This is a genomic window from Azoarcus sp. Soil_N_20 (assembly GCF_057656155.1).
Genome location: NZ_JBDGKX010000005.1, coordinates 233,097 through 290,289, shown reverse-complemented (window position 1 = coordinate 290,289; position 57,193 = coordinate 233,097). Strand labels below are relative to the sequence as shown.

Annotated in this window: 46 protein-coding genes and 1 pseudogene (1 of these 47 running past the window's edge); 24 read left to right on the top strand and 23 right to left on the bottom strand. The window is 66.6% G+C overall.

The features are described from left to right. Positions 1-37: 37 nt before the first annotated feature. The gene (locus AC3A35_RS12655; protein ID WP_487436462.1) at positions 38-907 is read right to left on the bottom strand and encodes an urease accessory protein UreD; all 870 of its coding nucleotides are present in this window, start codon (positions 905-907) and stop codon (positions 38-40) included. A 276-nt stretch (positions 908-1,183) separates the two neighbouring features. Here AC3A35_RS12655 and AC3A35_RS12650 point away from each other — a divergent pair, with 276 nt between their 5' ends. Together AC3A35_RS12650 and AC3A35_RS12645 are read left to right on the top strand one after the other, a co-directional pair. Further along, on the top strand, positions 1,184-2,806 hold the full coding sequence (locus tag AC3A35_RS12650; protein WP_487436461.1) for a peptide chain release factor 3: 1,623 nt from the start codon (positions 1,184-1,186) through the stop codon (positions 2,804-2,806). Positions 2,807-2,899: 93 nt separating this feature from the next. Next, entirely contained in the window at positions 2,900-3,415 is a 516-nt protein-coding gene (locus AC3A35_RS12645) for a retropepsin-like aspartic protease family protein (protein ID WP_487436460.1), read from the top strand. Positions 3,416-3,981: 566 nt separating this feature from the next. On the opposite strand, the gene AC3A35_RS12640 is transcribed toward AC3A35_RS12645, so the two are convergent. Both AC3A35_RS12640 and AC3A35_RS12635 read right to left on the bottom strand, forming a co-directional pair. Then, positions 3,982-4,926: a recombination-associated protein RdgC gene (locus AC3A35_RS12640; RefSeq protein WP_487436459.1), complete on the bottom strand. Its 945-nt coding sequence runs from the start codon at positions 4,924-4,926 to the stop codon at positions 3,982-3,984. Positions 4,927-4,993: 67 nt separating this feature from the next. Beyond that, on the bottom strand, positions 4,994-5,464 hold the full coding sequence (locus AC3A35_RS12635; protein ID WP_487436458.1) for an SRPBCC family protein: 471 nt from the start codon (positions 5,462-5,464) through the stop codon (positions 4,994-4,996). Between the two features lie 76 nt (positions 5,465-5,540). Between AC3A35_RS12635 and AC3A35_RS12630 the strand changes: the two genes are divergently transcribed. The 6 genes from AC3A35_RS12630 (at position 5,541) to AC3A35_RS12605 (ending at position 15,377) form a co-directional block, all read left to right on the top strand. Further along, entirely contained in the window at positions 5,541-6,275 is a 735-nt protein-coding gene (locus AC3A35_RS12630; RefSeq protein WP_487436457.1) for a 16S rRNA pseudouridine(516) synthase, read from the top strand. 297 nt (positions 6,276-6,572) lie between these two features. Then, positions 6,573-7,742, top strand: coding sequence for an elongation factor P maturation arginine rhamnosyltransferase EarP (gene earP, locus AC3A35_RS12625; RefSeq protein WP_487436456.1), 1,170 nt, complete (start codon positions 6,573-6,575; stop codon positions 7,740-7,742). 63 nt (positions 7,743-7,805) lie between these two features. Then, complete coding sequence (gene efp, locus AC3A35_RS12620) at positions 7,806-8,363, top strand: elongation factor P (protein WP_487436455.1); 558 nt, start codon at positions 7,806-7,808, stop codon at positions 8,361-8,363. Positions 8,364-8,492: 129 nt separating this feature from the next. Next, on the top strand, positions 8,493-8,897 hold the full coding sequence (locus tag AC3A35_RS12615; RefSeq protein ID WP_487436454.1) for a hypothetical protein: 405 nt from the start codon (positions 8,493-8,495) through the stop codon (positions 8,895-8,897). Between the two features lie 52 nt (positions 8,898-8,949). Continuing rightward, positions 8,950-14,637: an excinuclease ABC subunit UvrA gene (gene uvrA / locus AC3A35_RS12610; protein ID WP_487436453.1), complete on the top strand. Its 5,688-nt coding sequence runs from the start codon at positions 8,950-8,952 to the stop codon at positions 14,635-14,637. 47 nt (positions 14,638-14,684) lie between these two features. Next, positions 14,685-15,377, top strand: a complete 693-nt coding sequence (locus tag AC3A35_RS12605; protein ID WP_487436452.1) for a cytochrome b/b6 domain-containing protein — start codon at positions 14,685-14,687, stop codon at positions 15,375-15,377. Between the two features lie 62 nt (positions 15,378-15,439). On the opposite strand, the gene AC3A35_RS12600 is transcribed toward AC3A35_RS12605, so the two are convergent. After that, positions 15,440-15,901, bottom strand: a complete 462-nt coding sequence (locus AC3A35_RS12600) for a c-type cytochrome (RefSeq protein ID WP_487436451.1) — start codon at positions 15,899-15,901, stop codon at positions 15,440-15,442. A 242-nt stretch (positions 15,902-16,143) separates the two neighbouring features. On the opposite strand from AC3A35_RS12600, the gene AC3A35_RS12595 reads away from it, so the two are divergent. Then, positions 16,144-17,766, top strand: a complete 1,623-nt coding sequence (locus tag AC3A35_RS12595; RefSeq protein ID WP_487436450.1) for a methyl-accepting chemotaxis protein — start codon at positions 16,144-16,146, stop codon at positions 17,764-17,766. A gap of 168 nt (positions 17,767-17,934) precedes the next feature. On the opposite strand, the gene AC3A35_RS12590 is transcribed toward AC3A35_RS12595, so the two are convergent. Both AC3A35_RS12590 and AC3A35_RS12585 read right to left on the bottom strand, forming a co-directional pair. Next, positions 17,935-19,392 carry a DegQ family serine endoprotease gene (locus AC3A35_RS12590; RefSeq protein WP_487436449.1) on the bottom strand — a complete coding sequence of 486 codons (1,458 nt, stop codon included), beginning with the start codon at positions 19,390-19,392 and terminating at the stop codon, positions 17,935-17,937. 131 nt (positions 19,393-19,523) lie between these two features. Beyond that, the gene (locus tag AC3A35_RS12585; protein WP_487436448.1) at positions 19,524-21,629 is read right to left on the bottom strand and encodes a TonB-dependent receptor plug domain-containing protein; all 2,106 of its coding nucleotides are present in this window, start codon (positions 21,627-21,629) and stop codon (positions 19,524-19,526) included. A 140-nt stretch (positions 21,630-21,769) separates the two neighbouring features. On the opposite strand from AC3A35_RS12585, the gene AC3A35_RS12580 reads away from it, so the two are divergent. After that, on the top strand, positions 21,770-22,708 hold the full coding sequence (locus AC3A35_RS12580; RefSeq protein ID WP_487436447.1) for a hydrogen peroxide-inducible genes activator: 939 nt from the start codon (positions 21,770-21,772) through the stop codon (positions 22,706-22,708). Between the two features lie 145 nt (positions 22,709-22,853). Continuing rightward, positions 22,854-23,324 carry a Dps family protein gene (locus AC3A35_RS12575; protein WP_487436446.1) on the top strand — a complete coding sequence of 157 codons (471 nt, stop codon included), beginning with the start codon at positions 22,854-22,856 and terminating at the stop codon, positions 23,322-23,324. A gap of 60 nt (positions 23,325-23,384) precedes the next feature. On the opposite strand, the gene AC3A35_RS12570 is transcribed toward AC3A35_RS12575, so the two are convergent. Genes AC3A35_RS12570 through AC3A35_RS12560 form a run of 3 tightly spaced genes read right to left on the bottom strand, consistent with a single transcriptional unit; the run spans position 23,385 to position 26,266 of the window. Beyond that, positions 23,385-24,683, bottom strand: coding sequence for a TRAP transporter large permease (locus AC3A35_RS12570; RefSeq protein ID WP_487436445.1), 1,299 nt, complete (start codon positions 24,681-24,683; stop codon positions 23,385-23,387). A gap of 10 nt (positions 24,684-24,693) precedes the next feature. After that, entirely contained in the window at positions 24,694-25,227 is a 534-nt protein-coding gene (locus AC3A35_RS12565) for a TRAP transporter small permease (RefSeq protein ID WP_487436444.1), read from the bottom strand. A 49-nt stretch (positions 25,228-25,276) separates the two neighbouring features. After that, positions 25,277-26,266: a TRAP transporter substrate-binding protein gene (locus tag AC3A35_RS12560; RefSeq protein ID WP_487436443.1), complete on the bottom strand. Its 990-nt coding sequence runs from the start codon at positions 26,264-26,266 to the stop codon at positions 25,277-25,279. Between the two features lie 148 nt (positions 26,267-26,414). On the opposite strand from AC3A35_RS12560, the gene AC3A35_RS12555 reads away from it, so the two are divergent. From AC3A35_RS12555 to AC3A35_RS12540, 4 genes are all read left to right on the top strand, one after another. After that, entirely contained in the window at positions 26,415-26,954 is a 540-nt protein-coding gene (locus AC3A35_RS12555) for a winged helix DNA-binding protein (protein ID WP_487436442.1), read from the top strand. Between the two features lie 19 nt (positions 26,955-26,973). Continuing rightward, entirely contained in the window at positions 26,974-27,735 is a 762-nt protein-coding gene (gene pxpB, locus AC3A35_RS12550) for a 5-oxoprolinase subunit PxpB (protein WP_487436441.1), read from the top strand. Then, on the top strand, positions 27,732-28,790 hold the full coding sequence (locus AC3A35_RS12545; protein ID WP_487436440.1) for a 5-oxoprolinase subunit C family protein: 1,059 nt from the start codon (positions 27,732-27,734) through the stop codon (positions 28,788-28,790). The genes pxpB and AC3A35_RS12545 overlap by 4 nt, the downstream gene beginning before the upstream one ends. Before the next feature lie 197 nt (positions 28,791-28,987). Next, positions 28,988-29,761 (top strand): LamB/YcsF family protein, encoded by a 774-nt coding sequence (locus AC3A35_RS12540; protein WP_487436439.1) that lies wholly within the window; start codon positions 28,988-28,990, stop codon positions 29,759-29,761. Positions 29,762-29,867: 106 nt separating this feature from the next. On the opposite strand, the gene AC3A35_RS12535 is transcribed toward AC3A35_RS12540, so the two are convergent. Then, entirely contained in the window at positions 29,868-30,638 is a 771-nt protein-coding gene (locus AC3A35_RS12535) for a TerC family protein (RefSeq protein WP_487436438.1), read from the bottom strand. A 152-nt stretch (positions 30,639-30,790) separates the two neighbouring features. Between AC3A35_RS12535 and AC3A35_RS12530 the strand changes: the two genes are divergently transcribed. Together AC3A35_RS12530 and AC3A35_RS12525 are read left to right on the top strand one after the other, a co-directional pair. Continuing rightward, a complete protein-coding gene (locus AC3A35_RS12530; RefSeq protein WP_487436437.1) occupies positions 30,791-31,954 on the top strand; it encodes a sugar diacid recognition domain-containing protein in 1,164 nt (387 codons plus the stop codon). Positions 31,955-32,160: 206 nt separating this feature from the next. Next, positions 32,161-33,363, top strand: coding sequence for a glycerate kinase (locus tag AC3A35_RS12525; RefSeq protein WP_487436436.1), 1,203 nt, complete (start codon positions 32,161-32,163; stop codon positions 33,361-33,363). Between the two features lie 132 nt (positions 33,364-33,495). On the opposite strand, the gene AC3A35_RS12520 is transcribed toward AC3A35_RS12525, so the two are convergent. From AC3A35_RS12520 to gudD, 9 genes and pseudogenes are all read right to left on the bottom strand, one after another. Further along, positions 33,496-34,599, bottom strand: a complete 1,104-nt coding sequence (locus tag AC3A35_RS12520; protein WP_487436435.1) for an SMP-30/gluconolactonase/LRE family protein — start codon at positions 34,597-34,599, stop codon at positions 33,496-33,498. Between the two features lie 247 nt (positions 34,600-34,846). Continuing rightward, a complete protein-coding gene (garD, locus tag AC3A35_RS12515) occupies positions 34,847-36,436 on the bottom strand; it encodes a galactarate dehydratase (protein ID WP_487436434.1) in 1,590 nt (529 codons plus the stop codon). A 61-nt stretch (positions 36,437-36,497) separates the two neighbouring features. Continuing rightward, positions 36,498-38,021 carry a tripartite tricarboxylate transporter permease gene (locus tag AC3A35_RS12510; RefSeq protein ID WP_487436433.1) on the bottom strand — a complete coding sequence of 508 codons (1,524 nt, stop codon included), beginning with the start codon at positions 38,019-38,021 and terminating at the stop codon, positions 36,498-36,500. A 12-nt stretch (positions 38,022-38,033) separates the two neighbouring features. After that, positions 38,034-38,522, bottom strand: coding sequence for a tripartite tricarboxylate transporter TctB family protein (locus AC3A35_RS12505; protein ID WP_487436432.1), 489 nt, complete (start codon positions 38,520-38,522; stop codon positions 38,034-38,036). A 72-nt stretch (positions 38,523-38,594) separates the two neighbouring features. Then, positions 38,595-39,569 carry a tripartite tricarboxylate transporter substrate binding protein gene (locus tag AC3A35_RS12500; protein WP_487436431.1) on the bottom strand — a complete coding sequence of 325 codons (975 nt, stop codon included), beginning with the start codon at positions 39,567-39,569 and terminating at the stop codon, positions 38,595-38,597. 52 nt (positions 39,570-39,621) lie between these two features. After that, positions 39,622-41,019: an enolase C-terminal domain-like protein gene (locus tag AC3A35_RS12495; protein WP_487436430.1), complete on the bottom strand. Its 1,398-nt coding sequence runs from the start codon at positions 41,017-41,019 to the stop codon at positions 39,622-39,624. A 53-nt stretch (positions 41,020-41,072) separates the two neighbouring features. Beyond that, positions 41,073-41,837, bottom strand: a complete 765-nt coding sequence (locus tag AC3A35_RS12490; protein WP_487436429.1) for an aldolase/citrate lyase family protein — start codon at positions 41,835-41,837, stop codon at positions 41,073-41,075. 76 nt (positions 41,838-41,913) lie between these two features. After that, a pseudogene (gene glxR, locus AC3A35_RS12485) lies at positions 41,914-42,837 on the bottom strand (2-hydroxy-3-oxopropionate reductase); the annotation flags it as partial. 379 nt (positions 42,838-43,216) lie between these two features. Further along, on the bottom strand, positions 43,217-44,566 hold the full coding sequence (gudD, locus tag AC3A35_RS12480; RefSeq protein ID WP_487436428.1) for a glucarate dehydratase: 1,350 nt from the start codon (positions 44,564-44,566) through the stop codon (positions 43,217-43,219). Between the two features lie 377 nt (positions 44,567-44,943). Between gudD and AC3A35_RS12475 the strand changes: the two genes are divergently transcribed. The 3 genes from AC3A35_RS12475 (at position 44,944) to AC3A35_RS12465 (ending at position 47,736) form a co-directional block, all read left to right on the top strand. Continuing rightward, positions 44,944-45,711 carry a FadR/GntR family transcriptional regulator gene (locus tag AC3A35_RS12475; protein ID WP_487436427.1) on the top strand — a complete coding sequence of 256 codons (768 nt, stop codon included), beginning with the start codon at positions 44,944-44,946 and terminating at the stop codon, positions 45,709-45,711. Positions 45,712-45,764: 53 nt separating this feature from the next. Continuing rightward, entirely contained in the window at positions 45,765-46,700 is a 936-nt protein-coding gene (locus AC3A35_RS12470; RefSeq protein WP_487436426.1) for an AEC family transporter, read from the top strand. Between the two features lie 85 nt (positions 46,701-46,785). Further along, the gene (locus AC3A35_RS12465; protein ID WP_487436425.1) at positions 46,786-47,736 is read left to right on the top strand and encodes an AEC family transporter; all 951 of its coding nucleotides are present in this window, start codon (positions 46,786-46,788) and stop codon (positions 47,734-47,736) included. A 127-nt stretch (positions 47,737-47,863) separates the two neighbouring features. Here the strand turns inward: AC3A35_RS12465 and AC3A35_RS12460 are convergent, their stop codons facing one another. Together AC3A35_RS12460 and AC3A35_RS12455 are read right to left on the bottom strand one after the other, a co-directional pair. Beyond that, positions 47,864-48,550, bottom strand: a complete 687-nt coding sequence (locus AC3A35_RS12460; RefSeq protein WP_487436424.1) for a pirin family protein — start codon at positions 48,548-48,550, stop codon at positions 47,864-47,866. Positions 48,551-48,609: 59 nt separating this feature from the next. Further along, a complete protein-coding gene (locus AC3A35_RS12455; protein ID WP_487436422.1) occupies positions 48,610-49,068 on the bottom strand; it encodes a DoxX family protein in 459 nt (152 codons plus the stop codon). Positions 49,069-49,179: 111 nt separating this feature from the next. Here AC3A35_RS12455 and AC3A35_RS12450 point away from each other — a divergent pair, with 111 nt between their 5' ends. The 4 genes from AC3A35_RS12450 to trmA all read left to right on the top strand — a co-directional run bounded on the left by AC3A35_RS12450 (position 49,180) and on the right by trmA (position 52,406). Further along, positions 49,180-50,088: a LysR family transcriptional regulator gene (locus tag AC3A35_RS12450; RefSeq protein WP_487436421.1), complete on the top strand. Its 909-nt coding sequence runs from the start codon at positions 49,180-49,182 to the stop codon at positions 50,086-50,088. A 158-nt stretch (positions 50,089-50,246) separates the two neighbouring features. Beyond that, positions 50,247-50,741 (top strand): tellurite resistance TerB family protein, encoded by a 495-nt coding sequence (locus tag AC3A35_RS12445; protein WP_487436420.1) that lies wholly within the window; start codon positions 50,247-50,249, stop codon positions 50,739-50,741. A gap of 122 nt (positions 50,742-50,863) precedes the next feature. Further along, positions 50,864-51,166, top strand: a complete 303-nt coding sequence (locus AC3A35_RS12440; protein WP_487436419.1) for a hypothetical protein — start codon at positions 50,864-50,866, stop codon at positions 51,164-51,166. Positions 51,167-51,317: 151 nt separating this feature from the next. Next, positions 51,318-52,406, top strand: a complete 1,089-nt coding sequence (gene trmA, locus AC3A35_RS12435; protein WP_487436418.1) for a tRNA (uridine(54)-C5)-methyltransferase TrmA — start codon at positions 51,318-51,320, stop codon at positions 52,404-52,406. A gap of 39 nt (positions 52,407-52,445) precedes the next feature. On the opposite strand, the gene AC3A35_RS12430 is transcribed toward trmA, so the two are convergent. Then, positions 52,446-55,073: a chemotaxis protein CheB gene (locus AC3A35_RS12430; RefSeq protein ID WP_487436417.1), complete on the bottom strand. Its 2,628-nt coding sequence runs from the start codon at positions 55,071-55,073 to the stop codon at positions 52,446-52,448. A gap of 100 nt (positions 55,074-55,173) precedes the next feature. Next, positions 55,174-57,193, bottom strand: partial view of a UvrD-helicase domain-containing protein gene (locus tag AC3A35_RS12425; RefSeq protein WP_487436415.1) — the 3' portion only. The gene runs 167 nt beyond the window's last position; only the last 2,020 of its 2,187 coding nucleotides appear in the window; its start codon lies off the right edge, out of view — the gene reads right to left on this strand; it ends in the stop codon at positions 55,174-55,176.

Genomic DNA, 57,193 nt, shown 5'->3' with positions numbered 1-57,193 from the left:
CCGATCCCGACCACTCCGGGTCGCCATCGTCGATGCATCAAGTGTTCCAGATTCGCGGGATCTGCATCTCGCATCCGGCCACGACGGGCCGCACCGCACGCCACAGCCGTGAAAACCAATCACGCCCCGGCTCGCAGGACGGGCCCAGGTAGCGGGCCACGAGCAGACCGGGCAACAGGGTCACGCCCCCGCTCCCGAGCACCGGCGACAACGTCCGCCAGGCATCGAGCAGTTGCCGGTCCACCCGCGGCGACGCGACCAGCAGGCTGCCACTGACCGGTTCGCCCTGCAGCCCGACCGGCGAGTCGAGCAGCACACTGCCACCGCCGACCCGGCCACGCTCCAGCCACACCGGCCGCCCATCGCGGCTGATCCGGGTGTGCATCGCCAGTTCCCCGCGGGTGAAGCGCTCACCCGACCCCGTACGACCGAAACATAGCATCTCGCTGCCGATGAAGCAGGCGTCGCCCGACAAATCCACCGTGGTGACCAGATCCCCCCGCGCACCGTCGTACACGATGCTCTCCTGAGGCAGCCATTCGCACACCCCACCCGTCGCCACCACAATGCGCTGCGTCAGCCCGCCGCGCATGCCGCCACTGCGGTACCACTTGCCTGCGCCCGGCGTGGTGAGCAGCACATGGGCCCCCTCGCCAACGCCGACCTCGACACTGAGCTGGTCGCCCCCTGCGATCCCCGCCGGTGGATGCACCAGAATGGTGTGGCATACCGCATCCCCCTCGGGGTAGAGCGGGCGCTGCACCACCAGCGGGCCCACATGACTTCGTCGTGCCAGCACGGTGCGCGCCCCGCGGCGGGCATAGTCGAGATGCAAGGCTGCACGCCAGCCGCGCGTGGGTTCAGCCTCGACCAGGGATCGGGATTCGGGCGCAGTCACGGCATTCATGAAAGTGGATTAGCAAGCGGCGTTCCAGATATCAAGACTCGATTCCATTTAACTGTTTTAAATAGCATTTCATCCGCGAACCGGAGAAAACGGAGGACAAATCTCCGGTTGGCGGAGGGCCTCCTGTGTAGTCACGCACAAATTTGGTGCGGTACTCGCCCCTGAGCGCCCGAGCGGATCTTCCCGAACAACGGTCCGGAGTCGTTCCTTGGTAGAATCGCACCAGACCCCGCCTTGCCCCACCGGGCCGGCGGTTTTGTTTTTTGCGGATCCCTCATGGCCGATACTCCTTACCCTCCCGAACTGCTGCGCGACGTCGACAAGCGCCGTACCTTCGCGATCATCTCCCACCCCGACGCGGGCAAGACCACGCTCACCGAGAAACTGTTGCTGTACGGCGGCGCGATCCAGCTCGCGGGCACGGTAAAGGCCCGCAAGTCCGCGCGCCATGCTACCTCGGACTGGATGGAAGTGGAGAAGCAGCGTGGCATTTCCGTGACCAGCTCGGTGATGCAGTTCGAGTACCAGGGGCACACCATCAACCTGCTCGACACCCCGGGCCACGAGGACTTCTCCGAAGACACCTACCGCGTGCTGACCGCGGTCGATGCGGCGGTGATGGTGATCGATGCGGCCAAGGGCGTGGAGGCGCAGACGATCAAGCTGCTCGACGTGTGCCGCCTGCGCAACACGCCGATCATCACCTTCGTCAACAAGATGGACCGCGAGGTGCGCGAGCCCTTCGAGCTGCTGTCCGAGATCGAGGACGTGCTGAAGATCAGCTGCGCACCGGTGACCTGGCCGATCGGCATGGGCAAGGCCTTCCGCGGCGTCTATCACCTGTTGCAGGACCAGGTGCTGACCTTCACCGCCGGCGAGGAGCGCCGGAGCGACGCCGAGGTGATCAAGGGCCTGCGCAACGCGGAGCTCGACCAGCGCTATCCGATGGAGATCGGCAAAGTGCGCGACGACGTCGATCTGCTCAACGATGCGTCGCCCCCGTTCGAGCTCGCCGAATTCCTCGCCGGCCAGCAGAGCCCGGTGTTCTTCGGCTCCGGGATCAACAACTTCGGGGTGCAGGAAATCCTGCAGGCCCTCACCGACTGGGCGCCGCCGCCGCAGGCGCGCCTTGCCGGCGTCAATGGCACCGGCACGCGCATGGTGCAGCCGGCCGAACCCGCCTTCACCGGCTTCGTGTTCAAGATCCAGGCCAACATGGACCCGAAGCACCGCGACCGCATCGCCTTCTTCCGCATCTGCTCCGGGCGCTACAGCTCGGGCATGAAGGTCAAGCACGTGCGCGCCGGACGCGACATGAAGCTGGCCAATGCGCTCACCTTCATGGCCAACGAACGGGTGCTCAAGGAAGACGGCGTGGCCGGCGACATCATCGGCATCCACAACCACGGCCAGTTGCAGATCGGCGACACCCTGACCGAGGGCGAGAGCCTCGGCTTCAAGGGTATTCCGTACTTCTCGCCGGAAATGTTCCGTGCCGCACGATTGCGCGACCCGCTCAAATCCAAGCAGTTGCAGAAGGGTTTGCAGGAGTTGGGCGAAGAAGGCGCGATCCAGGTGTTCGAGCAGGAAGGTGGGCAGATGCTGCTCGGCGCGGTCGGCCAGCTCCAGTTCGAAGTCGTCGCCCAACGCCTGAAGGACGAATACAAGGTCGACGCGATCTTCGAACCGGCCGACATCCACACCGCGCGCTGGCTGACCTTCCCCGACGAGTTGACCCGGCGCAACTTCGAGCGCGAGCAGGGTCTGCGTCTGGGCAAGGACGTCGATGGCAACCTGGTCTATCTCGCCACTAGCCGCTACAACCTGGCGGTGACGACGGAAAAGTGGCCCAAGGTCGGCTTCCATGCCACCCGCGAGCACGGCCAGGTGCTCGAGTAAGCCCTCGGGCATGGTGACGGCGCCGCTGCCTCCTCGAGACTTTTGCCGGGCCGCATGCGCGGCGCGCGCCCTGCCTCCCGCGTGCCCGCCGCGATGAGGGCACCCGAGCACGACACCCGCCGCATCGGCCGCGTGATGACGTGGCTGGCGGCGCTGGCGCTGCTCGGTCTGCTGTGGCTGTTCTTCGACGCTCAACTGGCCGATCGGCTCAATCCGAATCGCGGCCTCGTGGTCGCCCCCGGCAGCGGTGAGCTGGTGCTCAAGCGCAACCGCATGGGGCACTACGTTGCGCCCGGTACGATCAACGGCCAGCCGGTCACCTTCCTGCTCGATACCGGGGCCACCCAGATCTCGGTTCCGGCCCACCTGGGCCGAACCCTCGGGCTCCAGCCCGGCGCCGCCGCACAGGTGCTCACCGCGAATGGTGCGGTCACCGTGCGCATGACCGTGATCGACGAACTCGCCCTCGGCCCCTTCCTCGCCCGCCAGGTCCGCGGCCACCTGAATCCCGGCATGCGCGATGACCAGATCCTGCTCGGCATGAGCGTGCTCAAGCAGCTCGAGTTCATCCAGCGCGGCGACACCCTGATCCTGCGCGCGCCGGGCTGATCGCAGATCGTGGAAGCACGCTCGGGGCAAATGCCGCCATCGCGGTCCAGGCCCTTCGGGCACGGCCGCCGTAGTACCGTTATCCAGGTCAAACACCCATTCCCGGCACTAGCTCCATAGGGCGGGCTTCAGCCCGCCGCAAGGGGCGATTCGGGCGCGAATGCCAGACCCCGGGCATCTGCGGTCGGCCGACGCCGACCCTACGAAACCCATCCGTCATCGGCCGACCCGCACGTCCCGCGGGCTAGACCATGGATACTGTTATCCGGGTCAAGTGGCATGTATAAGCTGTGGTTCAAGGACGGTCCAAAATGTGGATAACTTGGTCGCGCGCCCTTTCGGCAAATTTGATCAACAATCCATCTGCCGTTAACGAGTGCCCTGTGCACAGGGTTCTTGATGAAACAACTCATTGTTTAAAAAAGAAAAATAGACTTATCCACAGATTTCAGGCGACTATGATCTTTATAGTCTTTTAAATCTTTAAATACTGTGTACACCCAAAAGGAAAACGCTGCCGCCCGCGCAGCAGCGTTTCACCGGCCGGGTTGCCCCGGCATCCAGACTCAGAAAGGCGGGTCGCCGGCGAGTACCGCCGCCGACGCAGTGGCCTCGGATTTCAGTTCGCCGCCGAGCGCTTCGACCACCGCCGGTAGCAACTGACCCAGTTCACCGGTCATCAGGGCAAACTCGGCGTTGAAGAGCATCTCTGCATCCTCGGCCTGGCCGTCGATCTGGTCGCGCACCACATCGAGGAAGTCGATGCGCTTGATCTCGAGCTTCTCGGTCAGCACGAAACTCACCCGGTCATCGAAGGTCAGGGCCAGACGGGTCGGCAGCTTGCCGCCCTCGAGGTGGGCCTTGATCTCGTCGCCTTCCAGCGGATGGCGCACGTAACGCACCGCCGCCTTGTCTTCGGTGACCGAACGCAGCTCGCAGTCCTGGTCGATGGTGAATCCGGCCGGTGCCTCGCTGCCGGCGAGCCAGTCAGCCATCGCCGATACCGGCGAGCGTTCGGTGCGTAGCAGGGTCAGCGGGAAGCTGTCGAGGGTGTGGCGCAATTGCTCCAGCACATCCTCCGCACGCGCCTGACTGGGCGCATCCACCGCCAGCCAGCCGCCGACCGGGTCGATCCATGCGTGCAAGCGCTTGCGCCGGGTGAAGGCGCGCGGCATCAGCTCCTGGGTGATCTGCTCACGCAACTCCTTCATCTGCTTGCGACCGAGCTTGTAGCCCTGTTGCTCGGCCATTTCGGCCGCACGTTCTTCCGCTTCGTCCTTGACCACCGCAGACGGCAACAGGCGGTGCTCGAAGCCGAGCGCGACCAGCCATTGACCGCCGACCGCATGCACCAGCACTTCATTGCCCAGCGGCGACAGCCAGCCGCGGCTTTCCATGTCCTGGCTGCCGCAGGGATGGAAGGGCTTCTTCGCGAGCTGTTCCTCGAGTTTTTCGACGGTCATGTCCCACCCGACGGGCAGGCGATAGAGCTGCAGATTCTTGAACCACATGGTTGATTTCCTGAAGTGAACGAAATGGCGCCCGCCGCGCTCGCAGCGGGCGCCGGAGGGAAAGGTCCTACTGCAGACGCCCCGATTCGGCGATCATGCGGATGACCTTGAGGGTGTCGAGATCGGACTGGTGGTAGGCCGATCGCACGATACCGGCATACTGCGCATCCTCGCCGGTGGATGCGTCCGGCAGGCTGGTGGTGTAGCGGAAGCGAAGGAAGAACAGGCCCGGCTCGGGTTCCTCGATGCTGATCGTCAGACAGCCACCGGCGTGTTCGGCAGTCGCTTCCGATTCGAAGCAGATCCACTCGAGCTCGCAGAAACGCACCCGGTCACGGATCACGACCGGGCCGAAATTCAGTTCTCGCACCAGCCCGTCCGCGTTGCGTTCGATGATCGTGCAGGTTTCGAGTCCGGGCAGAAAGGGGCGCGCATCTTCGGCCCTGCACAGCAGGCCGAACCAGATTTCCTCGCGACTGAGCACGATGGCGTCGAGATTGGTGAGGTCATTGACCTCGACCAGGTGTTCGAATTTCAAGGACATGCTCCATTACCGGTCAGGCCCGCAGTTTACCCCGACCCGGGCCGCGATCGCAGCGCCGACAAGGGGTACCATGCCGACCATGCATATCGAACGACTCCTCCACTCCCAGGGTTTCGGCAGCCGCAAGGAAAGCCGTGCCCTCATCCGCGCCGGTCACGTCAGCGTTGGCGGCGTTCCCTGTGATGATCCCTTTGCCGATTTCGACGCGGGCAGCGCAGACGGCTCGCCCGGGCTCGAGTTCAGCGTCGGCAGCCAGACCTGGCATTACCGGGCGCAAGCCTACGTCGTGCTGCACAAACCGTCCGGCTACGAGTGCTCGCAGAAGCCGACCTTTCATCCTTCGGTGTTCACGCTGCTGCCACCGCAACTCCTCGCTCGCGGTGTGCAATGCATCGGCCGTCTCGATCAGGACACGACCGGGTTGCTGCTGCTGTCGGACGACGGCAAGTTCATCCACCAGTGGAGTTCGGGCAAGAAGAACACGCCCAAGGTCTATGAAGTCACCCTGAAGCATCCGGTGGGCGACGAACTGATTGCGGCCCTGCTGGCCGGCGTGCAGATGCATGACGAGCCGGCGCCGGTTGCCGCGACCGCATGTGTGCAGACCGGCAGCCACACGCTGCAACTGACGATCTGCGAAGGCAAGTATCACCAGGTCAAGCGCATGATCGGTGCCGCCGGCAATCGGGTGGAGGTCCTGCACCGCAGCCGCGTCGGCGGTCTCGAACTCGATCCGGGGCTGGCGCCGGGTCAATGGCGCTGGCTCGACGCCGACGATCTTGCGCGGCTTGCCGATTTCGCCTGATTCGCCGCTTTTCGGCGGTAGGTCCCGACGCACCGATGCCGGGACGGGGGCCGTTTGCAGATTCAGGTTTGTTTTATTGTTTTTATATTCATTAAAGAAACAAAGAAGTAAACAGTGACCCGAAATCTGTGGATAAGTCCCCTGGCTCCTGTTGCAGTGCCGCATTTCGGGTCTGATAAACAGGTTGATAAATTCTGTAGTCGTTGTGCACCGAATGTCAGTGCTTTTTGATGCTGCGGTCGTTCGGGCCTTTGTCCACAACCTTTCCCGTGTTCATCCCCGGACTTGCCCACGGCCATGACTGAATCGCCGCATCCTTCGCCGCCGGATTGGGAGGTTTTCTGCCAGGTTGTGGATAACTATGGGGATATCGGCGTGTGCTGGCGGCTGGCGCGGGCGCTGGCGACCGAGCATGGGCTGACGGTACGGCTCTGGGTCGACGAGTGGACGGCGTTTGCACGGCTCTGCCCGCAGGTGGCGGCGAGTGCGGAACGCGTGTTCGCGGACGGGGTCGAGGTGTGCCGGTGGCGCGAGCGTTTCCCGCCGGTCGAGCCTGCCGGGGTGGTGATCGAGGCCTTTGGCTGTTCGCTGCCGGCGGCGCATCTGGAGGCGATGGCGAGCGCGCCGGTGGCGCCGGTGTGGATCAATCTCGAATACCTGTCGGCGGAAGACTGGGTGGCGGGCTGCCACGGGCTGGCCTCGCCGCATCCGGGGCTGCCGCTGGTCAAGCACTTCTTCTTTCCCGGCTTCGATGCCGCAACCGGCGGTCTGCTGCGCGAACGTGGCGTGCTTGCCGAACGTGATCACTTCCGGCGCTCCGGCGGGCGCGAAGCGTGGCTGTCCGGGCACGGATTCGAGACCCTGCCCGCCGACACCCTGGTCATCTCGCTGTTCGCTTACGAGCAGGCCGCGCTCGCCGATCTCATGGGCGCCTGGGCCGGGGGCGAGCGCGCGGTGCTGGTACTGGTCCCGGAGGGCCGCGTGCTCGCCGATGTGGCGCGGGTGTTCGGCTGCGCCGCGCTGGCGGCCGGGGCGCGGTTGCGTGCGGGCAGGATGGAACTGGCCGTGCTGCCCTTTACCGATCAGCGCGCCTACGATCGTCTGCTGTGGACCTGCGACCTCAATTTCGTGCGGGGCGAGGATTCCTTCGTCCGCGCGCAATGGGCTGCCCGGCCCCTGGTGTGGCAGATCTACCGGCAGCAGGACGACGCGCACTTCGACAAGCTCGAGGCCTTTCTTGCGCGCTACTGCGTGGGCCTCGATACGGCAGCCGCGGACGCGCTGGCGGGCTTCTGGCGTGCGTGGAACGGCCGTGGCGCGATCGCACCGGCATGGGCGGATCTCCTCGCCGCCCTGCCGGCGATCGACGCCCATGCCGCAACCTGGTGCACGGGTTTGAGCATGCAAACCGATCTGGCGGAAAATTTGAAGCAATTCTGCAACCACATTCGGGCCGCGAGAGAGTAGAATCGCGCGCTTTCGTCTATGGGCTTGCGGCTTCGGTCGCGCCGCTACAGTTCAGGAATCAGCATGAAAACCGCTCAGGAACTCCGCGTCGGTAACGTCATCATGGTCGGCACCGACCCGCTGGTGGTGCAGAAAGCCGAATACAACAAATCCGGCCGCAACTCCGCGGTCGTGAAAATGAAACTCAAGAGCCTGCTCACCGGCGCGCCGTCCGAGTCGGTGTACAAGGCCGACGACAAGTTCGAAGTCGTGCAGCTCGATCGCAAGGAAGTCACCTATTCCTATTTCGCCGATCCGATGTACGTGTTCATGGATGCCGACTACGAGCAGTTCGAAGTCGAAGCCGAGAACATGACCGATGCGCTCAAGTACCTGGAGGACGGCCTCGCCTGCGAAGTCGTGTTCTACAACGGCAAGGCGATCTCGGTCGAACTGCCGAATTCGGTGGTGCGCGAGGTGATCTACACCGAACCCGCAGTCAAGGGCGACACGTCCGGCAAGGTCATGAAGCCGGCCAAGATTTCCACCGGTTTCGAGCTGCCGGTCCCGGCTTTTGTCGAAATCGGCGACAAGATCGAGATCGATACCCGTACCGACGAGTACCGCAACCGGGTCAAGTGAGTATTCTTCCGTCGTGACCCAGGGGCCCCGCGTGGGCCCCTTGTTTTTGCTGGTTCAGGAACTTTCCGGCAGCGGATGTGGGTCAGAAAGAGCAGACTTTGACCTTTTCCACCGCACGAGATGAAATCGATGAGAATCCTGCTGGCCGCGACGGCCGCTGCAAGCACCCTCTTTCTCGCCGCCTGTAGCGAGGAAGTGTCGACCGCGAACGCCGAACGTCCTGCCAGCGAGGCCGTTGCCGAGGCGAAGGAAGCGGTCGGCGAGGCTGCGCGGAAAACCGGCGAGGCGGGCAAGGCGGTCATCGAAGCGGTGACCGAAACCGCCCGCGAGCAACTCGAGACCGGCAAGGAAAAGGCCGACGAGGTGGCCGACGCCGCCAGCGGACCGGCACTCGACGCCAAGGAGGCGGCCGAGCAGGCGGCGCGGCGGATCGCCGACGCCACCCGTGAGGCCGCGAGCAGGCTCAAGGATGCGGGCCAGGACGTGGTGGACGCTGTGCGCAGCAAGCCCGAACAGGACGCCGTGCCGCAGTGATGCGCGCGCATCCCCCGGCGGTGCCGACGTTCGCTTGCGTCGCTTCCCGGCCATGAGCGCTGCCGACCGCAGCCCCCAGTCCGACGTCATCCGGATTCGCGGCGCGCGCCAGAACAATCTGCGCAACCTGTCGCTCGACCTGCCGCTGAACCGGCTCATGGTCGTCACCGGGGTGTCCGGCTCGGGCAAGTCCTCGCTGGTGTTCGACACCTTGTATGCGGAAGGCCAGCGCCGCTATGTCGAGACCTTCTCGCCCTACGCGCGGCAGTTTCTCGACCGCATGGACAAGCCCCGGGTGGACCGCATCGACGGGGTGCCGCCGGCGATCGCGATCGACCAGACCAGCCAGGTCCGCACCTCGCGCTCCACCGTCGGCACCATGACCGAGCTGGCCGACCACTTCAAGCTGCTCTACGCGCGTTCGGCCCGCCTGCATTGCCGCCGCTGCGATGTCCCGGTGCGACGCGACTCGCCCGACAGCATTGCCGCCGATCTGGCGCGACGATCCGTGGCCGCCGGGGATCCGCGGCTGGTGATCTGCTTTCCGGTGACGGTACCGAAGAATTTCACCGAAGCAGAGATCACCGGACTGCTCAATGTGCAGGGCTACACCCGGATCCATCGGCGCGACGAAGGGGCGGATGGCGACGTGCTACAGGTGGTGCAGGACCGTTTTCGGTATTCCTCGGCCGAGTCGGCGCGCGTCGCCGAAGCGGTCGAGGCCGCGTTGCGCCTCGGCCACGGCCGGCTGACCGTGTTCACCGCCGGCGAAGGGCAGGACGAAGCGGCGTGGCGCTACTCCGACGGCTTGCACTGTGCCGACTGCGACATCCATTACAGCGATCCCACGCCGGGCCTGTTCTCGTTCAATTCGGCGATCGGTGCATGCGAGACCTGTCGCGGTTTCGGCCGCGTGATCGGGGTCGATTTCGGCCTGGTCATTCCGGACGAGTCGAAAACCCTTGCCGAAGGCGCGATCAAGCCGTGGCAGACCGAGAGCTATCGCGAGTGCCAGCAGGATCTGGTGAAGATGGCGAAGAAGGCCGGGGTGGCGATGGACATCCCGTTCCGCGAGCTGCCGCCCGAGCATCGGCGCTGGGTGCTCGAGGGCGACGACAAGTGGAAGAGCTGGGACAGCTCCTGGCCGCGCTACTGGTACGGCGTGCGCCACTTCTTCGCCTGGCTCGAGACCAAGGCCTACAAGATGCACATCCGGGTGCTGCTGTCGCGCTATCGCAGCTATACCGTGTGCCCGGCCTGCCACGGCGCGCGCCTCAAGCCCGATGCGCTGCTGTGGCGGCTGCCGGTGTCGTCGGGGCCGGATTCGATGGAGAAGGCCGGAAGCAATACCGCCGACAGGGGCCTGGCGATCAACGAATTGATGGCGCTGCCGGTCGACCGCATCCGCACCGCGATCGACGCGCTCGATCTGCCCGGCACGGCCGACGAGGCCACTTCGCTGGTGCTGGGCGAGATCCGCAGCCGCTTGACCTATCTCGCCGACGTCGGCCTCGGCTACCTGACCCTGGACCGCCAGTCGCGCACCCTGTCCGGCGGCGAGGTGCAGCGCATCAATCTGACCACCGCGCTCGGCACCTCGCTGGTCAATACCCTGTTCGTGCTCGACGAGCCGTCGATCGGTCTGCATCCGCGCGACATCGGCCGCATTCTCGGGGTCATGACCCGGTTGCGCGATGCCGGCAACACCCTGGTGGTGGTCGAGCACGATCCGCAGGTGATGGTGGCGGCCGACGAGCTGCTCGAGATCGGTCCTGGCCCGGGCGAGCGCGGCGGCAACATCGTGGCCCGCGGGACGCCGGCCGAGATCGCGGCCAACCCGGATTCGGTCAGCGGGCCGTGGCTGGCGGGCAGAAAGCGTGTCGACGTCGATCGTCCGCCACGTCCGGTCGATGCCGCCACCCCGCGCCTGACCCTGGTCGGTGCGCGCGAGCACAATCTGCGCGATCTCACCGTGGACTTTCCGCTGCAGCGCATGACCTGCCTCACCGGGGTGTCCGGCTCGGGCAAGTCGACGCTGATCCAGGACGTGCTGTATCCGGCGCTGGCCAAGCACTTCGGCGAAGCGGTCGAGACTCCGGGTGCGTTCGAGCGCCTCGACGGGGTGGACCTGCTGCGCGGCGTGGTGATGGTCGACCAGTCGGCGATCGGCAAGAGTTCGCGCTCCAACCCGGTGAGCTATGTCGGCGCCTGGGATCCGATCCGCAACCTGTTCGCGGCGCTGCCGGAAGCGAAGGAACGCGGCTATTCGCCCGGCACCTTCAGCTTCAATGCCGGCCACGGACGCTGCCCGACCTGCACCGGCTCGGGGTTCGAGCATGTGGAGATGCAGTTCCTGTCCGACGTGTGGCTGCGCTGCCCGGACTGCGACGGCAAGCGGTACCGTCCCGAGGTGCTCGAGCTGCAGTGGCGCGGGGTGTCGGTGGCCGACGTGCTGGAAATGACCGTGCACGAGGCCCTGGCCTTCTTTGCCGATCAGCCCAAGGTACTGGCCGCGTTGGCGCCGCTGGCCGACGTCGGCCTCGATTACCTGCGCCTGGGTCAGCCGGTGCCGACCCTGTCGGGCGGTGAAGCCCAGCGCCTGAAGCTGGCCGGTCACCTGGCCGAAGCCGCACAGAAAAAGGGCAAGAACTCAGGAGGGCGGGCTTCACCCCGCCAACACGCGGAAGCGAAGACAGATGGCGGGCTCAAGCCCGCCGCCGCCGCCGCGCCCGGTCTGCTCTTCCTGTTCGACGAACCGACCACCGGCCTGCATTTCGAGGATGTGGCCACCCTGCTCGGGGCCTTCAACAAGCTGCTCGAGGCCGGCAACTCGTTGATCGTGATCGAGCACAACCTCGACGTGATCGCGGCTGCGGACTGGATCATCGACCTCGGCCCGGAGGGCGGCGAGGACGGCGGCGAGGTGGTCGTCCAGGGCCGTGCGGCGGACGTGCGTGCGCACCCGGCATCGCATACCGGCGCCGCGCTGCGCGACTACGCAGCGGCGCTGCTCCGCACCGGCAGTGCGCCACCGATGGTGGCCGAAGCGGGCGCGGTCTATCGTGCGCTGGCGGCGCCGGCGATCGAGATCCGTCATGCGCGCGAGCACAACCTCAAGAACATCAGCGTGTCGATTCCGCGCGACCGGTTCACGGTGATCACCGGACTCTCGGGCTCGGGCAAATCGACCCTGGCCTTCGACATCGTGTTCGGCGAAGGCCAGCGCCGCTATCTCGAGTCGCTCAACGCCTATGCGCGCCAGTTCGTGCAGCCGGCCAGTCGGCCCGACGTCGACGGCCTGTTCGGCATCCCGCCCACGGTGGCGATCGAGCAGCGCACCAGCCGCGGCGGGCGCAAGAGCACGGTGGCGACGCTGACCGAGATCCACCCCTTCCTGCGCCTGATGTACGTGAAGCTGGGCACCCAGTACTGCCCGGACTGCCAGGTGCCGGTGACACCGCAAAGCTTCGAGGCCATCGTCGGCCAGATCCAGCGCGAGCTGCGCGGGGCCTCGGTGGAGGTGCTCGCACCGCTGGTTACCAATCGCAAGGGGCTGTACACCGACCTCGCCAAGTGGGCGCGGAGCAAGGACCATCCGCAGTTGCGGGTGGATGGCGAATACCTGCCGACCACCAGGTGGCCGCGGCTCGACCGCTACAAGGAACACACCATCGAGCTGCCGGTGGGCATGCTCAAGATGCAGGCGGACAACGAGACCAGCCTGCGCGAGTTCGTGCGGGTGGCGCTGGAACACGGCAAGGGGGTGCTCAAGGTGCTCGAGCTGGGCAAGTTCGGCGCTCAGCCGGTCACCTTTTCCACCCTGCGCGCGTGCCCGAGCTGCGGTACCGGCTTTCCGGAGCCCGATCCGCGTCTGTTCTCGTACAACGCCAAGCACGGCTGGTGTCCCAAGTGCTACGGCACCGGGTTGAAGACCAGCGCGCGGGTGGACGATCCCGATGCGCTCGACCTCGGCGATGCCGAAGACACCGTCAACGCCGACGAAACCTGTCCGGCCTGCGACGGTGCGCGCCTGAACCCGGTGGCCAGGGCGGTGCGCTTCCGCGACCTCGGCCTGCATCAGCTGGCAATGCTGCCGGTAAATCGCGCAGCGGACTTCTTTGCCACCTTGGCGCTCAGCGCGCGCGAAACCGACATCGGCCGTGATCTGCTGTCCGAAATCCGCGGCCGGCTCGATTTCCTCAAGCATGTCGGGCTGGGCTATCTCGCGCTCGACCGCGCGGCGCCGACGCTGTCGGGCGGCGAGGCGCAGCGCATCCGTCTCGCCGCCCAGCTCGGCTCCAACCTGCGCGGCGTGTGCTACGTGCTCGATGAACCGACCATCGGCCTGCACCCGCGCGACAACCGCCTGCTGCTCGACACCCTGGAAGCCTTGCGCGACCGTGGCAACACCCTGCTGGTGGTGGAGCACGACGAGGACACCATCCGTCGCGCCGATCATGTGATCGATCTGGGCCCCGGCGCCGGGGTCCGTGGCGGCAGGGTGGTGGCCGAGGGCAATATCGCCGCGTTGCTGGCCGCGCCCGAGTCGGCCACCGGGGCCTGGTTGCGCAATCCGCTGCAGCATCCGATGCGGCCACGGCGGGCGGTGACGGACGCGCATCCGGCGATCCGGGTCGAGGGCGCGACCCTGCACAACCTCAAGGACATCGCGGTGCGCATTCCGCTCGCGCGCCTGACCGTGGTGACCGGGGTATCGGGCTCGGGCAAGTCCTCGCTGGCGCGCGACGTGATCCACGCCAACCTGCGCGCCCGCCTCGGCGATCCCGAATCCACCCGCGCCCGCCGCCGTGGCCAGGCCCAGCCGGACGAGGTCGACCAGCCGCTGACGGGCTGTCGCCGCCTCCTCGGCTGGCAGCAGGTCGGCCGCGTGCTCGAGGTCGACCAGACCCCGATCGGCAAGACCCCGCGCTCCTGCCCGGCGACCTACGTCGGCTTCTGGGATGCGATCCGCAAGCTGTTTGCCGACACCTTCGATGCCCGAACCCGGGGCTGGGCGGCATCGCGTTTCTCGTTCAACACCGGTGGCGGCCGCTGCCCGGTGTGTGACGGTGCCGGCCAGACCACGGTGGAGATGAACTTCCTGCCCGACGTGAAGACGCCGTGCGAGGCCTGCGGCGGCGCGCGCTTCAACCCCGAGACCCTGTCGGTACGCTGGCGCGACAAGACCGTGGCCGAAGTGCTGGCGCTGCCGGTGGACGAGGCGGTGGGCTTCTTCGCCGCCCATCCGGCCATCGCCCACCCGCTGCAGCTGCTGCAGGACGTCGGCCTCGGCTACCTGACTCTGGGCCAGCCCAGCCCGACCCTGTCCGGCGGCGAAGCGCAGCGCATCAAGCTGGTGACCGAGCTCGCCAAGGTGCGTACCCGCGTCGGCGAGCCGACTGCCGGCGGCGTACCGCTGGTGGCCGACAGGCACACCCTGTATGTACTGGACGAACCGACGGTCGGCCTGCACATGGCCGATGTGGACAAGCTGATCCACGTCCTGCACCGCCTGACCGACGCCGGACACACGGTGCTGGTGATCGAACACGACCTCGACGTGATGGCCGAGGCCGACTGGCTGATCGACCTCGGGCCGGAGGGGGGGGACGAGGGTGGCGCGGTGGTCGCGGAAGGGCCGCCGGAGCAGGCGATGGCCGTCCCGGGCTCGCACACCGGCCGGCATCTGGTCGAGTTTCTCGCCGCCCGCTGCGGCAGTGCGGAAACCAATACGGCGTGAGCGGGTCTGTGCAGGCACGCACAAATCCACAACGTCATAAGGTCATCATGAACAAGAAGCACATCCGGGTCTGGGACTTGCCGACCCGCCTCTTCCACTGGTTGCTGGTCGTCATGACGACCGGGGTTTTCGTGACCGGCCTCGTGGGCGGCAACCTGATCGTCTGGCATGGCCGGCTCGGGGTCGCGATCACCGGCTTGCTGGCTTTCCGGCTGGTGTGGGGCGTGGTTGGGTCGACCTATGCCCGCTTCACCCATTTCGTTCCCGGTCCGGGGCGCATCGCCGCGTACGTGCGCGGGCAGTGGAGTGGACTGGGCCACAACCCGCTGGGCGCGCTGTCGGTGCTCGGCCTGCTGGCGGTGCTGGTTTTCCAGGTGATCAGCGGGCTGGTGTCGAACGACGACATCGCCTTCGAGGGACCGCTTCGCGTCCTGGTGAGCAAGGATGCCAGTGACTGGCTCAGTGGCCTGCACCGACAGAACACCTGGGTCGTCGGTGCGCTGGTGACGGCGCATCTGCTGGCGATCATGTACTACGCCCGGGTGAAGAAGGACAATCTGGTGAAGCCGATGATCACCGGTCTCAAGGAGGTGAGCGATCCTTCGGCGAAGCCGGCCCAGGGCGGCGGATTGGTGTCCTTCATCATCGCGCTGGCGGTGGCCGCGGCAACGGTCTGGGTGGTGAGCGGTGGACTGTTGACGCCCCCGCCGCCACCGACCCAGGCTGCGCCAGCCTGGTAGGCGATCCGCACGAAAAAGCCGCACCCTCGGGTGCGGCTTTTTCGTGTGCTGGCCGATCGTGCTCAGTCTTCGCGGAACTGGTCGTGACAGGCCTTGCAGGTCTTGCCCAGATCGCCGAAAGCGGTCTTCACCGTGGCGGCGTCGCCGTTTGCGGCGACCTTGGCGAGGTTGTTGGCGGCCTTGTTGAAGTCGCCGGCCAGCTTGCCCACTTCCGGCATGTTCTGGAACAGCTCGGGCTTGACCCGGGTCTTGTGCTCGCCGATCGCCTTGTCGGTACCCGGACCGAACAAGGCACCCATGCCGGAGTTGGCAATGCCGGCGATGGCATTGGCGGCCGCGGTTACCTGGGCGGCATCGTAGCTGCCTTCGAGGTTGCTCTTGATCTTGCCCATGTTCCAGCTCATGAAGCTGTAGCCGGCCTTGCGGAACTTGATCTGGTCTTCGGGCTTGAACTGGGCGGAAGCCACCGTAGCCAGGGACAGTGCGACAATGCCGAGGGCGACGCGGGCGAGGGATTTCTTCATGTTTGACCTTTCCGGGTTTGTTGTTGAAGGGGAAACCGGCGATCCGACCGGCACCGTGCGCAAATGGTTCCATGCGCTTATCGGCAAAGCATGATATTCCGATTGGTTTGTATTTCAACCCGACGGCATCGACGTCGGTAACTGTCTGTTGAAAAAGGACTAAAGCTTGCGCGGGGCGGGCCGTAGTACCTGTGGACAACGGAATGGCCCGCGTTCGGGACCAAAACAAGGAGAAGAAAATCATGCGTCGTTTGTCCGACACGCCGATATGGGTTCGCTTGACCGGCGCGATCTGGCTGATGCTGGTGCTGGCATGGGGCAGCATGATCGCGTGGGAAACCCGCGTGAACCGCGATACCGCGATCGCTCAGGCGAAGGATTTTGCGAGCACGGTCAACGAGATGACCATGGCCGGACTGACCGGCATGATGATCACCGGTACGGTGGCACAGCGCGACGTGTTCCTCGACCAGATCAAGGAACTGTCGTCGGTGCGTGACCTCAAGGTGATCCGCGGCGAGGCGGTGAGCAAGGTCTATGGTCCGGGTACCGCCTCCGAACAGATGCTCGACGAGGTCGAGAAACAGGTCATGGCCGGGGGGGCGGCGGTGTTGCAGGTGGCCACCGACGAGCGCTACGGCGACCATCTGCGGGTGGTGATTTCGTCGCCGGCGTCGAAGAACTATCTCGGCAAGGACTGCACACTGTGCCATCAGGTGCCGGAGGGCACCCCGCTCGGCGCGGTGAGCATGCGCATTTCGCTCGACAAGGTGAATGCCGCGGTGAGCGATTTCCGCAACAAGAGCATCCTGTTCGCGTTGCTGGTCTCGCTGCCGCTGATCGGCTTCGTGTATCTGTTCATCCGCCGCTTCGTGACCCGGCCGTTGTCCCATCTGACCGACAGCCTGTCCGAGATTGCACAGGGCGGCGGCGACCTTACCCGCCGGCTCGATGCGCCGGGGCAGGACGAGATCGGCCGCACCGCCGACACCTTCAACCGCATGCTGGCGACGATCGGTGGCCTGGTACGCCAGGTCGGCAGTTCGGCCGAAGCGGTGACCGGGTCGGCACGCAATCTGGTGCGCGGCGCGTCGCAACTGGCGGAGGGCTCGCATCGTCAGAACGACAGTTCGATGAAGGCGGCGGAGTCCGTGGACGAGCTGAACGCAAAGATCTCGCATATCGCCGACAGTACCGAAGCCGTGCGCGAGCGTTCGCGCGAGAGCCTGTCGCGGTCGCAGGAAGGGCAGAAAAGCCTGGGGCAACTGATCGGCGAGGTCGCCCATGTCGAGACTGCGGTCCAGAACATGGCGCAATCGGTCGGGGCGTTCGTGGAATCGACGCGGGCGATCACCAGCATGACCCAGGAGGTGCGGGAAATCGCCGAGCAGACCAACCTGCTCGCCCTCAACGCAGCCATCGAAGCCGCGCGTGCCGGCGAGCAGGGCCGCGGCTTTGCGGTGGTGGCCGACGAGGTGCGCAAGCTGGCCGAGAAGTCGGCCCGGTCGGCGGGCGAGATCGACAACATCACCCGCGAGATCAGCCGTCAGTCGGCTTCGGTCCAGGATTCCATCGGGCGCGGACTGAATCACCTCGAGTCGAGCCGTCACGCGGCCGAGGTCGTCGCCGGTGTGCTGGTGGCGGCCAACGCCTCGGTCACCGAGGTGGGCGAGGGGCTCGACCTGATTGCGGCGGCGACCGGAGACCAGCGCCGGGCGAGCGAGTCGGTTACTGCCAGCATCGATGCGATCGCCGGCATGGCGCGAGAGAACAACGTCGCGATCGAGCGTACGGTGGAAGCGGCCCGCGAGATGGAACAACTCGCATCGAGTCTGCAGGAGTCGGTGTCGCGCTTCCGGGTCTGACCGGCTGCGGGCGCCTTCAGCCCCGCTTCGGTCACGGTCAGGTTGGCAGGCCGGGCGCTGCCCACGGCAACGACCGGCCCTCACCGCAGGCGGGGATATCCGCCACGCGGCGCCGGTCTGGCAAGGGCCCGCGGCCGGTCGGGAGGCTGTCCCGACCGCGGCCCGGGCTCAGTCGAGGCGCACCGGAACGAAGATCCGTGCATCCTCGCGCTGGATCAGCAGGGCGAAGCGCTTGCCTGCCGCCTCGACAAGCTGGCGGAACTGCTCGACCGAACTCACCGGTTGATTGTTGAGGGCCAGGATCACATCGCCGCGCTGCACCCCGGCGCGCGCCGCAGGGCCGGTGCTGCCCTCGACCACGAGACCGCCGGCGACTCCGAGCTGCGCCGCCTCCTGACTGGTCAGCGCGCGCGCGGCGAGGCCGAGCTTGCCACCGGTGTTCTCACCCCGACCACCCCGGGCCACCGCGGCGGGTTCCGGATTCAGCTCGTCGAGGGTGGCGGTGAGTTCCCTGCTCTTGCCGTCGCGCCACACATCGAGTCCGACCCGGGCCCCCGGGCGCTTGTCGCCGATGATGCGGGGCAGGTCGGCCGAGTCGCTGATCCGGTTGCCATCCACGCCCAGCACCACATCACCGGGTTTCAGTCCGGCCTTGTCGGCGGCGCTGCCGGGCTCCACGCTGGCGACCAGCGCGCCCCGGGCGTCGGGCAGACCGAAGGACTGCGCGAGTTCCTTGTCCACGCCCTGGATGGCGATCCCGAGACGACCACGCTGAACCCGGCCGTGGGTCACGAGCTGGTCCTTCACCTTCATCGCGACATCGATCGGAATCGCGAACGAGATGCCCATGAAGCCGCCCGAACGCGAGTAGATCTGCGAGTTGATGCCGACCACTTCACCGCCGAGATTGAACAGCGGACCGCCCGAGTTGCCTGGATTGATCGCCACATCGGTCTGGATGAAAGGCACATAGTTTTCGTCCGGCAGGCGCCGTGCCTTGGCCGAAATGATGCCGGCGGTGACAGTGTTGTCGAAGCCGAAGGGCGAGCCCACCGCCACCACCCATTCACCGACGCGTGCACGGTCGGCATCGCCGATTTTCACCGTCGGCAGGTTGCCGGCGTCGATCTTGAGCACGGCGATGTCGGTACGCTTGTCGGTGCCGACCACCTTGGCCTTGAATTCACGCTTGTCGATCAGGCGCACGGTCACCTCGGCACCGTCCTCACCGACCACGTGGGCATTGGTCAGCACATAGCCGTCGGCACTGACGATGAAACCGGAACCGATCCCGCGGCTGATGCGCGGCGGTCCGCCCGGCTGTCCGGGCATGCCCGGCGGCATCGGCACGCCGAATCGGCGCAGGAAGTCGTAGAACGGGTCATTGGCGAGCGGGTTGTCCGCGCCGCCGCTCAATTGCTGTTCCTGGACCACGCTGATATTGACCACCGCCGGCCCGACCTGTTCGACCAGGTCGCCGAAATCGGGCAGGCCATAGCGGTTGGGCGTGACCATCGACGCCGCTGGGGCGGCCGGGTTGGCATGTGACGACGAGATGATGCTGCCTGTGGGCAGGAAGGCGGTGAGGGCGACAATCAGGGTGCTGGCAACGAGGGTGTTTCGCATCGGTTTTCCTGTCTTGTGGTCAGCTTGGATGGAGCGTTGACGCCGGTGCATGCGGCGCGTTCCCGGCGCGACGCTTTCAACATGAGGGCGGAGTGGCGCCGGGTCAAGCCCCGGGGTGAGGGTAGCCGGATTCAGAACGGCGCGCGGACCGAGAGGTGGACCTGTGGCTCCAGCGGGTTCGCCGCCTTGTCGCCACGGTATTCGGGCAGGATTTCGACCGGGCGGTGGATCAGCTCCTGATGCCTGCCGAGGAGATTGATCGCGCTCAGCCGCAGCTCGAGCGGCTGGGGGCCCAGGCGGATGCTGCGCGCGACGCTCAAGTCGAGCGTGGTGTAGGCCTCCACCGTGAGCCGCTGAGCATCGGCAAAACCGGTCGCGGCGTCGGTCGGCCCCATGCGCAGGACGCTCAGCGTGGACTGCCACGGGCCCAGCCGCTGCAGCCAGGTCAGGCTGGCCACATAGGGGGCGACGCTGCCATTGACCGCAGGATCGTCCGCCCGGGCGCGGATCATGGTGTGATTGAGCAGGAGCTGGCCGCCGGCCCAGGGGTGGACGCGCAACTGGTATTCGAGGCCGGTCAGGCGGACGGTGCCATGGGCGTTCTCCCAGCGCGTACCGGTGAGGATGCGCTGAAAGAAGTCGGTCGGCAGGCCGATGCCCGGGAGCGTGTTGCCGGGCGCAAAGGGCGCGGCCCGGCGGACGATGTAATCCTGCACCCGTTCGTCGAACAGGCGAACGTCCAGACTGCCGCGACCGCCGGGCAGCAGGCCGAGAAACCCGAGTTCGAAGGCGTCGATGTGTTGGGGCCTCAGTGCGGCGTTGCCCTGGTGGCGGATCTGCAGCACGCCGTAGGCCGGATGCACGATGCGGACGTCCGCGCTGCGCTCGAATAGAGAGGGCTGGCGCCAGCCGCCGGAATATCCCGCGCGGAAGGTGCTGGAGGGGGCGGGCTGCCAGTTGAGGAACAGGCGTGGGGCAATGCGCGCCCGGTCGTCTTCGATATGCTCGACCATGGCGCCGGCATTCCATAGCCAGTGGCGGGCCATTCTCCACTCGGCATTGCCGAACACCCGCCATTCATTTTGACTGCGCCGTTTGCCGTCATGGAACAGGGCGCTGGAGTCCAGCGAGTCGTGTCGCCATTCGCTGCCCCACAGCAGCTGCAGAGTGTCGGACCGGCGCAGCCGGTGCTGGAGTTCGACGTTGTTGCGCCGGCTGGCGCGACTGTTGTTCACATCGACCAGCAGACGCGGTGCCGTCAGCAGGGTCGAGATCAGTGCCGGATATCCGCCGAGCGAGCCCTGCAGGTTGGCACGGGAATCGACCCGCCATGCATCCCGGGCATGTTCGCGATTGTGGTACCACGACAGCGACCACTCTTCGTCCGTGCTCGGGGCGCGTCGCCAGCGCAGATGCAGATGACTGTTGTCATGGGTGGCGGTGCGCGGTGCACTGGCGTCGAAGAGCACGCCGCGAAAGCCCTGTTCCCGGCTACCCTGGCTATGACCGGCGACGATACCCAGTTCGTCGATGTCGCTCAGCCGCAGGTCGCCGCGGAGGTTGACGATGTCGATCCGGCGTCCGTCGTCGAGCCGTTCGGTGCCGTCGTCCTGCTGGTGTTGGGCGGTGATGCGCAGACCGAGGGGACCCCCGGTCGTCACCAGCCGGGCGGTGGCATCGGCAATGCCATCGGTGCCGAAGTCGACGGTGGCCGAACTGCCTGGTTCCGCAGCCGTGTGGCGGGTCAGGATGTTGATCACGCCGAGGAAGGCATTCGAGCCGTAGGCAGCGGAATCCGATCCACGCACGATCTCGATCCGGTCGATATCCTCGGTGCTCAGCGCCAGCGCACCCCAATCCGCACCGCCAAAAAAATACGGCGTGTAGACCGAGCGGCCGTCGACCAGAACCTGCATCTGGTTCGGAAAATCGGCGCCGAGGCCGTGATAGGTCACCCACTGGTCGTTGCCCCGCTCCTGCGCAACCTGCATGCCGGGCACCAGGCGGAACACGCGCGCAAGATCGCGGTATCCGGTCGCAGCGATCAGATCGGCGTCGATCACGCTGACCGCGGCCGGCGTGTCCTGCTGCGGCTGCGGCAGGCGCGAGACGGTGAGCACGACCGGAAGCGACTCGAAAAACGATGTTTCGCCTGCGGCGGGTGCCGCCGCGACGGTTGCAGCGAAGCCGGCGAGCAGGCATCCTGCAACTCGGCAGACGAAGAATCTGACAGCCATCTTTATATTGTTCGGGTTTTTCCGTTTTGCGCCGAAGTATATCCTTTAGCCGATTTCCTATGCCGGATCGCTGAGCGCGGACCCCCGCCTTCCGCATGGATCGGAGATCAGAACCGCGCTTTCCAAGCTCACCCATCGCCATGACCCTGACCGACCTTCGCTACCTCGTCGCGCTTGCCCACGAACGCCATTTCGGCCGGGCGGCCGAGAAGTGCCACGTCTCGCAGCCGACGCTGTCGGTCGCGGTCAAGAAGGTCGAGGAGGAACTTGGCATCCAGCTGTTCGAGCGCAGTGCATCCGAGGTCAAGATTACCGAGACCGGCCGCCGCATCGTCGCCCAGGCCGAGAAGGTGCTGGTCGAAGCGACCCAGATCCACGAGATCGCCTCGGCCGGCAAGGACCCGCTGGCCGGACCCCTGCGGGTGGGCGTGATCTACACGATCGGCCCCTATCTGCTGCCGCGCCTGATCCCGCGTGTCCATCAGCTGGCCCCGCGGATGCCCCTGATCATCCAGGAGAACTACACCACCCGGTTGGCCGAGGCGCTCAAGCGCGGCGAGCTCGACGTGATCATCATCAGCCTGCCGTTCGAAGAGGCCGGGGTCGTGACCCAACCGGTGTACGACGAGCCGTTCCGGGTGCTGCTGCCGGCCGCACACCCGTGGACGGCCGAAACGAGCATCGATCCCGAGCACCTCGCCGACGACCAGTTGCTGCTGCTCGGTGCCGGCAACTGCTTCCGTGACCAGGTGCTGGAGGTGTGTCCGCACTGCCGCAACGTCGGTGGACTGCAGCGCACACTCGAGGGCAGTTCGCTCGAGACCATCCGCCACATGGTCGCCACCGGCCTCGGCGTCACCGTATTGCCCAGCTCCGCCGCCGACGAGCTGGGCGTGCATAACCCGCTGGTCGCGGTGCGCCCGTTCACCGAGCCCGAGCCGACCCGGCGGGTGGCGCTGGCGTGGCGGGTGACCTATCCGCGCAGCGGCGCGATCGACATCCTGCGCACGGCGATCTTCGAGAGCCAGCTGCCGGGTGTGCGACCGGTCGGGCGCTTGCCCTCGTTCGAGCCATCGTGAGCGTTCGTTACCACGATCGGAATAGGCTCCGCTGATCCCGCGGATATGGCGAGTCAATTGGATCAATGCAATCGAAGGGCTTAGGATTCGACCATGGCGATCGCATCGCGATTCGTCCCGACAACCAGACTCCGAGGAGCCAAGCATGGAAATCGATATCGGTATCAACAAGACTGACCGCGCCCAGATTGCCGACGGTCTGTCCCGTCTGCTGGCAGACAGCTACACCCTGTATCTCACCACGCACAACTTCCACTGGAACGTCACCGGGCCGATGTTCAACACCCTGCACCTGATGTTCGAGGGGCAGTACAACGAACTCGCGCTGGCCGTCGACCTGATCGCCGAGCGCATCCGCGCGCTGGGCTTCCCGGCGCCGGGCACCTACCGCGAGTTCCAGAAGCTCACCAGCATGAGCGAACCGGAGGGCGTGCCCAATGCGCAGGAGATGATCCGCCTGCTGGTGCAGGGCCAGGAGGCGGTGGTGCGGACGGCGCGCAGCGTCGCCCCGTTGGCCGACAAGGTCAGCGACGAGCCGACGCTGGACCTGCTGACCCAGCGCATGCAGGTGCATGAGAAGAATGCGTGGATGCTGCGCAGCCTGCTCGAAGGCTGATTCTTCGTCCGCCGCTGCAAATGGAAACGGGCCCGCGTGGGCCCGTTTCCGGTGCACGCTTCAGCCGATCATCTTCCCCGGAAGCCAGGTGACCAGGCCCGGGAACAGGTAGAGCAGCACCACGGCGAGCGCCATCAACAGGAAGTAGGGCAGCGCGTAGCGGGCAATGGTGGTGATCTGGCGTCCGCTCAGGCCCTGCAGCACGAACAGATTGAAGCCCACCGGCGGCGTGACCTGGGCCATCTCGACCACGACCACGACGAACACGCCGAACCACAGCGGATCGATGCCGGCCGTGTGGATGGTCGGCAGCAGCACCGCCATGGTCAGCACCACGATCGAGATGCCGTCGAGAAAGCAGCCGAGCAGGATGTAGAACAGGGCCAGCACCAGCAGCAACATGCCCGGGCTCAGGCCGAGCGAGCCGATCCACTCGGCCAGGTGGCGCGGCAGGCCGATATAGCCCATGGCCAGGGTGAGGAAGGCCGAGCCGGCGAGAATCAACGCGATCATGCAATACAGCCGGGTGGCACCCATCAGCGCGGCGATGAAGCTCGTGCGGGTGAGCGATTTCTGGCTGGCGGCGATGATCAGGCTGCCGATCACGCCGATCGCCGCCGCTTCGGTGGCGGTGGCGACCCCGCTGTAGATCGAGCCCAGCACGCCGCCGATCAGCACGATCACCGGGATCAGGTTGCGTGACGCGCGGATCTTGGCGATGAAGGTGGTTTTCAGGTCGGCCGGCGGAATACGGTCGGGATGCACCAGCGACCAGCCGATCACCCAGCCCATGAACAGCGACGCGAGCAGGATGCCCGGCAACACGCCCCCGATGAAGAGCTTGGAGATCGACACGTCGGCCGCCACCCCGTACACGATCATGATGATCGACGGCGGAATCAGCAAGCCGAGCGTGCCGGCACCGGCCAGGGTGCCAAGCACCATCGATTCGGGGTAGCCGCGGCGGCTGAGCTCGGGCATCGCGATCTTGCCGATGGTGGCGCAGGTCGCCGCCGACGAGCCCGACACCGCGGCGAACAGCGTGCAGCCGATGATGTTGGTGTGGAGCAGGCGCCCCGGCAGGCGCTCGAGCCACGGCGCGAGGCCCTTGAACATGTCTTCCGACAGCTTGGTGCGGAACAGGATCTCGCCCATCCACAGGAACAGCGGCAGCGCGGTCAGGGTCCAGCTCGAGCCGATGCCCCAGATCGCCACCGCCATGCCGTCGCCGGGCGCGCGGGTGGTGAAGCCGAGCATGCCGAGGATGCCGATCGCCATCAGGGCGAGGCCGATCCACACCCCACCGGCTAGCAGGACGAGCATCAGCCCGATGAGGAGTGCTGCAATGGTCAGGTCCATGATCTGTCCTTCATTCCATGCGCGCGGCTTCGCCACCGGCGCCGGCCAGCCGCCTGGGGCTGCGGCCGAGGGTGGTGAGTACGAGGGTGGTGAGTACGAGGTCGTCGACCAGCGCGATCAGCAGCACGACGGCGCCGATCGCCATCGACAGCTGGGGAATCCACAGCGGCGTGGCATCGACGCCCTGCGAGATCTCGTCGAATTCGTGGGATTGCCAGGCCAGCCGTACCGCATACCAGGCGAAGGTCGCCGCAACCGTGGTCCCGGCGGCGAGCGCGAACCATTCGAGTGCGGCGCGCAGACGCGGGCCGACGCGCTCGAGCACCAGGCTCACGCGAATGTGCTCGCCGTGCTTGAAGGTGTAGGCGAGGGCGAGGAAGCCGCAGGCGGCCATGGAGTAGCCGGCGTAGTCGTCGGTGCCGCGCAGGTAGATGCCGAGCGGGCGGCTGACGATACCGGCCGACACCATCACCAGGGTGGCCACCATGCCGACTGCGGCAAGGGCGCCGGCCAGGCGGTAGAGTGAATCGAGCAAGACTCTCATGGCGGACTCCGGACAAAAAAAGGGCCCGGCATGGCGGGCCCGTTCGGGATCATCTGCTGTTGCGGTAGGTGTCGAGAATCTTGCGGCCGTCGGCACCGGCCTTGTCGGCCCATTCGGCGGTCATCTTGTCGCCGACCTTGAGCAGATCCGCGCGCAGCGCGTCCGAGGCCGGCAGCACCTTCATGCCGTTGGTCTTGAGCTGGTCGACGTACCACGCGGTCTTTTCCTCGGACATCTTCCAGCCCCGGGTTTCGGCCGTGGCGGCGGCCTTCAGCACGGCCTGACGGGTGGCCGGGTCGAGCGCGTCGAACGCCTTCTGCGCCACGAACACGATGTTCTTCGGCAGCCAGGCCTGGACGTCGAAGAAGTAGTCGAGCTGTTCCCAGCTCTTGGAGTCGTAGCCGGTGGCCGACGAGGTCAGGTTGGCCGAGACCACGCCGGTGGAGATCGCCTGGGTCAGATCGGCGGCCTGCACGGTGACCGGTTGCGCGCCCATCAGTTCGATCATGCGCGCCACGGTCGGGCTGTAGGAGCGGATCTTGATGCCCTTGAGGTCGGCCATCGAGGTCAGCGCGGTCTTCGAGTAGAGGCCCTGCGGCGGCCACGCCACCGCATACAGCAGCTTGAGGCCGTTCTTCGCCAGCCGCGCCTCGACCGCGGTGCGCGAGGCCTGCCACAACTTCTGCGACTCGGCGTAGCTGGTGGCGAGGAAGGGCACGGTGTCGAGCGCGTACAGCGGGTCCTCGTTGGCCAGGCTGGACAGCAGGACCTCGCCGATCTGCGCCTGGCCGCCCTGCACCGCGCGCTTGATCTCGTTGGCCTTGAACAGCGCACCGTTGGGATGCACGGTGATCTTGAGCTTGCCGCCGCTGGCCTGCGCGATCTCGGTGGCGAACTGGTTGACGTTCTCGGTGTGGAAGTTGTTGATCGGGTAGGGAGTGGGCATGTCCCAGGTGGTCTGGGCGTGGGCGACGCCGGCGATGGCAAGGACGGCGAGGGGGCCGACGAGTGCGTTCAGGATGCGGTGTTTCACGGTCATCTTGATGGTCTCCGGTGAGGGGGCGGAACGATCGGGTGCTGAGGCGCAAGCGAACGACGGCAGCTGGTGAGGAAACGTCGTTGTTGAAAGACTGAGATTTTATCTATAAATTGTCAACAAATCGTAGATGACTTTATAGGAAAAGATGATGAAAAGGTCGACAGCTGGCTCGGGTCGGAACAGCGGGCGCATCGTTTCGTCCGAACATCTGGTATCGCCGAAGTCCCCCGAGCTGTCGGAGTTCGAGTTCGGGATGATCATTGCCTGGCATGCGTTTGCGCGCTGGATGATGCGCTGCATGACCGCGGTCGGGGTCAAGGACATGACCTCGATCGATGCACTGGTGCTGCATCACGTCGCCCATCGAGACACCGAGAAGCGCCTCGCCGACATCTGCTTCGTGCTCAATGTCGAGGACACCCACGTGGTGTCGTATTCCTTGCGCAAGCTGGCGAGCCTGGGCCTGGTGCAGAGCCGCAAGCAGGGCAAGGAGGCGTTCTTTTCGGTCACCGAGCACGGGCGCGAGGTCTGCCTGGCCTACCGTGACGTGCGTGAGTCCTGCCTGATGCCGGGCTTTACCGGCAGCGCCGAGGACAACGAACAGATCGGCGAACTGGCGCGCCTGCTGCGCACCCTGTCGGGGCGCTACGACCAGGCGGCAAGGGCTGCATCGACGTCCGTGCTTTGATACAGCAAGGAGCAAGCCAGTGAGCATTCGCATACTCGATGCGGGAGACGCGGCGTTCACCATCGAATTCGGGAATGTGATCGACCCGCAGCTGCTGGCCGCGGTGAACGCGCTCGATGCCGCGATCGCCCGCCTGCAGGCCGCCGGCGGACTCCCCGGCGTGCTCGAGACCATGCCCACCTTCCGCTCGTTGACGGTGTTCTTCGACCCGCTGGCGACCGGACGCGAGGCCCTGCTCACCGCCCTGCAGCCGCTGTTTGCGGCTGTCGGGCAGGGCGCCGCCGTGGATGGCCGGCACTGGCGCCTGCCGGTGTGCTACGAGGGCGAAGCTGCGCCCGATCTGGCCGCGACCGCACGCGCGATCGGGGTCGACGAGGCGGAGGTGGTCGCGCTCCACAGCGGCACCGAATACCTCGTCTACATGCTCGGCTTCCTGCCCGGCTTTCCGTTCATGGGCGACCTGCCGCAAGCCCTGCGCCTGCCGCGCCGGGCCGAGCCGCGCGTGCGGGTGGCGGCCGGCAGCGTGGCGATCGCCACCGGCTTGACCGCGATCTATCCGTGGGAAAGCCCGGGCGGCTGGCACCTGCTCGGGCGCTGCCCGGTGCCGCTGTTCGATTCCGCGCGGGCCTCGCCGTCCTTGCTCGCGGCCGGCGACCGGGTGCGTTTCGAGCCGGTGTCGATGGCCGAGTTCCAGCGTCTGGAGCGTGTGCTGCGCGCGGGCGAGTTCGACCCTACGCAATGGCTCGATGCCGCCACGGCGGGTGCGGAGAGCACCCGATGAGCACCCCGGCCGAACTCGAGATCCTCTCCCCCGGCGCCTATGCGTCGCTGCAGGACGGCGGGCGGCGCGGCTATCGGCGCATCGGCGTGCCCTGGGCCGGCGTGCTCGATGCGCGCCTGATGCGCATTGCCAACGCCCTGGTGGGCAATGCCGAGGGGGTGGCGGTGATCGAATGCTTCGACGGCGGCCTGCAGCTCGCCGCACGGGGTGCCCCGGTGCGGGTGGCGGTGGCGGGCGACGCGGTGATCGAGATCGAGACCGACGGTGGGCACCGACCCTTGCCCGCGTGGCGCTCGGTGACCCTGGCCGAGGGCGGGATCCTCCGCATCCGGCGGCTGGGCAGCGGTCGCATCGCGATGGTCGCGGTCGCCGGACTGGTGTTGCCGGCGGTGATGGGCAGCGCGTCGACGTATGCGCGCGCCGCGCTCGGCGGGCTCGACGGGTGCGCACTGGCGAGCGCCATGCGCGTGCCAGCCGCGCCCGTCGGTCCGGATCCCGAGCGCGTGCTGGCACGACCGCCAGCGGCCGATGGGGGCCCGATCCGCGTGGTGCCCGGTCCCCAGGCCGACCATTTTCCGGCCGCCGCGATGGAAGCCTTGCTCGGCAGCGAATACCGGGTGACGCCCGCGGCCGACCGCATGGGCATACGCCTCGACGGCCCGCAGCTGGCGCACCTCGGCGCGGCCGAGATCGTGTCCGACGCCACCGTGCCGGGCTCGATCCAGGTCCCTGGCAACGGCCAGCCGATCGTGCTGCTCGCCGATGCCCAGACCGCTGGCGGCTATCCCAAGATCGCCACCGTGATCGGTGCCGACCTCGCGCGCCTGGCCGCCTGCCGGCCGGGGCAGATGCTGCGCTTCGCTGCGGTCAGCGCCACCGACGGCGAGCGCATCGCGCGCGTGGCGGAAGTCGAGACCCGCGCCCTGCTCGCGGCCATCTGTCCGCTGGCGGGCGAAGGCGTGGACGTGGCGGCGCTCTATTCGGCCAACCTGGTGGGCGGCGTGGTGCATGCCATGGCGCCCGAATATCGCCCGCTGACCGGGGCGGATGACTGAGAGGGTGTGAAAATCCCGTACCTGCTGCGAGCGTGCCTGGCCGCCCCGTGCGGCGTTGCGGGGACCCCCGACATCGGGTTTCGTAGCCCGCTACGCGCCCCGGTTTCGTGCGCCCCGCGCCTTGCCGGGAACGGCCAGGCACGCTCTCGCCACGGCCCGGCATTTTTGAACCCTCTGAACCGATCGGAGACCCCGTCATGAAACAGATCAACCTGAATGCCGACCTCGGCGAATCCTTCGGCGCGTGGACGATGGGCGAGGACGAAGCGCTGCTGCAGGTGGTGCGCTCGGCCAATATCGCCTGCGGCTTCCACGCCGGCGATCCGCTGGTGATGCGCCACACCGTGCGCACCGCGCTCGCGGCCGGGGTCAGCCTCGGCGCCCATCCGGCCTACCCGGACCTCCAGGGCTTCGGCCGCCGCCAGATGAAGATGGCGCCGGCCGAGCTGGAGGCGATGGTGATCTATCAGGTCGGCGCGCTCGCCGGCATCGCCGCGGCCGAAGGCGGGCGGGTCACCCACGTCAAGCCGCACGGCGCGCTCAACAACCAGGCCTGCGAGGACGGGGCGCTGGCCGGGGCGATTGCACGTGCGGTGCGCGCGTTCGACCGCGAGCTGATCCTGCTCGCGCCGGTGCTGTCGGAACTGTACTCGGCCGGCCAGCGCGCCGGTCTGCGGGTGGCGGCGGAGATCTTCGCCGACCGCGCCTACACCGATGCCGGCACGCTGGTGCCGCGTGGCCAGCCCGGAGCGGTGATCCACGACCACCACCAGCTCGTCGCCCACGTGCAGCGCATGCTCGAAGCCGGCGGCGTGGTGGCGCAGAGCGGCAAGGTGTTGCCGACCGCGATGGACAGCATCTGCGTGCATGGCGACACCGTGGGCGCGGTGGCCAGCGCCCGCCAGCTGCGCACCGCGCTCGAGGACGCCGGCTGGCAACTGGTCACCCTGCCCGAACTGCTCGCCGACTGAGGCCGGCGCCGGCCGGTTTCAGGCGCAGCGTCGGGCCCACCTACCGGCTCCGGCGTGCCCCTGGCAGCGACCGCAGGTGCCGGCAGGGGCGTCGGAAGCGCCCGCGTCAGGCCCTTTCGGACGCGGCGTCCTTGTCCACGACATAGGGTTCGTGCAGGTTGACCGGCTTCGCTGCAGCCTTGCGCAGGCGGATGTTGAGCATTTCGACCAGCACCGAAAAGGCCATCGCGAAGTAGATATAGCCCTTGGGCACGTGATGGCCGAAGCCTTCGGCGATCAGCACCACGCCGACCACCATCAGGAAGGACAGCGCGAGCATCTTCACCGTGGGATGGGCGGAGACGAATTCGCCGATCGGCGCCGACGCCACCATCATCAGCGCGACCGAGGCCACGACCGCGGCGACCATCACCGGCAGGTTGTTCACCATGCCGATCGCGGTGACGATGGAGTCGAGCGAGAACACCAGGTCGATGACGATGATCTGCAGGATGACCGCGGTGAACGTGGCCTTGACCGCGCTCGAGGCTTCGCCCTCCTCGCCTTCGAGCAACTGGTGGATCTCGCCGGTACTCTTCCAAACCAGGAACAGGCCGCCGCTGATCAGGATCAGGTCGCGGCCGGAGACGCCATGGCCGAAGAGTTCGAACAGCGGCCGGGTGAGCCCGGCCAGCCAGGCGAGGACGGCGAGCAGGCCGATGCGCATGAACATCGCCAGGAACAGGCCGAGGCGGCGCGCGAAGGCGCGCTTCTCCGGCGGCAGCTTGTCCACCAGGATGGAGATGAAGATGATGTTGTCGATCCCCAGCACCAGTTCGAGCACGGTGAGGGTGAGGAAGGCGACGAGCAGCTGCGGGTCGGTGAGGAAGTCGATCATGGGGGCCTGGGCGAAGTGCACCACGGTGGGTGCGGGATACCATCAACGCGCCAGTGTAGCGTAGGGTTGAATTTCACGGATGGGCAGACTGACATGAAGCCGCGACGCTGCGCCCGCCTGTTCCAGCCCTCAAAGCCTGCCCCGAGATCACCATGATGCTGCAGCTCGATTCGCCGCTTGCCCAGTCCATTGTCGATCGCGCGATGCCGATCATCCACGGCAACGTAAACGTGATGGATCACCGCGGAATCATCATCGCCAGCGGCGACCCGGCGCGGATCGGCTCGCATCACGAAGGCGCGCTGCTGGTGCTCGCCCAGGGGCGGACCGTGGAGATCGACGACAGCCTGGCGAGCCGGCTCCGTGATGCGCGGCCGGGCATCAACCTGCCGCTGTATGCCGAGGGCAGGATCGTCGGTGTGGTGGGACTGAGCGGCGATCCGGACGCCATCCGCCAGTATGCCGAACTGCTGCGCATGGCCGCCGAGACCATGCTCGAACAGGCGCGGCTGATGCAGTTGCTGGCGCGCGACGTGCGTTTGCGCGAGGAGCTGGTGTTGCAGCTGATCGGCGCCGCGGCGGCGACGCCGGCGCCCGACGGTTGGGCACGCCGACTGGGGGTGGATCTCGCCCTGCCGCGCCTGGCGGTGGTGCTCGAGATCGGTGGTGGCACACTCGAGGTGGACGCGGCGCTGGCCGAGCAGCAGCGTCTGCAGACCCTGCTTGCGGCGATCGAGTGCGACCATCTGGCGGCCAGCGTCTCGCCCCGCGAACTCGTCCTGCTCATGCCCGCGTCCGATTCGCACGGCGTGTGCGCACTCGAGGTGCAGCGCAGGAAAGCCCACGCCCTGCATGCGCGTCTGCACGCAGGCAGCGAGATCGGCCTTCGCCTCGCCCTCGGCGCTTACTTCGCCGGGGCGCAGGGCATGGTGCAATCGTATCGCTCGGCGCGTACCACGCTGGATGTGGGCAGGGAGCACCAGCCGGAGGCGTCGGTGCATTGTTACGCCGATCTCACCTTGCCGGTGTTGCTTGCCGGACTGGGCGAGGGGTGGCAGGCCGACGAGCTGCGGCGTCCGCTCGAACGCCTGGCCGGGCACGATCGAGGCGGCCTGCTGCGCCACACTCTCGTCACCTGGTTTGCGCATGACATGAAGAGCACGGCCACCGCCCGGGCGCTGCACCTGCACCGCAATACCCTCGATTACCGGCTCGGCCGTGTCGCCGCAGCGACCGGTCTCGACCTCGATCGCCTCGACGACCGTCTGTTGCTGTATATCGCGCTGCAATTGCGCCATCCATCGGGCGATCTGTAGTTGCACAGTAAATCGACAGATTTTTCGAGGATGTTTGGTCAGGTGCACGAAGACTGATCCCTGTCCGGCGCCCTATGCTGCGGTCTCGCGCTGCCTTGCCGGCGTGAGAAAGGGGGAGACCGAGCGGGCAGCGGTGTCGCGCGCTGATCGGCAATCGGCCTGTGGTGTCTCCCCGTGTTCGTCTGAACAGTTACGAGGATATCCGCATGAAAATCGTGATTGCCCCTGATTCCTACAAGGAAAGCCTGTCGGCTGCGGAAGTGGCGACCGCGATCGAAACCGGCTTCCGCGCCGTTTTCCCGGATGCCGAGTATTGCAGCGTGCCGGTCGCAGACGGCGGCGAAGGGACGGTCGATGCGCTGGTCGCGGCCACCGGTGGACGCCGGATCGCGGCGACCGTGACCGGTCCGCTCGGTGATCCGGTGGCCGCGTTCTACGGACTCAGCGGGGACGGCACGACCGCGGTGATCGAAATGGCCGCCGCCAGCGGTCTGGCGCTGGTCCCGAGCGCCGCGCGCAACCCATTGCGGGCCACTTCGCGCGGTACCGGCGAACTGATCCTGGCAGCGCTCGAAGCCGGCGCCCGTCGCTTCGTCCTCGGCATCGGCGGGAGCGCCACCAACGACGGCGGCGCGGGCATGCTGCAGGCCCTCGGGGTGCGCCTGTTCGATACCTCGGGTGACGAGCTCGGTGCGGGCGGGGGCGCATTGGCCGAACTCGCCCGCATCGGCCTCGACGGACTCGACCCACGCCTCGCCCGGTGCGTGCTCGAAGTGGCCTGCGATGTCGACAATCCGCTGGTCGGCCCGCGTGGGGCATCCGCGGTGTTCGGCCCGCAGAAGGGTGCGACGCCCGCCATGGTGCGGGAACTCGACGCCAATCTCGCCCATTTTGCCGTGCTGATGGAGCGTGCTACCGGGGTCGCGGCGGCCGATGTGCCCGGTAGCGGTGCGGCCGGTGGCATGGGGGCGGCGATGCTGGCCGTACTCGGCGCGCGCCTGCGGCCCGGCATCGACATCGTGATGGAGGCGGTCGGACTCGAGCGCGAGGTGGCCGATGCCGACCTCGTGATCACCGGCGAAGGCCGCATCGACAGCCAGACCATCCACGGCAAGACCCCGATCGGGGTGGCGCGCCTGGCCGGGCGCCATGGCAAGCCGGTGATCGGTATCGCCGGCTGCCTCGCCGCCGACGCCACGGTGGTGCACGCGCACGGCATCGACGCGGTGTTCAGCGTGCTGTATCGGCCGTGCACAGTCGAGGAGGCCTTGCGCGATGCGGCGGCCAACGTCGAGATGGCTGCCCGCAATATCGCCGCCACGCTCAAGGTCGGCGGGCGGTTCGGTCCCGCCCCGGGGCAAGGACCTTGCCCGGATTCATCCGCCCTGCGGAATCGATGGCATGCTTGAGCGCACGGCGGCGACCGGTCGCGGCGGGTGTCGACGCTTTTCGTGCTTTGTCCGGGCGCCGTTCCTTTCGGCCGCGGCTCGTACGGGGACCTGTTGCGGCGGGTCGTGCACGAGCCGCGTGCGCAGCCGGTTTCAGACCGCGCCGTGTGCCTCCACATGCAGCGCATACAGCGAATGGCAGCTGGCCATGTAGACGCGATTGTTCTTGGGCCCGCCGAAGCACAGGTTGGCGCAGCGCTCGGGCAGCCTGATATGGGCGATCGCCTTGCCCTGCGGGTTGAACACCATGACACCGTCGAGGTCCTCGGGCTGGCCCTTGAGTTCGAACACCTTGAGCCCGCGCCTGTCGGTCGGCTCCGGTTGCAGCGCACCGTTGCTGCCCCAGCCGCACCACAGGTTGCCGTCGCGGTCGACCTTGAAGCCGTCGAGTGCACCGAAGTCGGCCGCATCGATCAGCTTGGTCTTGTTCGATACGGTGCCGTCGGCATTGACGTCGAAGCTCCAGACGCTGCGGTTGGGGGTGCCCTTCCATTCGACCACGTAGAGCTTTCTTTCGTCGGGTGAGAAGGCCAGGCCGTTGGGGTTGACGAGGTCGGTGATGACCGCGGTGAGGCGTCCGTCGCTACCGATGCGATAGACGTTGGTGGTCGCCTGCTCGGGCTTGGCCTTGTAGCCTTCCCATTCACCGTTGATGCCGAACAGCGGATCGGTGAACCAGACGCTGTCGTCGGCCTTGACCACGACATCGTTGGGGGCGTTGAGCTTGTTGCCCTCGAAGCGGTCGGCCAGCACGGTGCGCCTGCCGTCCTGTTCGGTGCGCACCACGCGCCGGGTGTCGGAATGCTCGCAGGTGATCAGGCGGCCCTGGCGGTCGCGGGTGTTGCCGTTGGACCAGTTCGAGGGACTGCGAAAGACGGTGAAGCTGCCGTCCTTCTCGCTGTACTTCATGATCCGGTTGTTGGGAATGTCGCTGACCAGGACGTAGCCGCCGTCGTCGGGAAACCAGGCTGGCCCTTCGGCCCAGCGCATGCCGGTAGCGAGCTGCTCGAGCGTGCTGCTGTAGATGCGGTACTTGGCGAAGCTCGGGTCGAGAATCCGCACTGCCGGGTCCGGATAGCGCTGGTTGGGCCGGAAATCGAAAACCTGCGCCAGGGCGGTGCCGCCGAGCATGGCCAGGCCGGTGCCCGCCGCGGCCTTGAGGATTCGGCGGCGGAGCCGGGGGGTGTCGTCTCGCATGTCATTTCTCCTTGATTATTGTGGTCCTGCGGGGTGAAGCCGGGGCTGCCGGTCGATAGCGGACCGGCGCCAGGGCGGCGGGCTCAGGGGCAGGCGGTATCGATTTCTCCGGACTCGAGGGTGTTGTTCGGTTTCCCTGCGTCGTCATGGCGCTGCATCCCGCCGAAGCGCCGCCCTGCCCTGCGTGTTCCCCCGCCATGCGATGTCGCCGGAGTCCTCGCTCTGCGTTGCGTCGTGACCGGAACGCTCAGGTCACCGGTGCCGGGTTGAACAGCACCAGTGCGTTGTGCAGCTTCCAGTGTTCGGCCCAGGTCTGCTTGCGGCCGCTGGCGACGTCGAGCATCAGCTGGAAGAGTTCGCGGCCGACCTCCTCGATGCTGGCCGCGCCGGTGGCGATGCGCCCGGCATCGACATCCATCAGGTCGTGCCAGCGGCGGGCGAGATCGCTGCGGGTGGCGACCTTGATCACCGGGACGGCGGCCAGGCCGTAGGGGGTGCCGCGGCCGGTGGTGAAGACGTGCAAGTTCATGCCGGCGGCCAGTTGCAGCGTGCCGCAGATGAAATCGCTGGCCGGCGTGGCGGCGTAGATCAGGCCCTTCTGGCGCAGCTTTTCGCCGGGTGCGAGCACGCCGGAGATGGGCGCGGTGCCCGACTTGACGATCGAACCCATGGCCTTTTCGACGATGTTCGACAGCCCGCCCTGCTTGTTGCCGGGGGTGGTGTTGGCGCTACGGTCGACGCGCCCGCGGGCGAGGTAGGCGTCGTACCAGGCCATCTCGCGGATCATCGCCGCGGCCACGTCGGCATTGAGCGCGCGCGCGGTGAGCTGGTCGATGCCGTCACGCACTTCGGTGACCTCGGAGAACATCACGCTGGCGCCGGCCCGCACCAGCAGATCGGTGGCATGGCCGACCGCCGGGTTGGCGGTGACCCCGGAAAACGCGTCGCTGCCGCCGCACTGCACGCCCACCACCAGTTCCGACGCAGGGCAGGTTTCGCGGCGGCGGGCATTGAGCCGCTCCAGGTGCGCCTCGGCGGTGGTCATGATCGAGTCGATCATGCTCATGAAGCCGACGTGGTGCGCGTCCTGCAGGCAGACGACGTCGAGCGCGGCGTCGGCACTGGTGCCGACGTCGGCCACGTTGCGCTCGTCGACGATGGGGATCGTGCCCGGCGGCAGCAAACGCTCGGGCTGCAGCTTTTCGCAGCCCAGGCTGACCACCATCACCTCGCCGCCGAAATTTGGGTTGAGGCTGATGTTGCGCAGGGTGCGGATCGGCACCACGGCGTCCGGCGCGTCGATGGCGACGCCGCAGCCATAACTGTGTTCGAGGCCGACGACATCGTCGACGTTGGAATAGCGCGGCAGCAGTTCGGTCTTGATCCGGCGCACGGCAAAATCCACCACGCCGGCCACGCACTGCACCGTGGTGGTGATTGCCAGGATGTTGCGCGTGCCCACCGATCCATCGGGGTTGCGGTAGCCCTCGAAGGTGTAAGCCTCCAGTGGCGGCAGGGGGTCGGGCTTGACCGTGGCGATCGGCAGGTGATCGAGCGCGCGCGCCGCAGGCATCTTCAGCAGCCGTTCGTGCACCCAGCTGCCGGCAGGCACCGCCTGCACCGCGTGGCCGATGACCACGTTGTAGCGCAGCACCGGCGCACCGGCCTCGAGCGCGACCAGTGCGACCTTGTGGCCCTGCGGCACATGCTCGCGCAGGGTCAGTCCGCACGGGAAGACGGTGCCCTCGGGCAGGCCCCCGTCATTGGCGACGATGGCGACGTTGTCGCTGGCATGCATGCGGATGTAGAGCGCGCCGCTCGAGTGCGTGTTCGACATGGTGCGAGTCCTGGGTCGGAAACGGTCCGGTGGGTTGGTGACGGGGGGGCGATTGCCGCGCTCAGGCACGCAGGACGGCTGCGGCCGCGCTGCTGCCCTTGCCGCGAATCGCGCCATACACGTGCCACAGCACGACGGCGAGGGCCAATGCCAGGAACACGCCCGAGATCGGCGAGGTCAGGAAGCCCATGAAACTGTCGTCCGACAGCATCAGGCCGCGGCGCAGGTTGGTCTCCGCCATCGGGCCGAGGATGAAGCCGATGATGAAGGGCGCCGGCGGGATGCCGCCCTTGACGAAGCCATAGCCGAGCAGGCCGAACAGCACGATGGTCCAGATGTCGAAGATCCGGCTGGAGAGACCGAAGGCCCCGACCACGCACAACACCAGGATGATCGGCAGCAGGATGTGCTTGGGTACCGCGAGCAGCTTGATGAAGATGCGCAGGCCGTAGAACTCGAGCACCAGCATCATCACCGAGGCCAGGATCAGCGCGGCGAAAATGGTGTAGACCAGGCCGCCCTGGGTGACGAACAGCATGGGCCCGGGCTGGATGCCGTGGATCATGAAGCCACCGAGCAGGATCGCGGTCACCGCGTCGCCCGGGATGCCCAGCGTCAGCAACGGGATCATGGCGCCGCCGATGCCGGCATTGTTGGCCGTTTCGGGCGCGACGATGCCATCGATGCAACCCTTGCCGAATTGCTCCGGATGCTTCGAGCGCTTCTTGGCGGCGATATAGGCCACGATGTTCGAGGTGCCGGCGCCGATGCCGGGCAGTATGCCGATACCGAGGCCGAGGAAGGCCGAGCGGACCGCGTTCGGAATCTGGCCGAAGAACTCCTTCAGCGAGAAGCCGAACCCCTTGAGCTGCTTCATGCTCACCTGGCCGACCTGGGTCTTGTGTTCGCCGCGTGCACTTTCCGCGACCTTGATGATCTCGGCGATCGCGAACACCCCCACCAGCACGGTCAGCAGCGCGAAGCCGCTGTTCAGATTGGGCTGATCGAAGGTAAAGCGGCGAATCGCATCGACCGGGGCGATGCCCACCGTGGACAGGACGAAGCCGACCACGCCTGCGAACAGGCCCTTGACCATCGACCCGGCAGACAGCGTGGCGATCAGGGTCAGCGAAAAGATGGCGATGCCGAAATACTCGTGCGGTCCGAAACTCAAGGCCACGGTGGCGAGCCACGGCGCGATGAAGATCAGCGCCACGATGCTGAAGATGGTGCCGAGAAAGGAGAACACCACGCCGACCCCGAGCGCCTTCACCCCTTCGCCCTTCTCCATCATCGGTCCGCCGTCGAAGGTGGTCGCGATCGATGACGGGGTGCCGGGAATCTTCAGCAGGATGGCCGAGATCAGGCCACCCGAGGTCGCCCCGATGTAGAGCGCGACCAGCAGCGACAGGCCGGCGGCAGGGCCCATGGTATAGGTCAGCGGCAGGCACAGCGCGATGGCCATGACCGCGGTGAGCCCGGGAACCGCGCCGAACACGATCCCCACGGCCACCCCCAGGGTGATCAGGATGAAAATCTGCAGCGAGAACACGGCGGTGAAGCCTTGGTACAGGAGTTCGAGCATTGCCGTCTCCGTCTAGCCGATGAAGTCGAGGAATCCGGCCGGCAGCATCAGATCGAAGCCGTGGCGGAAGGTGACGAAGATCAGTGCCGATGCGACCACCGCGATCGCGCCGTAACGCAGATGCGCCACGTTCTGCTCGATCGGGGTGAGCACGATGAACTGGGCGTAAAGGTAGAGCACGGTCATGATCGGAAAGCCGACGGTGTCGAGCAAAGCGATATAGGCGACGATCAGTCCCAGGGTCTTGAGTACCGTCAGGTAATCAGGATGGGCGGTCGTGCCGCCCTCGGGCGTCGCAACCGGCGCGCCGGATTTCAGATTCCAGCCCGTGCTCAGTTGCACCACCCCGAGCAGGCACATGATTGCGGCGAGCACGTAGGGCACGAAGGCGGCGTCGATCAGCCCCTTGCGCGGCAGGTTCATGGTGAGGAGGAGGTAGATCAGTCCGGCACCGAGCATGACGATGCCGATCAGCAGTTCCTTCTTCTTGACTCGATCCATGATGAGCTCTCGGGAGGGAAGTGGTAAGGATGAAGGACCGGCCCCGCTGGGCCGATCCCGGCAGGGGTGGAATCAGTTCCTGGCCTGACGCAACACGTCCTTGTATTGCATGAAGTTCTCGCGGGTCTGCTTGAGGATGCCGAGGGCCTCCTCGGTGCCGTGGTAGCTGACCGGCTGTTTGTAGGTCTTGGCAAGTTCCTGCGCGTACTCCGGCTTCTCGCTGATCTGCTTCATCAGTCCGGACATCTTGTTGATGATCGCGGGATCGGTGCCTTTCGGGAAGGCGATCACGTACGGCTTGTCCATCACCATGTCGATACCTTGTTCGCGGAAGGTCTTGATGTCGCCGAGCAGGGCGTTGCGTTCCGCGTTGGGCTGAGCGATGGCGTGCATGTCGCCCTTGACCACGTAATCATGGACGACGCCGTAGCTGATGGCGCCGATTCCGATTCGTCCACCCAGCAGGGCGGTCACTTTTTCCGATGCGGTGCCGGAGTCGACCATCTTCAGTTTGACCCCTGCCAGCTTCTCGAACACCAGCCCCTGCAGGTGGGAGAAACCGCCCATTTCGGTGCCGTAGATCACCGAACCCGGGTTGGCTTTCGCCTTGGCGATCAGATCATCGACGTCCTTGATGCCGGAGGCCTTGCCGGTCACGAACACCGCGCCCTTGTCCACCCCCGCGATGCAGGCCACGTCCAGTGCCTCGTAGCTGTAGTCGGCCAGCCCGGCCACCTCGTTGACAATCAGTTGTCCGGTGTGACCGAAGAAGATCGTGTTGCCGTCGGGCTGGCTGCCCTGGACGTGCGACACCGCGACCGTGCCGCCACCGCCGGCCATATTGGTGATGACCATTGATTTACCGGTGACCTGGGTGAAGTGTTTGGCCATGACCCGGGCGTTGAAGTCGGTGTCGCCGCCGGCGTTCGCCGGCACGATCACCTGTACTGCGCGGGTCGGCCATGCGCTGGCATCCGCGGCGAAGGCGCTGCCTGCGGTGGCGGCCACGAATGCGGCAACGAGGGATGCGCAGAGTGTCTTTTTCATGATGAGTCTCCTTCCTGGGATGGTGTGACGGTTGGGCTTGCCGTTGTGTTGTTCAGTGCTGCTTGCGACCGAGGCTCGGCTGCTTGGGGTCGTACTGCCAGCCCGGCACCAGGTAGCACATCGCCATGGTGTCGTCGCGGGCCCCGCTGGCGACCTTCTTGTAGACTTCGTGGGCCTGCATGATCCGCTCCATGTCGGGTTCGATGCCGAGCCCCGGCCGTTGCGGCACAGCCACCTCGCCGCCGACGATCCGCAGCGGCTCACGGGTCAGGCGCTCCTGCCCTTCCTGCCAGATCCAGTGGGTGTCGATCGCGGTGATGCGCCCCGGGGCCGCAGCGGCGGCATGGGTGAACATCGCCAGCGAGATGTCGAAATGGTTGTTCGAATGCGAGCCCCAGGTCAGCCCCCACTCTTCGCACATCTGGGCGAGACGGACCGAACCCTGCATGGTCCAGAAGTGCGGATCGGCGAGCGGGATGTCGACCGCGTCGAGGCGGAACGCGTGCCCCATCTGGCGCCAGTCGGTGGCGACCATGTTGGTCGCGGTGGGGATGCCGGTGGCACGCCTGAACTCGGCCATGATCTCGCGTCCCGAGAAGCCGTGTTCCGGTCCGCAGGGGTCTTCGGCGTAGGCGAGCAGGTGAGCCTGGCCGGTGCACAGCGCGATGGCTTCGGCCAGCGACCACGCACCGTTCGGATCGAGCGTGACCCGGGCATCGGGAAAGCGGCCCTTGATCGCGGCAATCGCCTCCATCTCCTCGCTGCCGTGCATGACCCCGCCCTTGAGCTTGAAGTCGCGGAAGCCGTAGCGTGCGGCGGCGGCTTCGGCCTGGCGCGCGATCGCCGCCGGGTCGAGGGCTTCGAGATGACGGATGCGGTACCACCCGTCGCCCTCGCCTGCGAGATAGGGAAGGTCGGTGCGGGCGCGATCTCCGATGTAGAACAGATAGGCCAGCATCGGCACGTGGTCGCGCCGCTGTCCGCTGCCGAGCAGCTCGGCCACCGGAACCTCCAGATGCTGGCCGAGGAGATCGAGCAGCGCGGCCTCGACCGCGGTGATGACATTGTCCAGGCGCAGGTTGATCTCGTGCGGTTGTTTGAGCACGGCGGCCTCGGCGGCCGAGCTGACCTGGTGCACGGTGGACTGCGGCCCGCCGCGCTCGTCTCCGGCAATGGCCCGGCGCATGGCGTTGAGGATGCGGTTGTAGCGGCCGACCGGTTGCCCAACTACGAGCGCGGCGACGCGTTCGAGGGCCAGACGGATGCCCTCGCCGCCAGGCACCTCGCCGACGCCGGTGCGACCGGCGTTGTCCTTGAGGATGACGAGGTTGCGGGTGAAGTGGGGGGCGTGCGCACCACACAGGTTGAGCAGCATGCTGTCACGGCCGGCAACCGGGATGACCTGCATGTCCACCACGACCGGGGTTGCCGCACTGCTGTGTTCAATCATTTTCGTCTCGCTCCTGACCTCGTGCGGCCATCTGATCGCGGGTGCTGCAGCGTTCAGTCCTTGAACCGGCGCAGCAGGGCTTCGGCGCCATTGCGCAGCACGTTCTGGTCGGCGCCGACGGCGACGAACAGGCAGCCGAGCTCGACGTAGCGCCGGGCCAGTTCCTCGTCCGCGGTGAGAATGCCGGCGGGCTTGCCGCAGGCACGGATGCGGGCAATGGCGTCCTCGACCGCCGCCTGTACCTCGGGATGCTTGGGGTTCGCGAGGTGGCCGAGGGCCGCGGCGAGATCGCCCGGACCGACAAACACGCCGTCGATGCCGTCGACCCTGGCGATCGCCTCCAGATTCTGCAGGCCCTGCACGGTCTCGACCTGCACCAGCACACACAGTTCGTCGTTGCAGCGGTGGGCGTAGTCCTTCACCCGTCCGTACCCCGAAGCCCGCGGCGCCCCGGCAAAACCGCGCACGCCGTGCGGCGGATAGCGGGTGAAGGCGACCGCATCGCGTGCCTCTTGCTCGCTCTGCACGTAGGGGATCAACACCGTCTGCACGCCGATGTCGAGCAGGCGCTTGAGGGTGACCATGTCGTTCCACGGCGGACGGACGATGGGCGTCGCGCTGCCGCCGCTCATCGCCTGGAGCTGGCCAAGGATGGCGGGCAGTTCGTTGGGCGAGTGCTCCATGTCGAGCAACAGCCAGTCGTAGCCGCAGCCGGCGAGGATCTCGGTGCTGATGTTGCTGCACAGGTGCGACCACAGCCCGATCTGCCTGTGGCCGGACTGGATGGCGTGCTTGAAGTGGTTGATGGGCAGAGTCATGGTCGTCCTCGGATGAGTCAGGGAAGCACTGGCTTGTTCGCTCGGGGCCCGCGCACGCGGGAAGGGTCCGATGGATTCAGTGCCCGGCGATGGTCCAGTTGCTGGAGATCTCGAGTGCGCGTACCAGGGCCGAGTGGTCCCAGGCTGCGCCGCCGTTGGCCACGCAGGTATTCATCAGCTGCTGCGCGCTGGCGGTATGCGGCAGCGCAAGTCCGAGCGCGCGCGCGCCTTCGAGGGCGAGGTTGAGATCCTTCTGATGGAGCTCGATGCGAAAGCCCGGATCGAAGGTGCGCTTGATCATGCGCTCGCCATGGACTTCGAGAATGCGCGACGCGGCGAAGCCGCCCATCAGCGCCTGGCGCACGCGGGCCGGATCGGCGCCCGCCCTGGAGGCGAACAGCAACGCTTCGCCGACCGCCTCGATGTTGAGCGCGACGATGATCTGATTGGCCACCTTGCAGGTCTGGCCGTCGCCATTGCCGCCGACCAGGGTGACGTTCTTGCCCATCAGCTCGAACAGCGGTTTGACCTGGGCGAAAGTCGCCTCGCTGCCGCCCACCATGATGGTCAGACTGGCGGCCCTGGCCCCGACTTCGCCACCGGAAACCGGCGCATCGAGGTAGTCGCAGCCGAGCGCATTGATGCGGGCGGCGAAGTCCTTGGTGGCGATGGGCGAGATCGAGCTCATGTCGACCACCGTCTTGCCCTTGCTCAGGCCCTCGGCGACACCGGTGTCGCCGAACAGGACGTCGGCGACATGCGGGGTGTCGGGCACCATGATGAAGATGATGTCGGCCTGTGCGGCGACGGCGCTGGCACTGGCGTACGCGGTGGCTCCCTGCTCGAGCAGCTGCGCCGGCACGCCGCTGCGGGAAAAGGCGTACAGGGAGTGGCCGGCGGCGAGCAGGTGGCCGGCCATCGGGGCGCCCATGATGCCAAGTCCAATGAATCCGAGTCTCATGTTGGTTTCTCCGCAGGGTTGAGAGGGGTTGGTCCGGTGGGAGCGGCACTGTCGTCTTTGCCAAAGAGGTACGACATCCTATAACTGCAAAAACGACCCGGCAAGCAGTTTTTTGATCGATGGAACAGATTCACTTATCGCGGTGCACGATCGAATCACGCCTGAATGCTTTAATCGCCCTTGCAGGCTGATATGCATCGGATGGTGCTACGCAGCATCGCCGGGATGGGAGCTGCGTTGGACGCGCGGGTCGGGGCGGATCGTCCATACCGCTCGCCGGCTGTGTGCCCCCGCTCGGACACGGCAGAGTCTGTCCGCGCACGAGTCGACGTGCCTCAGAGGTAAGACAACATACGGCGCCTCCCCTACGCCCACAGGCGCCTGGCGACGCGCCGCTCCATCGCCTGCAGCGTGTGATTCAGCGCACCATGCACGGGCGCTTGTTGTCGAAGGTCCAGCCCGGGATCAGGTACTGCATCGCGGCGGCGTCGTCGCGTGCACCCAGGCCGTTGGCGAGGTAACAGTGATGGGCCTGTGCCACCCTGTCCATGTCGAGTTCGATGCCGAGGCCGCCGCGGGTCGGTACGGCGACCTTGCCGGCGACGATCTGCAGCGGCTCGCGGGTGAGGCGCTCGCTGCCTTCCTGCCAGATCCAGTGGGTGTCGATTGCGGTGATCCGTCCGGGCGCGGCCGCGGCCACATGGGTGAACATCGCCAGCGAGATGTCGAAGTGGTTGTTCGAATGCGAGCCCCAGGTCAGGCCCCATTCGTGACACAGCTGCGCCACCCGCACCGAGCCCTGCATGGTCCAGAAGTGGGGATCCGCGAGCGGGATGTCGACGGCCTGGAGCTGGATCGAGTGGATCATCTGGCGCCAGTCGGTGGCGACCATGTTGGTTGCGGTCGGCAGCCCGGTGGCGCGGCGGAACTCGGCCATCACCTCGCGCCCGGAGAAGCCGTTCTCGGCGCCGCACGGGTCTTCGGCATAGGCGAGTACGCCGTGCAGGTCGCGACACAGCCGGATCGCGTCGTTCAGCCGCCAGCCGCCGTTGGGGTCGAGGGTGATGCGGGCGTCGGGAAAGCGCTCGTGCAGCGCGCGCACGGCCTCGACTTCCTGTTCGCCGCGCAGCACCCCGCCCTTGAGCTTGAAATCGTTGAAGCCATAGCGGGCATAGGCCGCCTCGGCCAGGTGAACGACGGCCTCCGCCGTCAGCGCCGCTTCGTTGCGCAGGCGGAACCAGTCGTCGGCGCCTTCGCGTTCGCTGCGATAGGGCAGATCGGTCTGCGTGCGATCGCCGACGAAGAACAGATAGCCGAGCATCTCCACTTCGGTGCGTTGCTGACCCTCGCCGAGCAGGGCCGCGACCGGAACGCCGAGGAACTGGCCGAGCAGGTCGAGCAGCGCGGCTTCGAGTGCGGTGACGGCGTGGATGGCGATGCGCAGATCGAAGGTTTGCAGGCCGCGCCCTCCGGCGTCGCGATCGGCGAAGCGCGTGCGCATCGTATTGAGGATGGCATTCCAGTTACCGATCGGCTGGCCGATCACGAGTTCGCGCGCGTCTTCGAGGGTCTGGCGGATCTTCTCGCCGCCCGGTACCTCGCCCACCCCGGTGTTGCCGGCGTTGTCTTCGAGGATGACGATGTTGCGCGTGAAATAGGGGGCGTGCGCACCGCTCAGATTCAGCAGCATGCAATCCTGGCCGGCGACCGGAACGACACGCATCGTGGTAACGATCGGGGCGTGGCCGGCGGGTAGGGGGTGGGTCATGGGCAGGGTACTCCGGGATGGATCGTATAGAGGTATGACATCCTATAACTGGAAAATCGGCCTCGCAAGTGGAATCTTGATGAGCCAAGAAGTGATTTTTATCGCCGCGCAGCCGTTCGAGCGCGCGCGGTCAGGCCTTACGGAGGATGGGGGGAAGATCTGCAGTGCACTGTGGCTATCCCTTTCGAGGCTGCCGGTGTCCGCCGTTCCATGCCGGCTGATCGAGTGTCGGGATGGCGGTTCGTATGCATCGGCGCCGGCGGCGGAGGGCTCATGCGCGTGATGCTTGGTTTAAGATGTCCGACAACATACAATACGAGCCGACAGGCTTGCGGGATACGCCGATCCGGAAATGAGGGCGCAATGCGCGACACCAAATGAACACCCAAACAGGCTCGATGGCGGATGCGCCACCTCCGAGGCGGTCTCGTGGCCTGGCTCATGAGCTGGTTGCCGAGCTGACCCAACGTATCCAGTCCGGGGCGCTGTGCCCGGGCGAAAAGCTGCCGACCGAATCCGAGATCGTGCGCGAGCGCGGCGTCAGCCGCACCGTGGTGCGCGAAGCGATCTCGCGCCTGCAGGCGGCGGGGCTGGTGGATACCCGGCATGGCATCGGGTCCTTCGTGCTGGCGCGCGCACCGGCAGCGCCGGGCGGATTGCGCATCGATCCCGGCACCCTGATGACGGTGAAGGACATCATCGCCATCCTCGAACTGCGCATCAGCCTCGAGACCGAAGCCGCCTCGCTCGCCGCGGTGCGACGTACCGATGCCCACTTGGCGGCCATGCGTGCCGCACTCGACGATTTCGAGGCGGCGGTGAACGATAACGCCAGCTGCGTCGGCGCCGATATCCGCTTCCATCTATCGATCGCGGAGGCGACTGGCAATCCGCATTTTTCCGACTTCATGAAGCAGCTCGGCGAGACCATCATTCCGCGTGCCAGGGTCAACACTGCCAAACTGGTGGGCGATGATTTCGCCCAATACCTCTACCGCGTCAATCGCGAGCATGAGGATATCTTCAATGCGATCCGCCGTCAGGATCCGGAGTCAGCACGGGCGGCGATGCGCACCCACCTGTCGAACAGCCGTGAACGGCTGGTGAGGGTCCGGGAAGAGGCCGAGCGCGGCGCGTCTGCATGAGCGCGCGCGTGGCGCCGGCGATCGTTGCAGCCTAGGCTGCCGGAAGGGCGTTCGTGGACATCATCTTCGGCATCATCCTGCCGGTGTTCGGCACCCTGGGGCTCGGCTATGCCGCCGCCCGCGCTGGCGTGTTCGACGAGGCCGCCAACCGTGGCCTGTCGGTCTTCGTATTCAATTTTGCACTGCCGCTGATGCTGTTCCGCGCCATCGCGCAGGCCGATCTGCCCGCCGCACTGCCGTGGGGCTACCTGTTGTCGTACTACCTAGGCGCCTTTGCCGTGTTCGGTCTGGCCATGCTTGCGGGGCGCGTGCTGTTTGCGCGCCGGCTCGACGAACAGGGCGTGCTCGGCCTCGGGGCAAGCTTTTCGAACACCGGGATGCTCGGCATTCCGCTGGTCATGACCGCCTACGGTCCGTCGGCCGCGCTACCCCTGTTCGTGATGATCGCCTGCCACAGCCTGCTGATGCTGCCGCCCACCACGGCATTGATCGAGGCCGCGCTCGGAGGCAAGCAGTCCACCGCTGCCCTGCTGCTGAGTCTGGTGAAGAGCATCGGCAGCACGCCGATCATCTGGGGCCTGTCGGCGGGCCTGCTGGTGGCGCTGACCGGCGTCGCCATTCCGGGGCCGGTGGATACGGTGGCCAAGAGTCTGGGCGCCGCGGCGACGCCCTGCGCCCTGTTCGCCCTGGGGGCCTCATTGACGCGCTACAACATCGGCGGCAACCTCGGGGAGCCGGCCGTGCTGGTGGCGCTCAAGGCGGTGGTGCATCCGCTGCTGGTGTGGCTGCTGGCGACCCAGGTGTTCGACGTGCCGCAGTTGTGGGTCGTGACCGGTGTTACCCTCGCGGCGCTGCCGGCCGGGATCACGCCCTACCTGTTCGCCCAGCGTTACAACGTCTGTCAGTCCACGGTCGCCTCGGCCGTGTTCCTGTCGACGGCGTTGTCGGTGGTGAGTCTTTCCGTGCTGCTGTTCCTGCTGCGGCCCTGACCCGACCGGCGACGCACGCGTCATTGCGCGCGCGGCTCGCGTCGCCCGCAATCCGATCTTCTGCCGTAGTGTGCCAAGGTGCTTGATGTCCGAATTCCTCGAGGTCCTCGAGTTCTCGTTCGCGGTCACCGGACCGATCTTCGTCATCCTCGCGCTCGGGGTGTTCCTACGTCGCATCGGCATGCTGACCGACGGCTTCATCGAGGGCGGATCGAAGCTCGTATTCACCGTCGCCCTGCCCGCCCTGCTCTTTCTCAGCATCAGCAAGACGCGGATCTCCGACGCGGCCAACCTGGGCATGATCGGCTACGGGTTGCTCGCCACCGCACTGATCTACCTGGCGCTGGAGCGGCTCGCGAAGCGCATCGTGCACCCCGAGCGCGACCGGGGCGTGGTGGTGCAGGGCGCGTTTCGCTCGAACTTCGGGGTCATCGGCCTGGCGTACTGCGTGAATGCCTACGGCGACGCCGGCCTTGCCACCGCCTCGCTGTACCTCGGGCTGGTTACCATCCTGGTCAATGTACTGGGGGTGGTCACGCTGAGCCGCTCGCTGGACAAGCACCAGGGCGCGGGGCGGATCGCCAGGGGCATCGCCACCAATCCGTTGATCATCGGCATCCTGCTGGCGGTTCCGGTTTCGTGGCTGGAGATTTCCCTGCCCGGGCTGGTGTTGCAGTCGGGGCGCTATTTTGCCGACATGACCCTGCCACTTGCGCTGCTGTGCACGGGCGCTTCACTGAATTTCCGCAGCCTGCGGCTGGAGATGGCCAATACCCTGCTCGCGGCCGCCGGCAAACTGCTCGTGGTGCCGCTCGTACTTACGCTGGGCGCCGTGTTCGTGGGCTTTCGCGGCATCGAACTCGGCATCCTGATGCTGATGGCTTCGGCGCCGTCGGCGGCGGCAGGCTATGTCATGGTTCGCGCCATGGGCGGCAACGCTCCGCTGGCGGCCAACATCATCGCGCTGACCACGCTCGGGTCGATCATGACCACCAGCGCGGGCATCATGGCCTTGCGCGGACTGCAGCTGATCTGACCGTGTCCGGTTCCCCGGTGCGGGCACGGCCATAGGGTTGGGGGGAACGCAAACGCCCCCGGCCCCGGTCCGGGTCGATGTCTCCGTCCTGCGGCCGGGAGCGCGCGATGGCCGGATTGGCGCCGGCTCAGGGCAGGTCGAACAGCAGTGCTTCCCCCTTGCCGTCCGCGGCGATCGCAATCTCCGCTTCGTCGGTGAGGGTCAGGCCATCGCCGGTGATCAGTCGCGTACCGTTGACGCTCAGCGGTCCGTGCACCACGTGCAGGTAGTGGGTGCGGCCCCGGGCCAGGCGGTGTTGCAGCGACTGGCCGTCGATGCGTAGCGCGTGGATGAAGGCGTCCTGATGCAGCGCCAGCGAGTCATCGCGGCCATCGGGTGACACCAGCAGGCTGAGTCCGGCCTGTTGCGGCACGTCCTGCTGCGCATAGCGTGGCTGCACGCCGCGGCGCGCCGGTTCGATCCAGATCTGCAGGAAATGCAGCGGCTGTTCGGGATCCGGGTTGTATTCGCTATGCACGATGCCGGTGCCGGCGCTCATCACCTGGATCTGGCCGGCGCCGAGGCGCGAGTGGGTGCCGGTGCTGTCCTTGTGCTCGATGCTGCCGTCGAGCACGTAGCTGATGATCTCCATGTCGCGGTGCGGATGGGCGCCGAAGCCGGCACCCGGGGCGACGTGGTCGTCGTTGATCACGCGCAGCACCGACACGCCCATGTGCGCCGGGTCGTGATAGCTGCCGAAGGAAAACGTGTGGTGGCTGTCGAGCCAGCCGAAATTGGCGTGGCCGCGGTCGGCGGCGTGGCGCAGGGTCATCATCGTGCATGCTCCGTGGGGGCGGGGGCACCGTGATTCGGGCGCACCCCTTGTGGCGTGGGTCAGCGCTGGGGTGCGGCGGCGGTGGAGGCGAGCATGCGATCGAGTGCGACCCGACCGCTGCCGGTGATCGCCAGCGAGACCGAGATCGCCAGCAGGGCGAGGCCGAACTCGTAGCCGTTGTTGCTCATGAACAGGCCATTGCCGATATGCACGCTGAAGATGGCGACCAGCATCGCGAACGCCAGCGCCACCGCGGCCGGGCGGACCAGCAGTCCGACGAGCAGGGCGAGACCGCCGAAGAACTCGGTACTGCCGGCGAGCAGCGCCATCAGGTAGCCCGGTTCGAGGCCGATCGAGGCCATCCACTGGCCGGTGCCCTCGAGGCCGTGTCCGCCGAACCAGCCGAACAGCTTCTGCGCGCCGTGGGCGGCAAAGATGATGCCGGCGGGGATGCGCAGGGCCAGCGGGCCGAAGCCGGCGCTGGAAGAAAGTATGCGGGTGATCGGTTGGGTGTTCATCTCTTTTCTCCTTGTCTGATCAGTGTCGATGACTGATGGAGTTATAGTAGATAAAGGAGGCCGGAAGAAAAAGCGGTCAGTATTGAACTGAATATTCAATCAAATTGAACGATGCCCTCGCCGATCACCCTCGACGCCTTGCGCGTACTCGACGCCATCGACCGCAAGCAGAGTTTTGCCGCCGCCGCCGAGGCGCTGTTCCGCGTGCCTTCGGCCCTGTCCTACACCGTCGCCAAGCTGGAGGAGGACCTCGGCGTCGCGCTCTTCGACCGCAGCCGGCGCAAGGCCGTGCTGACCCCGGCGGGCCGGCTGGTGCTGGAGCAGGGGCGGCAGGTGCTCGATGCGGTCGAGGCCCTGACCCGGATGGTGCAGTCGGTTGCCGACGGCTGGGAGGCTGAATTGCGCATCGGCGTGGACAGCGTGCTCGATTTCGCCCCGGTGTACGCGCTGATCGCCGAGTTTCAGCTGTCGCACCCGCAGACCGAGATCCGCCTGGTCGAGGAGGTGCTCGGCGGTACCTGGGATGCGCTCAATGCCGGCCGCTGCGACCTGGTGATCGGCGCCGCGGGCGAGACTCCGGTCGGCGGGCTTGCCACCCATCGCCTCGGCGAAGTCGAGTTCGTGTTCGCAGTTGCCGCCGGCCATCCGCTGTGTGACGCGCCGCTCCCGCTGGCTGCCGCGGCCATACGCGCCTGGCCCACGGTGGTGGTGGCAGACAGCTCGCGCTATCTGCCGGTGCGTTCGAGCGGCCTGCTCGACGGCCGCTCGCGTATCGTGGTGCCATCCTTCGACCGCAAGGTCGAGGCCCAGCGCCAGGGCGTGGGGGTGGGCTATCTGCCGCTGCACCGGATTGGCGGCGATGTGGCGAAAGGCGCGCTGCGCATCCTGCCGCTGGCCGAGCCGCGGCCTCCGCAGCCGATCTCGGTGGCCTGGCATGGCGCCAACAAGGGCAAGGCGCTGGGGTGGTTCGTCGACGCGCTCAGGGCAATGCGCTTCGATCGCGAAGCAGGGCTGGTGTGAGTCGGGGCGGCCTGCGGATCGGCCCCCGTTGCGGGCGGATTCGCCCGCAAGCGGACTTGATCGCGGTGTGCGTGTCAGCTCCGATCACGGCCCGCCACGGAACTCTTTTGCCCGCCGATGCACTCAGGGAGTAGCGCAATCCCTTCCGAGCACCTGACATGATCCGAACCCTGAAAGAACTCTTCAACAGCCTCACCGTCCCACCCGCTGTGGTGGCCCGCCAGGACCCGGGCGGTCGCGAGCATACGCTGCGGCTTGCCACCGCGGTGCTGCTGGTCGAGATGATGCGCGCCGATGCCGAGTGCAGCGAACAGGAGCAGCAGGCGATCATCGGTGCACTGCGCGAGAAGTTCGCGCTCGCCGACGACGAGGTTGATCGACTGTTCGAGTTGGGGCGAACCACCTCGCGCGATGCGCCCGATCTGTTCACCTTCACGTCGCAGCTCAACCGCGGTTTCACCCTCGAGCAGAAGGTGCGGATGGTCGAATACCTGTGGCAGGTCGCCTTCGCCGACGGCATCCTCAGTCATCACGAAAACCAGCTGATGCTCAAGCTCGGGGATCTGCTTTACATTCCGCGGGCCGAATTCGTCGCCGCCAAGCAGCGCGCCCGCGACGGCGCGGGGCTGGCGGCGCCGGGGCCGGTGCAGTGAATGTGCGGCCACGTCCTGGTGCGTGAGGGCCGACGCCGAAACGATTCCTTTCCGCTCCCGACCCGCTCCCGTGATTGAATACCCTACCGGATCGCGGCCCCCTTCTGGCCGCAAGGAACCCCATGCATACCGACAAGAGGCGAAAGAATTTCTTCCAGCAGTTTTCCGGCACTCCGGACGGGCCCCGCAGCCTGCTGCAGCGCATCGTCACCGTTACCGTCGCGGTGGCGGTGTTTGCCCTGGCCCTGATGTTCTCGGTGGTGCTGTTTGCCGTCGTACTGACCCTGGGCGTGGTGGCGTGGGGCTACCTGTGGTGGAAATCGCGCCATCTGCGCCGGCAGATGCGCGAGAACCCGCCGGGTGGCCTGGTCATCGAGGGTGAAGTGATCCGCGAGGTGGACACCCGCGACGAGCGCGAGCGCTGATCGCAGCCGGCGCCGACCGCACCGCGGCCCGAGGTCGGACGCGGCCGCTGCCGTTTTCCCGCTGTGCGGCCGGGAGGCGTATATTCCGCCCTCGGCCAATGGCCCTGCCCGTACGATTCGTCCCGGAGCGGCCTCAACACCCACGGACCCCATGCCCCTACCCGTTTTCGATCCCGCCACCTATGCGTCGCAACTGGCGGACAAAGTGTCGCAGTTCAAGCGTGATTTTGCCCCCTTCGGCATCCCCGAGCCCGCGGTCTTTGCGTCGGCACCGCTGCACTACCGGCTGCGCGCCGAGTTCCGCATGTGGCATCAGGGCGACCGGGTGGACTACGCGATGTTCGACCCCGCCGAACCCAAACAGCCGATCGTGATCGACGGTTTTCCGCCCGCGGCGGAGGCCATCTGCGCCGTCATGCCACGCCTGCGCGAGCATTTGCAACGTAACGAGATACTCAAGCGCCGGCTGTTTCAGGTCGAGTTCCTGGCCACCCTCAGCGGCGAGCTGATGATCGTGCTGATCTACCACCGTCCGCTCGACGAGGCCTGGGAAGCCGCCGCGCAGGGCCTCGCGACCGAGCTCGACGTGCACCTGATCGGGCGCAGCCGCAAACAGAAGATCGTGATCGGGCGGGACTGGCTGCTCGAGCAGTTCGAACTCGACGGTCGCGACCTGAGCTACCAGCAGGTCGAAGGCAGCTTCACCCAGCCCAATGGCGGGGTGAACCGGCAGATGCTCGGCTGGGCGCGCGCCCAGGCCGCGGGCTTCGGCGGCGATCTGCTCGAGCTGTATTGCGGTAACGGCAATTTCACCGTCGCCCTGGCCCCGCTCTTCGACCGCGTGCTCGCCACCGAGGTCAGCAAGTCGTCGGTGCAGGCCGCGCACTACAACCTGGCGGTCAACAAAGTCGACAACGTGGTGATGGTGCGGATGTCGAGCGACGAGATCAGCGGCGCGCTCGCACGCGAGCGGGAATACAACCGCATGAAGGGGATCGACCTCGACAGCTACCGGTTTACCACCCTGTTCGTCGATCCGCCGCGCAGCGGGCTGGATGCGCCGACCCTTGCCCTGGCGGCCGGCTTCGACCACATCCTGTACATTTCCTGCAGCCCGCAGACCCTGCGGGACAACGTCGCTGCACTGCAGGCCACCCACGCCGTTGCGGCGGCGGCCGTGTTCGACCAGTTTCCCTATACCCATCACCTGGAATGCGGCTTGGTGCTCAGGCGGCGCTGAGTACGGCCGCTGCCGGGGGCGCGAACGGCGTCTGCGGGTTCAGTCGGTGCGCGCGACCAGCACACGCAGCTCGGCTTCGAGCCGCTTGGCGCGGCTGATCTCGTTGAAGGTGATCACCACGCCGTCGATGACGTTGTCCTGGGTGCGGTAGGGCATGACCTTGACCTGAAACCAGCGCCCGTCCGTGGTGCTCACCTCCCGGTCCGAGAACGCAAGCGTGTTCATGACCTGGCGGATGTCGTCGATGAACTCGGGGTAGACGAGTGCGCAGGTGACGTCGGACAGCGGGCGTCCGATGTCACCCGGAATGAGCTTGAACAGTTGGGTCGCGTGACTGGTGAAGCGCCGCACGCGCATCGTGTTGTCGAGGAAAATGGTGGCGAGGTCGGTGCTGTTGAGCAGGTTCTTCAAGTCGTTGTTGGCGGTCGACAGTTCGTCCACCTTGGCTTGAAGCTCGGCGTTGACCGATTGCAGCTCTTCGTTCAACGACTGCATCTCTTCCTTGGAGGTGGTGAGTTCCTCGTTGGTCGACTGCAGTTCTTCATTGGTCGATTGCATCTCCTCGTTTGCCGATTTGAGCTCCTCCTGCGAGCTCTGCATCTCCTCGCGCAGGGCCTGCTGTTCATGCCGGGCAAGCGTCAGTGCCTGTTCATACTCCGCCAGCAGCGGGTTGCGCCGCGACTTGCCTGTGCGCCTCGGCTCCGCTTCCTGCGGGCTGGTCGCAACGTCGACAAACGTCAGCAACGCCATGCCGCGCAGGGCAGGCGGCTCTGCAATCGGGTGTATGGTCAGGTCGATTACCTGCGTTCCGCCGTTGGTGCCGACCCTCAGATTGCGGCAGATCACGCTCTCCCCGCTTTTCAGGGCCTTGGGCAGGGCAAAGGTGAGATCGATTCGCAGCCCCTCCCGAGCCATCGCATGGATGTTCCAGTTTGCCTTGCCGGCGGCGGGCTCGAGATACTTGCCGGTGCGGCCGCTGATGTAGAGCACGTCGCCCGCGGCGTTGACCAGCACCGCTGCAGGGGCGAACTTTTCGAGCAGTAGCTGATCGACCAGGTTCTGGAGGTTGGCGGCGGCTTGCTCGGGTTTGGCGTCCATGGCGGTCTCGGTCTTGCTGGTGAAGTCGTGGGTGGGAAACTCGAGCGTAATGGACCGAAGCGCACTATTGGTGCGGCGAAACAGGCGAATCCTGGCGTCGACCGGCGTGAACAGCTCGGTGAATTCGCCTATGGATTCGGAGCTGCCCAGCAGCAGGGCGCCGCCCGCCTTGAGACTGTAGTGAAACAGCGGAATCAACTTCTTTTGCAACGCAGTGTCGAGGTAGATCAGCAGGTTGCGACAGGTCAGGATGTCGAGCTTGGTAAAGGGCGGATCGGTGATGACGTCATGCGGCGCAAACACCACCATCTCGCGGATTTCATTGACGACGCGGTAGCCATGGTCTTCTTCGACGAAGAAGCGTGCCAGGCGCTCGGGGCTGAGGTCGGCCGCGATATTGGCCGGATAGAACCCCCGACGGGCCACGGCGATAGCGTCCGGGTCCAGGTCGGTGGCAAAGATCTGCAGCGAATGGCGTCGCAGGGCGTTGCCGCTTTCCACGGCTTCGCGGAAGGCGATGGCCAGTGAGTACGCCTCCTCGCCGGTGGAGCATCCCGCCACCCAGGCGCGCAGTGTCGACCCGGGCGGATAGCCGGCAAGCAACTCGGGCAGGACCTGTTCCTGCAAGGTGCTCCAGGCCGTCGGGTCGCGAAAGAAGCTGGTCACCCCGATGAGCAGCTCCTTGAACAGGAGGTCGAGCTCATGCGCGTTTTCGCGCAGATAGCGGACGTAGTCGGCCATGCGGTCGAGCTGATGGATGGCGATGCGGCGCTCGATACGACGATACAGGGTGTTCGTCTTGTAGTGCGAAAAGTCGTGCCCGGTACGTGCGCGCAGCAGGATGCAGACCTTGGCGAGCGCACTCCGCTGCGCGGTCTCCGTGTGCATCGGCGCAGGCATCGGATCCGCCGCGGCGGAATGATGCAGGGTATCGCCGATGCGCAGCGCCAACTCCGCGGCCGGGGCAACGATATCGACCAGACCGGTGTCGATGGCGTGGCGCGGCATGCTGTCGAATTTGGCACTGGCCGGCTCTTGTGCCAACACCAGTCCGCCGTGCTCCTTGATCGCGCGCAGGCCGAGGGTGCCGTCCGAGCCCATGCCGGAGAGCACGACGCCGATTGCGTTCTCGTGCTGATCGGCAGCAAGGGCGCGGAAGAAGAAATCGATCGGCAGGCGCATCCCGCGCGGCGCCACCGGGTCGAGCAAGGACAGGCTGTTGTGCAGGATCGACAGATCGTGATTGGGCGGAATCACATACACGCAATCGGGTTTGACCTTCATCCGGTTCCTGGCCTGGGCCACCGGCATGGATGTCGCCCGCTGGAGCAGTTCGGGCAGCAGGCCCTTGTGGTTGGGGTCGAGATGCTGGATGACCACAAATGCCATGCCGCTGCCGGGCGGTACATTGGCGAGGAACAGTTCGAGGGCTTCGAGGCCACCCGCCGATGCACCGACCGCAACCACCGGAAAAGCCTTCGCGGCACGGCCAGCGGCTGTTTTGCCGAGTGCAGCCGCGGTTTTGGTGACGATTGCCACGGGGTCGTTCGGGTGTTCCGGTCGGGCCATTCGATCGCCTGTTGATCCGCGTGAGTCGGTGTCGAGGACGGTGCGACCCACACGAAGCGCTCGGCCGGGTGCGGCCGGGCGGTCCGCCGGGAAAACAACGTCATTCGCAGTTTAAGGGATTCCCGGTGACTAGCGCATCGAGCTGGCTGCGTCCGCGTGCGATTGCAGTGTCCAGTTTCATCGCGGTCACGAACGGGCTGACGCTCGCCGCGAGCTCGGGAACGAACAGGGTGAGTTCATCCCGCATCCGGGTGATCGCCACATAGAAGCGGTTGCTCTCCTCGGTGCGATCCCAGCCCGCCATCGGAAAGTTGTCCGCTGCGAGGCCGGGCAGCATCACCGCGTCGAACTCCTGACCCTTCGCGGCTTCGACGGTGCATAGCAGCACGGTCTTGCGTTTGCGCAGTTCGGCCGACTTTTCCTCCGCACGCCGCAGCCATTCGGCAAACGCGCGCAAGGGTTGGCCGACGCGGCAAGCGGCGTCGATAAAGCCGTCGACCGACTTCGCCACCATCGCAGCGGTGTTCGGGTCGATGAACAGCCGTTGTGCCACGGCGCGCAGGTCGAGGATCGCGACCGCGCGCTGCAGCGCCAGATGGGCAGGCTCGTCGGCCGGCGCCGCGCGCAGCACCGCCAAGGCCTGTTCCAGGCGTAGGCGCGCGTAGCGCTGCGACGGGGCTTCGTCGACCGTGTGTGCGTCCGCGTGCTGTTGCCGGAGGACGGCATTGGCTTCGTCGTGGCGGCCCTCGCGGCGCAGTCGGGCGATCAGATCCAGCATCCGGTGAGCGGCCTGCATTTCGCCCTGTTCGGAGAGATCGGAGGCGGCGTTGTCGGCCCGGGTCTGGGGTCGCAGCAGCCGGCCCTTGAGAAACGCGTCGAACAGATCGGGCTGGGCGGCGGCAGTCTTGAGGTCGTCGAGGCGCCGGCTGCCCCACGAAAGCTCCTGCCACAGCTCGAGCGCCTGCAGCACCTGGAAGCGCTTGTCCACGCCGGGTATGGATTCGTAGTCGTCCAGCGCAAACGCGATCACGCCGCGCAGCATCAGGATTTCGGGGCGCAGCAGATAGCTTTCCAGTCCCTCCACCCGCCAGCCGATGCCGGCATCGAGCAGCGCGTTCTCGATCGCGATCGACTGGTGCGGCGCGCGCACGATGATGGCGCAGGCGTCGAGCCGCTTTCCCTGCCGCTGCCAGTCGAGCAGACCGGCGACGAGTCTGGCCGCTTCGTCGCGCGGGTCGGCGCAGCGCTCGAGCCGCAGCCGGGGGTCGTGGCTGCGTCCGGACAACACCGGTTTGTCCTTGAGAAAGCGCGTGGCCAGGGCCATCGCCGGACCGTGGCGGAAGGTGGTGGTGAGCGGCAGGCGCTTCACCCCGTGCCAGCCCGCGCCGAAGCCGGTGCGGATGGCGCCGGCGTCGGCGCCGGCCCAGCGATGGATGACCTGATCGAAGTCGCCCGCGCCGGTGAACCAGGCGCGGCCCTGCTCGATCAGGTGCTCCAGGCAGGTCTGGGTGGCGCGGTTCATGTCCTGCAGTTCGTCGACGATGACGACGCGGTAGCCCGGCAGGCTGACGGGCTCCTCGCCGCGCGCGAGGACCATCGCCAGATCGAAGGTCGCATCGAGCACGGTACGCCAGCGGCAGCCGTCGCCCTCGCCGGAACGGGCCTTCTCGAGCTGGCGGTAGAGCGCGAACAGACCTTCCGGCACATTGATCGCTTCGGCCCGCGAGGCCAGGGTCTCGTCCTCGTCCAGCAGCGGTGAAACCTGCGCGGCCTTCATCTGCCGGGCGATCTTCAGGAAATCGGCAATCTGGACATTGTGTTCAGGCAGCCAGAGTTCGCGTGGGGCGCGGCGCTCGGCGTTTATCCTGGCGACTTCGGCCACCGCGGCGCGCACATGCGGGGCGACCGCCTCGAAGTCGGGCAGATAAGGGGTTTCGTAGCCTTCGTGGTCGCGCAGCACTGCGCGCGCGAAGTCGTCGAAGGTCGAACACCGGACTCGGCGTGCCAGTTTGTCGTCGACGCCGATCTCGACCAGCCGTCGCCCGAGGACCCGTGCCGCTGCGCTGGAAAAGCTCAGCGCGATGATGTGATCGGGCGCAACCCCGCGTCTGATCGACTCT

What these genes read in the sequence shown, in the direction of transcription:
- AC3A35_RS12430 (WP_487436417.1), bottom strand. Translation starts at nt 55,073, where the DNA reads ATGGCCCGACCGGAACACCCGAACGACCCCGTGGCAATCGTCACCAAA.
- AC3A35_RS12555 (WP_487436442.1), top strand. Translation starts at nt 26,415, where the DNA reads ATGAAAAGGTCGACAGCTGGCTCGGGTCGGAACAGCGGGCGCATCGTT.
- earP (WP_487436456.1), top strand. Translation starts at nt 6,573, where the DNA reads ATGACTGAATCGCCGCATCCTTCGCCGCCGGATTGGGAGGTTTTCTGC.
- garD (WP_487436434.1), bottom strand. Translation starts at nt 36,436, where the DNA reads ATGTCGAACACGCACTCGAGCGGCGCGCTCTACATCCGCATGCATGCC.
- AC3A35_RS12655 (WP_487436462.1), bottom strand. Translation starts at nt 907, where the DNA reads ATGAATGCCGTGACTGCGCCCGAATCCCGATCCCTGGTCGAGGCTGAA.
- AC3A35_RS12575 (WP_487436446.1), top strand. Translation starts at nt 22,854, where the DNA reads ATGGAAATCGATATCGGTATCAACAAGACTGACCGCGCCCAGATTGCC.
- AC3A35_RS12535 (WP_487436438.1), bottom strand. Translation starts at nt 30,638, where the DNA reads ATGATCGACTTCCTCACCGACCCGCAGCTGCTCGTCGCCTTCCTCACC.
- AC3A35_RS12475 (WP_487436427.1), top strand. Translation starts at nt 44,944, where the DNA reads ATGAACACCCAAACAGGCTCGATGGCGGATGCGCCACCTCCGAGGCGG.
- AC3A35_RS12490 (WP_487436429.1), bottom strand. Translation starts at nt 41,837, where the DNA reads ATGACTCTGCCCATCAACCACTTCAAGCACGCCATCCAGTCCGGCCAC.
- AC3A35_RS12650 (WP_487436461.1), top strand. Translation starts at nt 1,184, where the DNA reads ATGGCCGATACTCCTTACCCTCCCGAACTGCTGCGCGACGTCGACAAG.
- AC3A35_RS12545 (WP_487436440.1), top strand. Translation starts at nt 27,732, where the DNA reads ATGAGCACCCCGGCCGAACTCGAGATCCTCTCCCCCGGCGCCTATGCG.
- AC3A35_RS12530 (WP_487436437.1), top strand. Translation starts at nt 30,791, where the DNA reads ATGATGCTGCAGCTCGATTCGCCGCTTGCCCAGTCCATTGTCGATCGC.
- AC3A35_RS12565 (WP_487436444.1), bottom strand. Translation starts at nt 25,227, where the DNA reads ATGAGAGTCTTGCTCGATTCACTCTACCGCCTGGCCGGCGCCCTTGCC.
- AC3A35_RS12525 (WP_487436436.1), top strand. Translation starts at nt 32,161, where the DNA reads ATGAAAATCGTGATTGCCCCTGATTCCTACAAGGAAAGCCTGTCGGCT.
- AC3A35_RS12560 (WP_487436443.1), bottom strand. Translation starts at nt 26,266, where the DNA reads ATGACCGTGAAACACCGCATCCTGAACGCACTCGTCGGCCCCCTCGCC.
- AC3A35_RS12605 (WP_487436452.1), top strand. Translation starts at nt 14,685, where the DNA reads ATGAACAAGAAGCACATCCGGGTCTGGGACTTGCCGACCCGCCTCTTC.
- AC3A35_RS12580 (WP_487436447.1), top strand. Translation starts at nt 21,770, where the DNA reads ATGACCCTGACCGACCTTCGCTACCTCGTCGCGCTTGCCCACGAACGC.
- AC3A35_RS12440 (WP_487436419.1), top strand. Translation starts at nt 50,864, where the DNA reads ATGCATACCGACAAGAGGCGAAAGAATTTCTTCCAGCAGTTTTCCGGC.
- AC3A35_RS12590 (WP_487436449.1), bottom strand. Translation starts at nt 19,392, where the DNA reads ATGCGAAACACCCTCGTTGCCAGCACCCTGATTGTCGCCCTCACCGCC.
- gudD (WP_487436428.1), bottom strand. Translation starts at nt 44,566, where the DNA reads ATGACCCACCCCCTACCCGCCGGCCACGCCCCGATCGTTACCACGATG.
- AC3A35_RS12600 (WP_487436451.1), bottom strand. Translation starts at nt 15,901, where the DNA reads ATGAAGAAATCCCTCGCCCGCGTCGCCCTCGGCATTGTCGCACTGTCC.
- AC3A35_RS12460 (WP_487436424.1), bottom strand. Translation starts at nt 48,550, where the DNA reads ATGATGACCCTGCGCCACGCCGCCGACCGCGGCCACGCCAATTTCGGC.
- AC3A35_RS12640 (WP_487436459.1), bottom strand. Translation starts at nt 4,926, where the DNA reads ATGTGGTTCAAGAATCTGCAGCTCTATCGCCTGCCCGTCGGGTGGGAC.
- AC3A35_RS12510 (WP_487436433.1), bottom strand. Translation starts at nt 38,021, where the DNA reads ATGCTCGAACTCCTGTACCAAGGCTTCACCGCCGTGTTCTCGCTGCAG.
- trmA (WP_487436418.1), top strand. Translation starts at nt 51,318, where the DNA reads ATGCCCCTACCCGTTTTCGATCCCGCCACCTATGCGTCGCAACTGGCG.
- AC3A35_RS12495 (WP_487436430.1), bottom strand. Translation starts at nt 41,019, where the DNA reads ATGATTGAACACAGCAGTGCGGCAACCCCGGTCGTGGTGGACATGCAG.
- AC3A35_RS12455 (WP_487436422.1), bottom strand. Translation starts at nt 49,068, where the DNA reads ATGAACACCCAACCGATCACCCGCATACTTTCTTCCAGCGCCGGCTTC.
- AC3A35_RS12630 (WP_487436457.1), top strand. Translation starts at nt 5,541, where the DNA reads ATGCCGACCATGCATATCGAACGACTCCTCCACTCCCAGGGTTTCGGC.
- AC3A35_RS12505 (WP_487436432.1), bottom strand. Translation starts at nt 38,522, where the DNA reads ATGGATCGAGTCAAGAAGAAGGAACTGCTGATCGGCATCGTCATGCTC.
- AC3A35_RS12540 (WP_487436439.1), top strand. Translation starts at nt 28,988, where the DNA reads ATGAAACAGATCAACCTGAATGCCGACCTCGGCGAATCCTTCGGCGCG.
- uvrA (WP_487436453.1), top strand. Translation starts at nt 8,950, where the DNA reads ATGAGCGCTGCCGACCGCAGCCCCCAGTCCGACGTCATCCGGATTCGC.
- AC3A35_RS12645 (WP_487436460.1), top strand. Translation starts at nt 2,900, where the DNA reads ATGAGGGCACCCGAGCACGACACCCGCCGCATCGGCCGCGTGATGACG.
- efp (WP_487436455.1), top strand. Translation starts at nt 7,806, where the DNA reads ATGAAAACCGCTCAGGAACTCCGCGTCGGTAACGTCATCATGGTCGGC.
- AC3A35_RS12450 (WP_487436421.1), top strand. Translation starts at nt 49,180, where the DNA reads ATGCCCTCGCCGATCACCCTCGACGCCTTGCGCGTACTCGACGCCATC.
- AC3A35_RS12445 (WP_487436420.1), top strand. Translation starts at nt 50,247, where the DNA reads ATGATCCGAACCCTGAAAGAACTCTTCAACAGCCTCACCGTCCCACCC.
- AC3A35_RS12615 (WP_487436454.1), top strand. Translation starts at nt 8,493, where the DNA reads ATGAGAATCCTGCTGGCCGCGACGGCCGCTGCAAGCACCCTCTTTCTC.
- AC3A35_RS12595 (WP_487436450.1), top strand. Translation starts at nt 16,144, where the DNA reads ATGCGTCGTTTGTCCGACACGCCGATATGGGTTCGCTTGACCGGCGCG.
- AC3A35_RS12570 (WP_487436445.1), bottom strand. Translation starts at nt 24,683, where the DNA reads ATGGACCTGACCATTGCAGCACTCCTCATCGGGCTGATGCTCGTCCTG.
- AC3A35_RS12585 (WP_487436448.1), bottom strand. Translation starts at nt 21,629, where the DNA reads ATGGCTGTCAGATTCTTCGTCTGCCGAGTTGCAGGATGCCTGCTCGCC.
- AC3A35_RS12520 (WP_487436435.1), bottom strand. Translation starts at nt 34,599, where the DNA reads ATGCGAGACGACACCCCCCGGCTCCGCCGCCGAATCCTCAAGGCCGCG.
- AC3A35_RS12500 (WP_487436431.1), bottom strand. Translation starts at nt 39,569, where the DNA reads ATGAAAAAGACACTCTGCGCATCCCTCGTTGCCGCATTCGTGGCCGCC.
- AC3A35_RS12465 (WP_487436425.1), top strand. Translation starts at nt 46,786, where the DNA reads ATGTCCGAATTCCTCGAGGTCCTCGAGTTCTCGTTCGCGGTCACCGGA.